Below are 57671 nucleotides of genomic sequence, written 5' to 3'. Positions count from 1 at the left end.
ACCAACAGCAGGATTAACAATAATATTCGATGTAACTGAAGTACATCCTACAGCATTTTTTACTGTAATAGTATAGGTTCCGGGAGTAAGATTGGTAAATGAAGTATTGCTTACAAAATTAATTCCGTCAATGCTATAAGTAAGGTTTGGAGCTAATGGTGAGTTAATAGTTATAGTTCCGGTAGGAACAATACATGTAGGATTTGTAACAGTTACATCTGCAATGGCAGGTATAGCCGGAACAGGGTTAACAGTAATAGAAGGTGTTACAGAAGTACATCCTGCTACATCTTTTACTGTAACTACATAAGAGCCTGGAACCAGGTTTGTAAATATAAGGCCAGTTTGAAAAGTAGATCCGTCAATACTATATGTAAAACCCGTACCTGTTGGAGAATTTATTGTTATACTGCCAGTTGGAGTAGTACATGTAGGATGTGATACAGAAACATCTGCTACAGCCGGTCCGCCTGCAGGAGTATCAATAGTGATCATTAGGGTTGTTGAAATACATCCTGTAGCATTTTTTACAGAAACATTATAATTACCAGGTGCTACATTTGTAAATGTTGTTCCGGGAACGAAATTTGTACCGTCTAGACTATAAGTTATTCCAGTACCTAATGGCGAATTTACTGTAATGGTTCCGGTAGGAACTGCGCAGGTAGGCTGAATGGTTGTTACGTTAGCTATTGGAGGTATTGGTGAAACAATAAGCTGCGCAGCATTAGTAACAAGTATACAAGTGGTAGATTTTATTTCGCAGTAGTATTGTAAATTATTAAAGCTTAAAGGAACCGGATTAACGGTAAGTGTATTTGTAGTTGCGCCCGAGTAATTAGTACCATTTACTACATTTACCCACACACCGGCTGTATTAAGAACTTTCCATTGATATGTAAAACCAGCTGGAGTACTTACAGAAGTAGAAAATGTAGTTGTAGTATTTTCGCAAACCGTTCTGGTAACCGGATGGGTTATTGTAGGAGGAATAGATGGTGTCACAGTATGACTTCCTACATCCTGGCAATAAGTATTAGGGCTTGTATTATTATGTGCGGTGTTATTCCAGTCGTTAATATTATAAGTTGCGACTGGAGCAACAGCATTAGGTTTTCTGATAAGTGTATAGCCCGGACCTGTAAATGGAACATTTACAACATCAATAAGAGCTCCATTTTTTAATAATTCAAATTTATCATTACCATTAAAACCAGACCCCATGGATGTATTGGCAGTCGGACACGAACAGATAGTAGGGTCAGGGCTTACACATGCAATCAGGTAAGTGGCTCCCGGTGCAATTGTACCTGATAATGAAAGAATATAACCGGCAGTTGGTGCCGTATCGGTTATATTGCCGTATCGCTGTAATACATACCCATTTAAATTGATAGTAGCATTTGTAGGATTGTATAATTCTATCATACCGCCACTTTGGGTTTTTTGATCATACAGCTCAGAAATAAACAAATCTGTAGCGGTGTTACATTGCGATGATAAATAAGTAAATGGAGTTGCTGATACACCGTCACATCCGGCTGCTGTAACCGAAATAGTTCCTGCGGATGCCCCTACAGGTGCTGTAGCCTGTATAGAGGTGTCGGAAATTACTGTAAATGATGCAGCTTCTGTGCCATTAAATTTTACCGATGATGCACTTGTAAATCCGCTGCCGGTAATAGTCATTATAGTATTTGCCGGCCCTGAAGCAGGAGAAAAAGACGTAATTACTGCTGTATTACAGGTAGAAGTTACAGTACCGTTTAATGTAAAATCATCCAGTCTAAAGTTGCCACCAGCTGCACCAGTTAATTCTAAAGTAACAGTTACTGTACCTGTAACCAGTATAGGGCTGCTAACATTTGTAACTCCAATTGGAGCACCTGCAGTAGGTGTGGTTCCGCTTCCTGCTGGAATGCCGTTGATGGATAGACTCCAGTTTTGAGGGCCTGAATTGCTTCGCTGTCTCCAAAAATTAAAGGAAGTAATGTCTGCCTGGAAATTATTAGCAACATTAAAGGTAAGATTTATAGTAAAAGTACCGGGACCAGTAACTAAAGTGAGTGCTTGTCCTGTTGCTCCTGTATTGCTTGTCCATGAATTCGCACTATTGGTCCATGATGAGCCTGAAAGATGTGAGTTAATAGTAGTAGGAGCTACATTATAAGGATGTGTAGTTATTGTCGAAGTGCCAAAGTCATGATAATATATTTGTGCATTAACGCTGCAGGCGAATAACAGCATGAAAAAAAATTGTAAAAAAACAATATTCTTACTCTTATTGTATTTGTTTAGCATCCCCTTTTTTTTAAAGCCGAAATTAGAGGTATTTATAGTTTTGAATATTTTGAAATAGTTATATTATGATGATTGGAAAATCATTTAATTGTAAATTTTGTTAATAAATAAAGCCGCTATAAGCGGCTTTATTAGATCAAAAAAAATGTATTTATTATTTATCCTGTCTGTTTATATAGACCCATCCGGTTTGAGAATCACCACTTTTAGTTTCGATAGCATAATAATATGTACCTGTTGGTAGTTCATCATTTTTATTAGATTGTCCAAACCATTCATTTTTGTAATCGTTTTTAGTGTAAACTTCTAAACCGTATCGATTAAAAATGCTTAGCTTTTTTACATTCATACCTGTTAGGTTAAAACTATCATTCATACCATCATTGTTTGGTGATATACCTTTAGGAATATTGCAAAAATAACTTTCTACAGTAAACTCGGCAGTAGCTTCGCATCCTCCGTTTGTAGTTACGGTTACTGTAAATAGAAGAGGGAAATCAGCAGTGTCAATATTATTTGAAGCAACATACTGTGTAACGTCAAAAGTGTTTTCATCGTTTCCAATAGTATTTCCTTGTTCATTTTTCCATTTGAATGTAGCAGTAGATATTTCAAAAGAACTATCAAGTGGAAGTACTTCTAGTATGTAGTTTTTACCAGATGTTGTATCTCTGCATTCCTGAACTTTTGTAATAAGTGGAACTTTAGCACCAGTGTTAATGATGACAGGTGTTACTGACGTGCATCCCTCTGCATTTTTCACTGTAATGTTATAGTTACCAGAAGCCAGGTTAGTGAAAGTTACTCCATTTTGGAAGTTTGTTCCATCTATACTGTATGTTAATCCTGCCCCTGTTGGAGTGTTAACTGTTATACTTCCTGTTGGAATTGCACATGTAGGCTGAACCGTAGTTACATTGGCAATTGCCGGAGCACCAGGTACAACATCGATTGTTATTAGAGGTGTTACCGAAGTACAACCTGCTGCATTTTTTACTGTGATATTATATGTTCCCGGAGCCAGATTAGCAAATGTAACTCCGTTTACAAAGTTTGTTCCGTCAATGCTGTAGGTAAATCCAGCACCTGTTGGTGAGTTTACAGTTATGCTTCCTGTCGGAGCTGCGCATGTAGGCTGGATTGTACTTACATCTGCGACTGCCGGAGCACCCGGAACTACATTGATAGTTATTAAAGGTGTTACCGAAGTACATCCTGCTGCATTCTTTACTGTTATAGTATATGTGCCAGGAGCGAGGTTAGCAAATGTGACTCCGTTTACAAAGTTAGTTCCGTCAATACTGTAGGTTAGTCCAGCACCTGTTGGTGAGTTTACAGTTATACTTCCTGTTGGTGTTGTACATGTAGGCTGAACGGTAGTTACATCGGCAATTGCCGGAGCCCCCGGAACTACATTGATAGTTATTAAAGGTGTTATCGAAGTACATCCTGCAGCATTCTTTACTGTGATATTGTATGTTCCCGGAGCCAGATTAGCAAATGTAACTCCATTTACAAAGTTCGTTCCGTCAATGCTGTAGGTAAGTCCAGCACCTGTTGGTGAATTTACAGTTATAGTTCCTGTGGGTGTTGTGCATGTAGGCTGAACGGTAGTTACATCGGCAATTGCCGGAGCCCCCGGAACAGTATTGATTGTTATTATAGGTGTTACCGAAGTACAACCTGCTGCATTTTTTACCGTGATGGTATAAGTGCCTGGTGTAAGGTTAGCGAATGTAACTCCATTTACAAAGTTCGTTCCGTCAATGCTATAAGTTAAACCAGCACCTGTTGGTGAATTTACTGTTATACTTCCTGTTGGTGTTGTACAGGTTGGTTGAAGCGTAGTTACATTGGCTACTGCCGGAGCAGCCGGAACAGTACTGATTGTTATTATAGGTGTTACCGAAGTACATCCTACAGCATTTTTTACCGTGATGGTATAAGTGCCTGGTGTAAGGTTAGCGAATGTAACTCCATTTACAAAGTTCGTTCCGTCAATGCTATAAGTTATTCCTGCACCTGTTGGTGAGTTTACCGTTATGCTTCCTGTAGGTGTTGTACATGTAGGCTGAACGGTAGTTACATTGGCTACTGCCGGAGCAGCCGGAACAGTATTAATTGTTATTATAGGTGTTACCGAAGTACATCCTGCAGCATTTTTTACCGTGATGGTATAAGTGCCTGGTGTAAGGTTAGCAAATATAACTCCGTTTACAAAGTTAATTCCGTCAATGCTATAAGTTATTCCTGCACCTGTTGGTGAATTTATTGTTATACTTCCTGTAGGAATTGTGCATGTTGGCTGAACAGTAGTTACATCGGCAATTGCCGGAGCAGCCGGAGCCGGGTTGATAGTGACCATTGTTACTGTTGAAATACATCCTGCCGTATTTTTTACAGTAACCGGATAATTACCCGGAGCAAGATTTGTAAATATAGGACTTGCCTGAAAATTAATTCCGTCGATGCTATATGTTAATCCAGTTGGTGTATTGATTGTTATAGTACCTGTTGGCGCGGTACAGGTAGGCTGTGTAGTTGTTACAGTTGGAGCAGCCGGGGCAGGAGTAACAACAAGTTGTGCCGCATTGCTTATAAGAGTACATGTACCCGATGTGATTTCGCAATAGTATTGGTTGTCGGTAAATGTGATTAGAGCCGGGTTAATTGTTAATGTATTTGTAGTAGCTCCCGAATAATTAGCTCCATTTGTTACATTAACCCAGTTTCCAGAAGTGTTAAGTACTTTCCACTGATATGTAAAACCTGTAGTGTTACTTATAATTACAGTAAGGGTTGTCTGGCTGTTTTCGCATATAGATTTACTTATAGGCTGTGTAGTTATTGTTGCCGAAGGATTTGAGGGTACTGGTACAGTAGTGTGGTTTCCTAAATCCTGACAAAAGTTATTCGGTAAAATTGTATTATGAGCAGTGTTGTTCCATTCATTAACATTATAAGTTGTAGAAGGGGCAACTGCATCCGGTTTTCTTATTAATGTAAACCCAGGATCTATGAACGGTACTTCTACAAGATCAATTACTATATTATTTTTCAGAAGTTCAAATTTATCATTTCCATTAAATCCACTTCCTAAGGTAGCAGAGAAAGGCGGAGTAGCGCAGGTAGTTTGGTTAGGTGATGAACAGGCAATGAGATAAGTCATTTCAGATCCAATGCTGCCTGATAAGTTTAAAATATAACCTGGAGATGGAGTAGTATCGATGATATTACCATAACGCTGTAATGTATATCCGGTTAAAGAGATCGTAGAACTTGTAGGGTTGTAAATTTCGATCATTCCGCCGCTTCCTGCCTGCTGGTCATATAATTCTGAAATATACAGATCACCAAGAGTAGGAGTAGGTGCACAATTAGAATTCAATACAGTAAATACAGATGATGTTCCAGAACAGCCGTTCGTAAGAACAGTAATTACACCGGTGGTAGCCAATGCAGGAACTACAGCTTTAATAGCAGTGTTAGATACTACGGTGAAAGAAGCTGCTTCTATACCGTTGAATTTTATAGACGATGTACCTGTACCGGTTGTAAAACCACTACCGTTAATTGTTACAATGGTATTTGCAGGTCCCGATGCAGGAGTTATAGAAGTAATAACCGGAGCAGTACATGTACCAGTTACAGTTCCGTTAAGTGTAAAGTCGTCTACACGAAAAGTTCCTACTCCCGAAGCTCCGCTTAATGCAATAACTACATTTACTGTACCTGTAAGTCCGGTTACAGGGTTTGCAACTGCTGTTGTCCCGGTAGCAGTTCCTGTAGTTGGTATCGTTCCGTTACCAACGTTTGTTCCGTTAATAGACATTGACCAGTTTTGAGCACCTGAATTGCTTCGCTGTCTCCAGAAGGAAAAAGAATCGATAGTAAGCTGCTTACCTGCGGCGATAGTAAAGGTGAGTGTAGCAGAGGCTGTAGGTGCAGATGTGTCTGCTAATCCTAATGCTTGTCCTGCCGATCCAACATAACTAACCCAGCTGCCTGTATTGTTAGTCCATACAGAACCTGAAATATCCGGGTGTACTGTAGTAGGAGCAACTGTATAAGGATAACTGTTAATTGCAGTTGTACCAAAATTGTGCTGATATACCTGTGCAGCTACACTGCTGCCCGACATCATAATGAACAATACTAAAAGGTGTATTGCATGCTTAAATAACTTCTTCTTTTTACGCATCATTTTGTAATTAACTGATAGGTTTTTAATCAATTCCTAAATCTGCGCAAGCTACTTTTAATTGAGGGAAGGGAAATTATTTAAACCTTACTAAAAAGTTATTATAAATTGAGGTAAACGTTATGTGAATATTATAAAAAAACTCCGACAGTTTCCTGCCGGAGTTAAAAATCAGAGTGTAACTAATTAGTTTACTATAACCTTTTTGCTTGAAACTTTGTTACCTGATGTTATTACCATCATGTAAATTCCTTTTCCAGCACTTTCAAGGTTGATAACTTCGTTATCTAGAACCTCTTTGTTAAGTACTAATTTGCCTAATACATTATAGATAGCAACGTTAGCGCTTTCTGTAGCAAGGTCTAGTTGGAACTGACCGTTGTTAGGGTTTGGATAAAGGGTAATTTCAGAAGATGTTTCGATTGCTTTGTCCTCTTCAGTTGAAAGAGCAGTTCTTGCACCGCTTCCAGCTGTATAACAAGTCCAAGAGATATCATCAACGATTGTTCTGTTTCCACTGTTTACGATTTCGATTGTTGCGTTTGCAGCAACATTTACTACCTGAGAGAATACAGCAGTAACATCAGATGAAACAACTACATCAGCACCATATTGAGTACCGTTAACAAAAACTTTTAAAGTAGAGTTACCTGTAAATACTCTTTTGTAGTTAAATGTAAGTGTACCTACACCGCCAGATACTACAGCAGTATTTTTTACACTTCCTGTTCTTATAGCAATTGCTTTTCCTGTAAGAGTCTGGTCATTTCTTGAATCTGTAGCAGTCCATGTAATACCGTTGTCTCCAGTCCAGTTTTTAGTACCGTAAGTAGCAGAATTTGTTCCTGTGTTTGTGAATGTTTCACCACCACCTACACATGGAGCAGCTGTTGTAGTAGCTGATGTTTCAAGAGCAGCAGCATAAGAAGGACCACCAATACAATTAGCAGTGTTGTAAGGATATACAAAAACAGTATATGTAGTTGCAGCATTAAGACCTGATAATGTAAATGAAGGATTGCTTCCTACATAAGCTACAGTTGCAGTACCCATAGTAGCTCCTACAGTATAAGCAGTTCCGTTAACCGGAGCAGTTATTGTACCTGTAGAACTTATTATAGCGATATAAGCATCAGCAGTAATACCTTCTACAAGGAAACTTGCAGATGAAGAAGTTAAGTTTGATACAGTTACATCTCCTCCGGTTACTACAGGAGCAGCACATGCACTTTGAGCAGTAGCAGAAAGATTGATAACACATGAAGCTTCGTCAGCATCATTGCTTTCTACAGTTAATGTAGCAGGGTAGCTAGCAGCAACAGCACTATTGAATTTTACAACAACATCCTGAGTAGCTAAAGAGTTTACAGTTACAGGAGCAACTGGAGAAACGATAGTATAGTTAACAGCATCGCTTAAAGTAAGAGCAGTGATGTTTAAAGTTTGTAAACCATTGTTTTTAATAGTAAATGTAGCTTCACCGTTAGTGTTTACTGCAACATTTCCAAAATCAATTGTAAAATTACCACAAGCTTTAGAAGCCATATTACTGTCAAATAATTGAATCTCCGGTCTGTTTGGAGTTTCAAAACAAGTCCAAGAAATATCATCAATGATCGTTCTGTTACCACTGTTTTGTATTTCTACAGTTACAGCACCTGTAAGATCTACAACCTGAGAGTAAGCAGTAGTTAAATCAGATGAAACAGTGATGTCGCTTCCTTGTTGTACACCATTTACAAGAACTTTTAAAGTAGAGTTTCCTGTGAATATTCTTTTGTAGTTAAAAGATAAAGTTCCAATACCTCCAGATACCGGAGTAGTGTTTTTTACACTTCCTGTTCTTAAAGTAACAGCAATGTTTGTAAGATTCTGATCGCTTCTTGAATCTGTAGCTGTCCATGCAACACTGTTATCGCCAGTCCATGATCTTGTAGCATATGTACTTGAAACAGCACCAAGATTAGTGAAAGATTCTGCACCACCAACACATGGAGCAACAGGAGTAGAGAATGATCCTTCTATAGAACTTTCAGTATAGTATAGTGGCCCACTAGTACAATCTGTATTGTTATAAGGGAAAAGGAAAACAAAATATGGAGTGTTTTCAAGTAAGCCAGACATATTGAAATCTGCAGCATTACCATTAAAAACTACTTTACCACCACCTAAAAGAGTACCAACACTATAGTTAGACCCATTTACAGGAGCAGCAGTTAATGCATTTAATGTAGAAACTACTGCGATATACGCATCAGCAGTTGCGTAGCTAGCCACTGCATGTGCAGAAGTAGCAGTAATAGCATCAAAATTAACTGAAGCACTAGTAATAACCGGAGCAGTACATGGTACTAAACCTTTACCAGAAAGCTCAACAACACATGAAGCTTCGTCAGTATCATTACTTGTAATAGTTAATGTAGCAGATTTATCACCAGCTGTAACGGCATCAAAACGTACTAAAACTATTGCAGATCCTGAAGCACCTACAGTAAGAGGTAAAGTAGAAGGGGATATGATTGTAAAATCAGTAGTGTTACTTAGAGCAAGTGAAGAGATAGTAAGATTTGATGTTCCAGTATTTTTAATTGTAAATACAGCATCTGTAGAAACATCAACTGATTGAGAACCAAAATTTACAAATAAGTTACCACAATCCTGATTAACACCTAAAGCGTCTGCAAGTTGAAGTTCCGGGCCTACAACAGGAGTACCATAACAGCTCCATGATATATCATCAATAACTGTTCTGTTTCCGCTGTTTCTAATTTCGATGTTTACATTACCAGCTACATTAATAGGCTGAGAGTAAACTGTAGTTGTAGTTGCAGATACAGTGATATCACCACCATATTGTACACCATTAACAAATACCTTTAAAGTTGAATTACCAGTAAATACTCTTTGATAGTTAAAGCTAAGTGTACCTATACCACCGGCAACAGCTATAGTATTTTTAAGAGTACTTGTTCTTAAAGCAATAGCATCACCTGTAAGGTCAAGGTCAGTTCTTGCATCAGTAGCACTCCATTCTACACCATTGTTTCCAGTCCATGTTCTTGTAGCATATGAACTTGAGCTGCTTCCAAGATTTGAAAACGTTTCAGTTCCACCACCTGTACACTCAAAAAAGTTCCATTCCGGCAAAGCTGCCGTACTAAAAATGCTTGTCCAGTTGTCTGCTGCTCTCATGGTACTTCCAAAAGAAAAAGCCGCCAAAGCAAAAGCTAAGAAAAATCGTTTTGTAGACATAATTAATAAAAATTTAAAGTTGGTTAAATAGTTGTTTTAAAGGATGTTATACCTGCAGGGTTATAACCTTAACAACTCAAAATTAATTTTAATACTCCTTACGCAAACGATTTATAGGATAAGGTTTTATTAAGGAAAAGTTACTAATAATCTAATATTTAATAGGTTATGTGTATAAAAGTGGAGTAGAGGGTAAATTTATTTAATTATTAGATATTTATTTGATAGAGGTATTGAATTGCACATAATATAAAATTATATTTTGAGGAATATTCTGTACAAATTTTAATAAAATAGTATACTTCGAAATGATATAAAAAAAGCAATCTGAATCCAGATTGCTTTTTTTAAGTGTATGTTTCAAACGAATATTAAAATGATCTTTGAAAAACCAGAGTGAAACAGCTGCCTTCGCCTGTACCGCTGGTAACTAAGATCGTTCCGCCCTGTGCTTCCATGAATTCCTTGCTGATAGCAAGACCCAAACCGGTTCCTTCTTTTTGAGTACCCGGCACCCGGAAGTATTTATCAAAAACCCGGTTAAGATAATTTTCGGGTATTCCAAGACCGGTATCTTTAACACTTATCTCTATTGTTTTTTCATGCTGTGTTGCGGTTATATATATAGAGGAGTTTTCATAGGAGTATCGAATCGCATTCGAAATCAAATTCGACATGATCCATTGTGTTTTTTCTTCATCGGCTAATATATCGGGGAAACTAATTGGAACTGCAGTTTCTAGTTTTATGTTTTTTGATGCCGCCTGGATCTTATTGCTTTCTACCGTTTCGGTTATTAAAGAGCTTACATCACACGAAGTAATATTGATGCTTGTTTTGCCTGTTTCTACCTGTGTTATATTAAGGAGTTCTCCTGTTGTTCTTAACAATCTGTTTGCGTCATCTTTTATACTCTCTACAAGATGCTTTTGTTCTTCGTTAAGTTTACCTGTTTGTTCATTCTCTAATAGCTGAAGACTCATCTTCATTGCAGCAATAGGTGTTTTAAACTCATGTGAAACAGTTGCAATAAAATTAGTCTTGGCAGCATCCAGTTCTTTATAGGCTGTAATATTGCGAAGGATAATAACCGAACCTATTTTCTTTTTATCGGTTTCTCCGGTAGGAACTATAGAAATAGAAATAATATCTTTTTCAAAATAGCTCTCCCTGCCATCGGCATAAATTTTTAAAGGCTGTTCTTTTTCGGGAGTATTGGGTGGAGCAACCAGGTCTTTGGTCAGACTACGGATCAGGTCATTTGTCAATGCAGCTTCATGTGCAGGTTTGCCAATAAGATCACTGCTTTTAATACCGGTTATTTTAAGAGCTTCATCATTTGCAAAAAGTACCTTGTAATTTTCATCGAGTCCTATAACTGGATCGTGCATATTATTAATAAGAGTGTCAATACGTTTTTTCTCCATCATCACTTTAGAAAGATCACTGGCACTGTATTCCTGTAATTTTTCTGCCATGGTATTGAATGATTTTGCCAAAGCTCCAAATTCACCATGCCCCTTAAAGTAAACACGCTGCGAATAATTTTTAGCTGCGATCTGGAGGATGCTGTCTGTTAAGCTTTTTATAGGATCGGCAATATAACCCGGAAGGTTTACAATAAGTACAAATCCTATAATAAAACAAAAAGAACTGGTAAGCGACATCCATAAGATAGAATCTTCTGCAGTTAACTCGGCTGTATTGCTTTTACGCTTAATGGAATCCATATTTAGTTTCATGATACCATTTAGATCACCACGGAGTTTTTCCAACAGCATCACATTTTTAGGATCTTTTTGTAAAGCCTCAAAATGTTCAGAAAGATCATCGGTAAGTTCATCTTCACCCACTTCGGTCACATTGGTCTTTTGTTTTTCGAGATAGGTTTTAAACTTATCAAATGCTGCTTTATCTCTTTCATTGCTATCCAGTATCTTATACATATTACGGGAATGTTCCAGTGAAAGGTAGTTGTCTACAAGTATATTCTTTGTGTCACCGGCAAGCACATTTACCTGTCGGATGCCTAATGCCGAGAGTATGGTTATCATTATAAATAACACCCCTACTGCCAGTATAAGTTTTGTTTTAATTTTCATGGTTATGACAGAATGATTAAGTCAATATCACTCGAAGATAATTTATTTAATAGCTCGTTGAAAATGTTTGTAGATAAAATAACCTTGACTAATGTCAGCCTTGGTTTTCCAATACATATAGTGGTTGCTTTCAAAGCTTCGGCCTGTTGGGTAATGGCTCTCGCTACACTGGTATTTTCTACCTTAATAACCTCAGCGCCCAGTTCTGTAGCCAGTTTAAAATTATTGATAAGATGACGCTGTTTATCCAGCGGAATTTTGTCGCTGCTTTCTTTTGGAGTTTGTACATAGAGTACAAACCATTTGCTGTGATAGTAATTGGCAAGTCGGGCTGTTTTACGAATCACGGTTTTGGCCGTTTTAGGATTACTGCTAATGCAGGCAATAAAACGTTCGTGCTTAAAATTGTTATTGCCGGTAACTTCATTTTCTACTTTGCGTTCTACCTGGCTGGCCACTTCTTTAAGGGCAAGTTCTCTGAGCTGTAGTATGTGATCCGACTTAAAAAAGTTTTTTAGGGCAGACTGGATCTTGTCTTCAGTATAAATTTTCCCTTCTTTAAGCCTTATGATAAGTTCATCGGCGGTAAGGTCAATATTTACAACTTCATCTGCAGCTTTAAGTACACTGTCGGGAATTCGTTCTTTTACCTCAATACCTGTAATTTCTTTTACATTGTCATTTAGGCTTTCTATATGCTGAATATTAACCGCACTAATAACATTAATGCCGGCATCAAGGATCTCCATAACATCCTGCCAGCGTTTTTCGTTTTTACTTCCTTCTATATTAGTGTGAGCGAGCTCATCTACAATTACTACTTCTGGACGAAGATTAATTATAGCCTGAAGGTCCATTTCCTCAAGATGTTTTCCTTTATAAAAAAGTGATCTTTTGGGTACAATGGGCAGTCCGTCTAAAAGATCATGGGTTTCTTTACGGTTATGTGTTTCTATGAATCCAACTTTTACATCTATGCCATTACGCAAAAGTGAATGTGCTTCCTGCAGCATACGAAAAGTTTTGCCTACACCGGCACTCATGCCGATGTAGACTTTAAACTTGCCTCTTCTGGATTTCTTGATAAGATCAAGAAAGTGTTTGGCATTATTATCTCTTTCGCTGTTCATTAAAATGAAATTGCAAGTGATGTAGTTACAAATACGTTATTATTCACAGCTCCGGCATTTCTAACAAAAATATCGTCTTTGCTGTTCAGGCTCCTTCCTTCAATTCTCCACATTACATTATCGTGAATACTGTAATCCAAATTTAGTGAATATCCAAAGGTCTTAAATCCATTAGGTGTTTCGGTTGCGATAATAACACCTTTATCATCTGAATAATATTCGCCACGTGCAGTAACCGATAATTTATCAGAGAGTTTATACTTGGCTATTATAATAGGAGTATACCAGCAGTTGTAACTTTTACTTTCTTTAGCCTTTTGTTCTGCGCCAATATCAAATCCGGCAATTAGCCCTAAATTTTGCGAAACCTGAAATTGTCCATATAGGTTATGAAAGTAGCGCATGCGTTTGTCGGCATCGGGTTTGTCATTCCCAATAAATGAACTACTGTTCAGGGTTACCTTGTCGCTAGGCTTGTAAGTTAGCTGATGGCCAAAAGCAAGGGTCTTGTTTCCGTCAACTCTTTGTATACGCTGCCATCCGTTAAGTACTAAGGCACTAATAAACCATTCTCCACTGTCTGTTGTGTATGATATTTTAGCACCACTCTCATAATAAGGAGAGTTATCGGCAAGAATACTTCTGGTAAGGGTCCAGCAATCTTTAGATATAGCACTCTCAAAACCAATATGCGATGCAAAAATACCGGCATCTACCCAAAGGTTTTTAGTTTTCGATATTTTCACCCCGGCGTTGGCTTCATAAATGTTTTTTAATACGCCTTGCTCTGTAGAAAGGTTAGCATTACTGTAAGAACCTGTCATCAGGGCAAGATTTCCTCTTACCATACCATTATCATAATTAGCTTTGATAAAACCAAGGTTTAACGCTACTTCGTTATGGCGGTTGTGTGAGTATATAAATCCGGGACGTGTATTGTTTTCCGGAGTGTTGAAATCGTATGTATAATAGGCTTCTACATAACCGCTTATTTTTAATGGAGATACCGGTTCTTGTTTTTGGGTTTTAAGCGAATCGGTTTGGGCTTCCATAGCAAAGAATCCCATACATAGTAAGCCGGTTAATTTAATTTTAGTGTTCATTATTTAATTTTGTTTAAGGCGATATTCAGTTTTAATACATTTATTTTTTGAGGACCTAATACTCCTAATAAGGGCTGTTCTGTCTGTTCCTTAATAAGAGCATCTAATTTTGATGCTTCAATACCTCTGACTTTAGCAATACGCTTTACCTGTACTTTAGCACCCTGTACAGAGATGTTTGGGTCAAGACCGCTGCCGCTGGCAGTAACCAGATCTGCAGGAATATCTTTTTTGTCGATACCCGGGTTTAGAATAAGAAAAGTGTCGACTCGTTTTTGCACTTCTGCCAGGTACTCCGGATTGGATGGACCTTTGTTACTGCCTCCGGAGCCGGCAGCATTATATGCTACCGCCGATGGCCTCGAATTGAAATAACCTGCCTGAGTAAATGATTGTCCTATATTAGCGTAATAGGTTTTTCCGTTATCAGTAATAACTTCACCTTTTCCCTGGTTAGGTGCGAGTTGGGCAATCCCGAGAATAATAAGCGTATAAATTCCTGAAAAGAAGATCAGGCAGACTATGGTGAGCTTTAAAGCCTGAATAAAAGTATTTTTCATGATTTTTTATTTTAGATAAATAGTGATACAACAATGTCGATCAGTTTTATTCCTATAAAAGGTACGATCACACCTCCAAGGCCATATATAAGGAGATTGCGTCTCAATAGAGCAGAAGCTCCTATAGGTTTATAAGCAACACCTTTTAAGGCAAGCGGAATAAGGAACGGAATTACAACGGCATTAAAAATAACAGCCGATAGTATGGCACTTTCCGGACTGTGCAAATGCATAATGTTTAATCCTTGCAGTGCCGGTATCGCAGTAATAAAGAGTGCCGGTATTATGGCAAAATATTTAGCGACATCATTAGCGATACTAAACGTTGTGAGCGTTCCCCTTGTCATAAGCAATTGCTTTCCAATCTCTACGATTTCAATCAGTTTAGTAGGATCATTATCAAGATCCACCATATTACCGGCCTCTTTTGCTGCTTGTGTTCCACTGTTCATTGCAACGCCCACATCGGCTTGTGCAAGAGCAGGAGCATCATTAGTACCGTCACCCATCATGGCAACCAGCTTACCTTTCATCTGCTCATCTTTTATGTAGTTCATTTTATCTTCGGGCTTGGCCTCGGCAATAAAATCATCTACACCGGCTTTTTCGGCAATAAACTTAGCAGTAAGCGGATTATCACCCGTAACCATTACGGTTTTAACACCCATTTTTCTAAGTCTTTCAAAACGTTCGCTAATACCGGGCTTAATAATATCCTGTAATTCGATAACACCCAGTGCCTGTTCATTTTCGCAAACTACTAATGGAGTACCGCCCTTGCCTGATATTTTAGCTACCTGGTCAGCAAGCATCTGTGGAAAGTGATTACCGCTTTTTTCTACTATATTCTTAATAGCGTCTGATGCACCTTTACGAATACGCCTGTTGTCCATATCAACACCAGAGCTTCTGGTTTCGGCAGTGAATTTTATAAACACCGAGTTTTTAACCTGGAATCCTGGATCTACACCGGCAAGCTCAATGATTGATTTACCCTCAGGTGTTTGGTCGGCTAATGAGCTTAGTACAGCAGCTTCAATAAAACGTTTTTCGTCAACGCCTTCTACAGCATAGAAGTGGGTCGCTTTACGGTTCCCTATAGTTATAGTACCCGTTTTGTCAAGCAACAGCACATCTATATCTCCGGCAGTTTCTACCGCTTTACCTGATTTTGTAATTACATTGGCACGCAAAGCCCTGTCCATACCCGCTATTCCAATAGCTGATAGTAATCCTCCAATAGTGGTAGGAATAAGACAAACAAATAAGGATATAAATGCAGCTATAGTTATAGGAGCATTAGCAAAATCTGCAAAAGGTTTCAGGGTAATACACACAATAACAAATACCAGTGTAAAGCCTGCAAGCAGTATAGTAAGTGCTATTTCATTAGGTGTTTTTTGACGTGATGCACCTTCTACAAGAGCAATCATTTTATCAAGGAAACTTTCACCTGGCTCAGTAGTAACCTGTACTTTTATCTTGTCTGACAATACTTTTGTACCTCCAGTAACAGAGCTTTTATCGCCACCCGCCTCACGAATAACAGGAGCACTTTCTCCGGTAATGGCACTTTCATCTATAGTAGCAATACCTTCAATGATTTCGCCATCAGTTGGGATAATATCGCCTGCTTCACAGATAAACACATCTCCTTTTACTAAGGATGATGAAGGTACTACAGTTATCTCGTCCATGTAAATATCACCTATAGGGAATATCTTTTTGGCTGGAGTTTCTTCCCTTGTTTTTCTAAGGCTGTCGGCTTGTGCTTTACCACGTGCTTCGGCAATGGCTTCGGCAAAATTGGCAAATAAAAGAGTAAACAGCAATACAAGGAATATTACAAAGTTGTAGGCAAAACTTCCCTGGCTTTGTTCACCGCTTAGTATCCACAGGCATACAAAGAACATTACTGCTGTACCTATTTCTACCGTGAACATTATGGGGTTACGAAAGAGTATCTTAGGATTAAGTTTCACAAAAGACTGTTTCAATGCTTCGAGCACCAGTTCTTTTTGAAAGAGTGATTTATTTTGGGTTTTCATGTTACGTTAATTTATTAAGCAAGTGAAAAGTATTCTGCTATAGGGCCTAAAGCCAGGGCAGGGAAGAAGGATAGGGCAGCAATAATAAAGATCACTGCAAAAACCATAAGGCCAAAAGTGGAAGTATCTGTCTTAAGTGTACCTGCACTTTCCGGTACGTGTTTTTTACCTGCCAATATACCTGCTATAGCTAATGGGCCAATGATAGGCAGGAATCGTGATAACAGTAATACAAAACCTGTTGTGATGTTCCACCAAGGGTTGTTATCACCCAGTCCTTCAAAACCACTACCATTATTTGCTGCCGATGAGGTAAACTCATACAGTATCTCACTAAATCCATGGAATCCGGGATTATTCAGTGTGCTGGCGCCATATTCTGAAAATGCAGTTGAAAGTGCAGTACCCGATAATATAAGTAAGGTATGCAGTAAGGCGACGATCATGGCAATTTTCATTTCACGTGCTTCGATCTTCTTGCCTAAAAATTCAGGAGTACGTCCTACCATGAGTCCGCTTATAAATACGGCAAGTATAATAAAGATATAAAAGTTAAGTATCCCTACACCACAGCCGCCATAAAAGCAGTTCACCATCATGGCAAGCAGCTGCATCATCCCCGATAATGGCATCGCACTATCGTGCATTGAATTTACAGACCCTGTAGATATTACTGTTGTAGCAATACTCCAGTAGCCCGAAGCAGGAGCACCAATCCGCACTTCTTTACCTTCACTCGCACCAGCCGACGTATCTATACCCATTTGATGTATTGCAGGGTTGGCATTCATTTCGGCCATAACTGTTGGTACTGTAAGGAGTAAGAAACCTATGGTCATTACACCAAATATCATATAAGATAGTTTCCTTCTTTTCAGGTAAAAACCTAAGGCAAATATCATGGCAAACGGTATGATCATCTGGGCGATCATTTCTACCATATTAGTAAGGTAGTTAGGGTTTTCGAATGGATGAGCAGAGTTGGCTCCAAAGAAACCACCACCATTTGTACCTACGTGTTTAATAGCAACAAACGCTGCCACCGGTCCGGTAGAAACCTGAACACTATCTCCTTGAAGGGTAGTCATATCCTGTTTTCCGTCAAAGGTCATTGGCGTACCGTTAAATACAAGTACAGCTGCTACAATTAGCGCTACCGGTAGTAAAATACGGGTACATGATTTTATAAAGTAATTGTAAAAGTTACCCAGTTTATCGGTAGCTCTTTCTCTTAGAGCATTAAATAAAACAGCTGCAGCTGCAAGGCCAATACCTGCCGATACAAATTGCAGGAACATTAAAAAGAGCTGGCTTAAGTAGCTTACACCGCTTTCTCCTGAATAATGCTGTAAATTACAGTTTACAACAAAGGAAATGGTAGAGTTAAAAGCCAGGTCGGGCGACATGTTTGGGTTGTTGTCCGGGTTTAGTGGCAGCCATCCCTGGCACATCAGTATCAGCATTCCTAAAAGAAACCAAACCACATTAATAATCAGCATTGTTTTTAAATGCTGTTTCCAATTCATTTCTTTTAAGTGGTCTATACCGCTAAAACGATAGAACAGTTTTTCAATAGGGTTAAATATAGGATCAAGAAGTGTCTTGTCGCCGTGGTAAACTTTTGCAATGTATCTTCCAAAGGGAATGGATAATAATAAGGTAATGATAAACATTGCCACAATACCCAATATTTCTGTATTCATTAGATTATATACTTTAAGGGGTTAAAACTTTTCGGGCTTGATTAGTACATAGCACACGTACACAAAGACGGCTAATGCAATTATAAATAGTGCGGTCATAGGATTTAGATTTTATCAAAATAATCAATGGATTTAAAACAGATGGCAAATAATACAATGCCCGTTGCTATTAAAATCAGTGTTAGTACCATAGTGTAGAAAATTAAAATTTAAACTCCCGAAGCATTAATTTGCTTTAGGTATTCTTTACGAAGTGATACAGGGAATAAATTGGCAATACTGCAATTGTGCAGTTCCATGAAAGAGGAAACCGAATAGACATACACATTACTAATTGCGTTCTTCGTTTCGGCGCTGCCTGTAAGCATCATTTTTTCGGCTACTGCAAGGCATTTTTTTGCTCTTAAGATATTCCCCTTGATGATCAGGGTTTTTGTGATCTCGGCAAATTTTTGTGCCTGGTTGTAAACAGTCACGACTTTGTTTTTCATTTTGACATTAAATTTTTGTGTTCTTACCACTAATGCCAAATAATGTACCTGTAATCGTGATGTTAGCTTAAGTTGTTGATATATATGGAGATATTGTATTTTTGGCTTCGTGCCAAAATAAAAAACCCTTTCAAAATGAAAGGGTAGGTATATCAAAACGGTAGGTTTATTTAAGAGATCTGGTATTCTTCCAGCTTGCGGTAAAGCGTTGTTAGCGCTATGTTGAGCAGTTTTGCCGTTTCGGTCTTATTGCCATCGGTATGGTTAAACACTTTACGGATATGTATTTTTTCGGCAGATGCCAGTGAAAAAGCTGATAGTACTTTACTATCACTCTTTATTGATTCTCCTTGGGCATATTGAATTTCGAGCGGAAGGCTGGAAGGAGTAAGGAGATTGCTGTTTTCTAATATCACGCTGCGTTCAATTACATTTTTAAGCTCACGGATGTTGCCCGGCCATTGGTGCATTTTTAAGAGTGATATAAATTCGGGAGAGGTGCCTTGTAGTTTCTTATTGGTTTTAAGAGCAAATTGTTTAAGATAGTAAAGCGCCAGCGTTTCTATATCGGCAACACGCTCACGAAGAGAAGGCAGCTGTATACTAAATACCGAAAGTCGGTAATAAAGATCCTGCCTAAAATGACCTGCTTCGATCTCGGTAGTAAGATTTCTGTTGGTTGCCGTAACAATCCTAACATTAACTTTAGTGACTTTACTTTCACCAACTTTAATGAATTCTCCGTTTTCTATAACCCGTAACAGCTTTGCCTGTAAGTCGAGTGCCATTTCGCCTACTTCGTCAAGAAATATCGTTCCGTTGTTCGCCTCTTCAAACAAACCTTTTTTATCTTTCATAGCTCCGGTAAAAGCTCCTGCCTTATGGCCAAACATTTCGCTCTCCAATAGATCATGGCTAAATGCCGAACAGTTAATTGCAATGAAATTTTTATTGTTTCTATTGCTTGCCTGATGGATTGCCTGTGCAAAAACTTCTTTACCCGTTCCTGTTTCTCCGGTAAGTAGTACGGTAGTGTCTGTTACCGCCACTTTTTTAGCAAGGTCTATAGTTTCAAGTAAAGCTTTTGAATTGCCTATAATTCCGTCAAAAGAATATTTATTACCTAACTTTTCTTCGAGCTGCTGTACTCTTTGCGATAAAGCTGCCTTTTCGAGTGCACGGTGTATAAGGGGTATAATTTTATTGTTGTCGTCGCCTTTTATGATATAATCAAAGGCTCCGTTCTTTATTGCCTGAACACCATCGGGAATATTACCGTAGGCAGTTAAAAGGATTACTTCGGTATTAGGAGATTTGGCTTTTATTTGTCCGGCCATATCTACGCCATTACCATCCGGTAGCTTTACATCGCATAATACAACATCAATATCCTGCTGATCCAGTTTTTTTAATCCCGTTTTGCAGTCGCCTGCCTGTAGTACTTCAAAGCCTTCAAGACCAATAATTCTGGCCATTAAAGTTCTTAGTTTTTCTTCGTCATCTATGATCAGGATCTTTTTCACGGCATAATTTTTTTACAAAGTTATTCTTTTTGCATATCCGCTATTCTTTTTCTGAATACTTAAAATGAATTATTTTAAGTATATTTATTTTTTAAATAATTATCTAAATAAGGGATAATTGTAGGTGGTAAATGATAGCTGAAGCACCTGTTTTACTGCTATAGCGGGAGGTTGTGTTTTTATTACAAGATATAAACGTTACTAAATTAATAGGTTATAATTCGGAAAATTGTTAAATATTTATTAGATTTGAGTGCCCCACAAAATATAATTAAATATTTCGAAGATTTTTTTAACCCCCACTCCCCCCCAAGAAATATGAAGCGTAAATTACTCATTACATTGCTAATGGCTTTTTCTGCAAGTCTATATTCGCAGCAGGCCAAAATCGGCAGAGCCAATAAAAGTTATGAAAACTTTGCTTATATCGATGCTATTAAAACCTATGAGCGTATTGTAGCAAAAGGATACAAATCGGCAGATATGCTTAAAAAACTAGGTAATTCATATTATTTTAATGCTGAATTAGAGAAAGCTAACAAATGGTATCAAGAGCTTTTTACTTTGAAAGAGGATATCGAACCTGAATACTATTTCAGGTATTCCCAAACATTAAAAGCTATGCGTGATTATGAAAAATCCGATAAAATGTTAGATGCTTTTAATGCAAAGAGCAGTAACGATTCCAGAGGTAAGCTTTATGAAAAGAACAAAGATTATTTAAAAGTAATTGAAACAAACTCAGGTCGTTTTCAAGTTGTTGATGCAGGTATTAATTCGGGATTCTCAGAATATGGAGCTGCACTTTTTGGTAACAAATTAATTTTTACCAGTTCAAGAAACCCCGAGGGTCCGTTATCAATTCAGAGGTGGAGTAATCAGGCCTATACAGGCTTGTATGAAGCGGTTATAAATGATAAAGGAGAATTACAAAGCCCAAAAAGATTTGCTATATCGATAGATACTAAATTCAATGAATCATCTCCTGCTTTTACAAAAGACAGTACGACCATATATTTTACCCGAAATAATTTTAATAAGGGTAAAGTTCAAAAAGATAAAACCAACGCGATACTGCTTAAGATTTATAAAGCCAAAATTACTAAAGATGGTAAATTTAGTGACGTAACTGAACTTCCTTTTACAAGTAACGATTATAGCACTGCACATCCTGTATTAAGTCCGGATGAAAAGACAATGTACTTTACTTCAAACATGCCTGGTTCTTTAGGTCAGTCAGATCTGTATAAGGTTGCGATTAGCAGCGATGGAAGTTTTGGGAAGCCCATAAATTTGGGAAATAAAATTAATACTGAAGGAAAAGAGACTTTCCCTTTTTTATCTGATGAAAATGAATTGTATTTTTCTTCTGATGGACATCCTGGATTGGGAGGATTGGATGTTTTTGTCTCAAAGTTGAGTCACGACGGTTCTTTTGGAGAAGTTATGAATGTTGGAAAACCAGTGAACAGCCCAATTGATGACTTTGCTTTTTACATTAATACGAAAACCAGAAATGGATTCTTTTCTTCTAACAGAGAAGGAGGAAAGGGCTATGATGATATCTATAAATTTAAAGAGGTAAAGATACTGCCTACCGAACATTTATTATTAGGATTAATAACCAGCGAAACTACTGGCGAAATTTTACTAGGTGTTAAATTAACAGTGTATGACGAAAAGATGAATAAGATTAAAGAGATATATTCAACTAAAGAGGGATATATACTTGGAGGTCTAAAAGGAGGTGAAAAATACTATGTAAGAGCAGAATTAAATGATTACACAACAATAGAACTGCCTGTTGCCATGCATAAAGATGGCAGTAAAACAGAATTGCCAATTGCCATGGAAAAAACAGTTATTCCTGTAAAAGTTGGCGATGATCTGGCCAAGGTATTTAAAATAAAAATCATTTACTTCGATCTAAACAAAGCTGATATCCGTCCGGATGCAGCACTCGATTTGGCCAAAATTGTTGATGTGATGAAAGAAAATCCTAAAATGAGGATAGATGTTCGTTCGCATACCGATAGCAGATACTTTCGTAAACCTAATCAGGCATTGTCTGATAAAAGGGCTAAGACTACAATTGCATGGATGAAAGCGCAAGGAATACAGGCTAACCGCCTTACAGGTAGAGGGTATGGTGAAATGCAGCCTGTAAACAAATGTAAGGACGGAGTTCCATGTACTGAAGATGAATATCAGCTCAACAGGCGAAGTGAATTTATAATTAAAGCATTATAATAGAAATTAAATTGGGTGTAAAGAGCCAATGTTAAAAATTAATCTAAATTTTTTTAACAAATTATTATTTTTTGGCAAGATTTGTGTTGCGTGATGTTTTTATGTAATACTTTTGTGTTCTGAAATGAGGTTTATAAAAAAACATATTAATAGTCGTATTTTGTGGATGCTAATGGCATTACACATACTTAACTTTAGTATAGATAACCCTCATACCCTTTTTGAGAACAGTAAAGCAGATACTAAGTTTGAAGAGGTAGACAGTGTTGTGGAGTTAGTTCTTGAAAATGTTTTAAATATAGAAAATGCTATTCCTGAAAATCACTCCAAAACTCCTGTAACCAACAAATTTAGTGCTAAGAAAATAGTTTGGGTATATGAGCACCACGAACCTTTACAATTTACAGAACCTATAGCTGAAAATTTCAAGGTTGTTTTCGCAAATACTTTTTACAACAATCCTATATATAATTCACCATTGGTGAATATATTCTCTCCTCCACCCGAGGCTTAAATACTATTTATTTACCGGCTTTAACAGCTTTGCTGTTAAAGGCTTTATGTATTCCTGTTACTCTGGAAACATATCTGGTATTGTTATGTTTTGCACACAGTTGCAGGACAATTTTTTTTAATAGTATTTAAATAAAACTTATCATGGAATTTAAAAATAAATTCTTGGTCTGGATAACTGTATTGTTTATCCAGGCTGGAGCCATTGCTCAGGCACCTGGCCAGGTTACACTTACCATAAAACAGGCCGAAGAGCTGTTCTTTAAAAATAACTTTTTACTGCTTGCACAGCAATACAACATCAGTAAAGCTGATGCTCAGATAATACAATCCAAAGTATATCCAAACCCGGAAGTTACTGCCGATATGGTAGCTTATCAGGCACAAAACGATCTGTATTTTCCATCAGGTCAAAATGGAAACTTTGCTTTTGGACTAGAACAGTTAATTGTAATTGGCGGCAAACGACGTGCTCAGATCAATTTGGCAAAGCTTGATAAAAAAATGGCTGAAACCGAATTAACTGACTTAACAAGAAATCTTCAGGAGCAAATTTGGGAATCCTTCTATACGCTTCATCATAAGCAGAAAGTAATTGAAAAGTACGACAAGTTATTGGTTAAACTTCAATCACTTATTGGCAGTTATGAAGTTCAGGTAGCAAAAAATAACATTGCATTGAAAGATCTGGTTCGGTTAAAATCGGTCTACGTAAAAATCAATAATGATAAATCAGAAGAAGCAGAAGCAATGATTCAGGAACAGCAGAAGCTGAATATACTTTTGGGTACTTCATCAACGATTCAAACAGTATACAGTAGTAGTGATGCTAATTTGTTTGCTGCAAAATCTTTCCTATACGATCAGGTTTTAAGTGAATCGCTAGAAAACAGACCTGATTTGGGTCATGCAAAATTGGAAACAGAATCGGCGAAACTTAATGTTTCATTACAAAAAAGGATGGCAATACCGGATATTACATTAAGAGCAGGTTATAATCAGCGAGGTGATGCTTTTAATAAACAATATAATATTGGACTTGGAATTCCGCTGCCTTTTTTTGATAGGAACAGAGGTAATATCCAGACTGCAAAAGTGAATTTAGAGCAACAGAGTAAAAATGTGTCTTATAAAGAACTTGAAATCCAAAATCAGGTATTAGCCGCATGGCAAAATTATACACGTAGTGTTGAGGAGTATAAGCACATAAGTACTCTTATTAATGAAGATTTTGAGGCTGTGTATAACGGTATTACTTCAAACTTTCAAAAAGGAAATGTATCGATGATAGAATTTGCCGATTTTCTTGAATCCTATAATGAAGCACAAACCGAGGTTGAAAGGGTAAAAAAACAACTTGCCCTTGCTGCTGCCCAAATTAATTATGTAACAGGAACAAACAACTTTTAAACCATGAAACCATTACAATATATACCGGTAATAATAGTAGCAGCATTAACATTAAATAGCTGTGAACATAAAAAAGAAGCCGAAGAAACAAAGCAGCATTTTGTTATGACCGATAAAATGCATGAAGAATGCACTTTTGCAAATGCGGCTACAGATTTTGCTCAGAACGAAATACGCCTGTTCGGCAAGGTAACAGCCGACAATAACAGTATGGCACAAGTATATCCTGCTGTAGGAGGTAATGTTATTAGCATTGATGCAGAACTTGGTGACTATGTGAAACAAGGGCAGTTACTGGCTAGTATCCGAAGCAGTGAAGTAGCAGGCTTTCAAAGCCAGACTACAGATGCCGATGCAAATGTATCTATCGCAGAACGTAATCTTCAAAGCGTTAAAGATATGTATGAAGGAAAACTAGCATCTGAAAAAGAATTAGTTGTTGCTCAAAAAGAATTGGACAAAGCCCGCTCTGAAAAAAGTAGAATGGGAGAGATCAACCACATTTACAAACTAAAAAACGGGTCGGTTTATAACCTGTATGCGCCTATCAGCGGTTATGTGGTTTATAAAGACATAAGCCCTAATGAAATCCTTTTAAACAATAGGGAAAATGCTTTGTTTACTATTGCTAAACTGGATAACGTTTGGGTACTCGCTAATGTAAATGAAAGTGACCTTGATAACGTTAAGCAGGGGCAGGATGTAAGTATACAAACGATTGCTTATCCTAACAAGAACATAAAAGGAAAAATAGATAAAGTATTTAATGTTATCGATCCTGATACCCGTGCCGCTAAAGCACTAATTAAAGTGCCTAATACTGATATTGCTCTAAAACCCGAGATGAATGCAACGGTTACAGTGCATTATGCTGATACTAAAAAGTTTGTAAGTGTACCATCTGAAGCTGTAGTGTTTGATAAAAACAAAAACTTTGTAATGGTATTTAAAGACAAGAATAACATAGAAACACGAGAGGTTATTATTTATAAGGCACTTAAAGAAACTACTTATTTATCTGGTGGGCTTAAGGATGGTGAGCAGATTATTGTTAAAGGTAATTTGCTGATTTATGATGCTATTAACGATTAATCCCTGAATCATGAACAAGTTGATAAAAAACATAATAGGCTTTTCGTTACGCAATAAAATGTTCACTTTCTTTTGGATTGGGCTCGTTGTTATTGCAGGCGTTATTAGCTATAAAAACATTCCGGTAGAAGCTTTTCCGGATGTTACAAATACCCAAATCATTATTGTAACCGAATGGAACGGCCGTAGCGCCGAAGAGGTAGAACGTTTTGTAACGGCTCCGGTAGAAATTGCAATGAACTCGGTACAGAGTAAAACAAATGTGCGTAGTATTACCATGTTTGGGCTATCAATCATCAAGATTATTTTTGATGATGATGTAGATGATTTCTTTGCCCGACAGCAGGTTAATAACCAATTAAGGAACATACAGCTGCCCGACGGTGTAGAACCCGACGTACAGCCTCCTTATGGGCCTACAGGAGAAATATATAGATATACTCTTAAAAGTGATTCCCGGGATACCCGTGAATTGCTTACCATTCAAAACTGGGTCATAGACCGACAGTTACGGGCTGTACCCGGTATTGCGGATGTTGTAGCTTTTGGAGGACGTGAAAAAACCTATGAGGTTGCTATAGATCCAATTGCTTTGCAAAAGTATGAATTGAGTTCTCCTGAAGTATATGAAGCTATTAGTAAGGCCAATGTAAATGTAGGAGGAGATGTTATTGAGAAGAACGGTCAGGCCTATGTAGTAAAAGGTATTGGTTTATTGGACAATATCGAAGATATAGAAAATACGATTGTAGCACAGCGAAACGGAAATCCTGTTTTGGTGAAAAATATTGCAAAGGTTAATGAATCTAACGTACCTCGTGTTGGTCAGGTTGGATTGAACGATAATGATGATGTGGTGGAAGGAATCGTTGTAATGCGAAAGAATGAAAACCCGTCGGAAGTATTGGCGAGGCTTAAGGAGAAAATAGCCTATGTACAGGAGAATGTATTGCCTAAGGATGTAAAAATGGAAACATTTTATGACCGTGACAGGTTAATGGAGTTTTGTACCCATACGGTAACTCATAACCTTGTTGAAGGTATCTTATTGGTTACGGTGATTGTATTCTTATTCATGGCCGATTGGCGGACTACTCTTATCGTGTCGATTATTATTCCGTTGGCATTATTATTTGCCTTCCTCTGTCTTAAATTAAAGGGCATGAGTGCCAATTTACTTTCGCTTGGAGCAGTCGATTTTGGTATCATTATAGATGGGGCGGTCGTCATGGTCGAAGGACTCTTTGTGGCTCTCGACCGACTTCAGCACAAAGTCGGCCGGGAGCGTTTTAATAAGCTTTCCAAACTGGGTTTAATACGAAAAGAAGGTACTAAACTTGGCGTAGCGATCTTCTTTAGTAAACTGATTATTATATCTGCATTGTTACCGATATTCTCATTCGAGAAGGTAGAAGGCAAGATGTTCTCTCCGCTTGCATGGACACTAGGTTTTGCATTATTGGGTGCACTTATTTTTACACTTACTCTGGTACCGGTATTGTGCTCTATTTTATTAAGAAAAGATGTAAAAGAGAAGCACAATGTTATTGTTGATTTTTTCAATAAGATGGTGAGTAAAGGACTAAATGTAACTTTCAAAAACAAGAAAGCATCGATTATTGTTTCGTTTGTAATACTGGGGCTTACTTTGTTTTCTTCCCGTTTTATGGGTAGTGAATTCTTACCTCCGTTAAATGAAGGTGCGCTATGGGTTACGGCCGAATTACCTATTAGTAATTCACTTACTGAGAGTGTTAAGATGGCCAGAATCATACGTAAAGAACTGCAATCTTTTGATGAGGTTAACGATGTGCTTTCACAAACGGGTAGGAGTAATGACGGTACTGATCCTAATGGTTTTGGGTTCCTTCAATTTCAGGTCGATTTGAAACCTCATGATGAATGGAAAAGGAAACTCACGATGGATGGACTGGTTGAAGAAATGAATAAAAAACTGAGCCGCTATCAGGGGATCACTTATAATTATTCGCAGCCGGTTATTGATAACGTTGCCGAGGCTGTTGCCGGATTTAAAGCATCTAATGCTGTAAAAATATATGGTGATGATCTGGAAGTATTAGATAAAATTGCCAATGAAGTAATGACGAAAATTAAACCTATTGACGGAATTAAAGATGTAGGTGTACTGCGTAATCTTGGACAGCCAGGAATCAGTGTAACTTTTGACGAAGAAAAAATGGCGTTATATGGTGTTCAGAAGAATGATGCCCAAGGTATATTAGAAATGGCAATTGGTGGTAAAACGGCAACCCAGAAATATGAAGGCGAGAAAAAATTTGATATACGACTTCGTTATCTTGAAGAGTACCGTAAGGATGAGGAAGACATTATGAACCTTATGGTGCCAACATTAAGAGGAACCAAAGTTCCTTTAAAAGAAATTGCGACTGTTACTACAGAGACCGGACCTGCTTTTGTTTACAGGGATAATACCAAACGATTTATTGGTGTGAAATTCTCTGTACGTGACAGGGACCTTGGAAGTACTATTGCCGATGCTCAGGCTCAGGTAAAAAAACTAAAACTTCCCGATGGCTACACAGTAGGGTGGACTGGTGAATATGAAAACCAGATACGTGCCAGTGCTAAACTTGCACAGGTTGTACCTATATCGCTGGTGCTCATATTTGTATTGTTATTTGTAATGTTTGGTAATATTAAAGATTCGCTGTTAGTACTTGTAAATGTACCGTTTGCTATCATTGGTGGTATATTGGCATTGCAGCTAACAGGAATAAACTTTGGTATATCTGCAGGAGTTGGATTTATTGCGTTATTGGGTATTTGTATCCAAAATGGGGTAATTCTCGTCTCGGAGTTCCACATGAACCTGAAGAAGAAACTCTCGCTCACAGATTCGATTATCCTTGGGGTAAAAGCAAGAACAAGACCGGTTGTAATGACAGCCCTAATGGCTGCTATCGGGTTAATGCCTGCTGCTCTATCCAGTGGAATTGGATCTGAATCTCAAAAACCATTGGCTGTTGCCATAATTGGCGGACTGGTAACTGCTACTGTATTTACGTTATTGGTATTCCCTAACTTTTTCTATTGGGCAATGCGTAAAAAGCATCAAAATTTAATGGAGTAAAAGTTGTTTTTTGTTTGGTTAATTGGGAGAATCGCCTGGAAATCTTTCCGGGCGATTTTTTTATGTCATATGTTTAATACAATAGGGTTTGACTTTTAAAGTCAAACCCTATTTTGTTGAGGTAGGATTATAATTAGTTCCAACCTCCGCCCAGTGCTCTGTATAAACTCACAAGAGCCTGCAATTTTTGGCTTTGATCATTTATGCCTCTTAACTCGGCGTCCAGTAAATTCTGTTCGGCAGTTAAAACATCAGTGTAGTTTGTATTCCGGCTGTTATTTAGCAGTTCTTTGTTGAATTCAACAGCTTTTGTTAGTGCTTCTAATTGCTTCTTTCTCTTCTCTTCTTTAGCTGTTGCATTATCATATTTTGATAAAGCATCAGATACTTCCTGACTGGCTTTTAGTAAGGACAATTCAAAATTATAATACGCTTGTTTTTGTCTTGATTCAGCAGTGCTTAAACGTGCTTTATTAATCCCTTTGTTGAAGATAGATTGTGTTAATCCTCCGGCTATATTTCCAAACAATCCGGCATTGGTAAACCACTCACTCAAACCAAAACTGGAGAATCCGCCAGCACCGGTAATTGTAAGTGCAGGATAGAAATAAGTTCTTGCTACATTGGTATCTTCAAAAGATACCCTGAAGTTAAATTCTGCCTGCTGTACATCCGGCCGGTTAGATAAAAGTTGTGCAGGAATACCCGGTTTCAGGTCGTAAATAAGCTGTTGCTGATAAAGTTTGGTTCGCTCAATAGCAGAAGGCGATCTTGCAAGCAGTACACACAAGGCATGTTCTGTTTCTTTTATCTTTTGTTTAATATCCGGAATTGCCAGTTCGGCTTCATAAAAATTTGCTTCACTCTGTACAACGGCTACACCGTTTAAAATAGAATTTTCAAAAAGTTCTTTGATAGCTTCTGCATCAGCACCTCTGTTTTCGGCAGTTTTTGTGGTTACGTTCAATTGCTCATCCAAGGCTAATAGTTCAAAATAGTAATTGGCAATATCTGCAATAAGCTGGGTTTGTATAGCTCTTTTAGCAGCATCTGTGGCCAGAAGATTGGCCAAAGCAGCACGCTTACCACTGCTGAGTTTTCCCCAGATATCTATTTCCCAACCGGTACTAAGTCCCATATCATATTGGGTAGTATGTTTAAATAACCCAAATCCCTGAGGGTATGCTAATCTTGATTCTTTAACCGATGCATTTCCGCTTAACGAAGGTAAAAAGGCTGCTTTGCTCAATCGAAGAGCCGCCTTAGATTCATTGATACGTTCTACAGCAATCTTTAGATCTAAATTAGCTTCGAGCCCTTTATCAATAAGCTGTTTTAAAATAGGATCGGTAAATATTTCCGACCATTTCATCTGAGCCATATTAATAGTATCTGTTTTGTCAGACTCCCTGTAATTTTCAGGGAGTGCAGGATTTGGCTTCGTGTAAGGCTTGGTTATTCTGCAAGAACTCAGCAGTCCTGCTGAAATCAGTAAAACTACAGCCATTTTATAATTGTATGTTTTCATGTGTTTCATTTATATTTAAGCCACTTCATCTAAAGGTCTTGGTTCGTGAATTGGTTCTTTTACTCCGGATATTTTTTCATGCAGTGATTGGAAAATGATAAAGAGTACCGGAATTACAAATACCCCGAATAGTGTACCGATAAGCATTCCCCCAACGGCAGCTGTTCCGATAGATCGGTTACTTAAAGCTCCTGCTCCGGTAGCGATCATTAGAGGAATCAATCCGAAGATGAAGGCAAAAGAGGTCATTAAAATAGGTCTAAGCCTTGCTTTCGCACCATAGATAGCCGACTGTACAATGCTTCTGCCGCTTAGTCGATGCAATAGCGCAAACTCAACGATAAGGATGGCATTTTTGGCTAACAGTCCAATCAGCATGATAAGGCTTATCTGCAAGAATATATTATTATCTACACCAAATAGATTGGCAAATATAAAAGCACCTGCAAGTCCTATTGGTAATGATAGCAACACCGAAAAGGGAAGGATATAACTTTTGTACTGTGCACTTAAAAGGAAATAAATAAAGATTAGGCAGAGTGCAAATATCATTGTTGTCTGGCTGCCACTAGACAGCTCTTCTCGGGTTAATCCCGAAAATTCATAGGCATAACCGCGGTCTAAGGTTTGCGCAGCTACTTCTTCAATAGCTTTTATAGCATCCCCTGAGCTGTAGCCTTTGTTAGGCATCCCCGTAACACTTGTTGAGGTAAATAGGTTAAAACGGTTGATGAATTCAGGTCCATACGTTTTCTTTAGTGTTACAAATTCGGCGATAGGTGCCATAGCTCCCGAATCTGTTCGTACAAAGACTTTATTGATATCATCTTCTTTGGCTCTAAAGCCGGAATGCGACTGCATCATCACACGGTATTGCTTCCCAAATTTATTAATGTCAGACGCATAAACACCTCCAAAATACCCCTGCAATGTGTTTAAAACTGTATTAACGCTCACCCCGGCATCTTTACATTTAGCAACGTTTACATTTACTTCCAGCTCTGGGAAACCGATGTTAAATGGACTAGCAGCATACAGGATTTCCGGGCGCTGATTAATGGCAGCCATAAATGCGCCAATATTCTTATCGAAATCTTTGTAGCTGCCTCCTGTTTTATCCTGAAGCTGTACTTCAAATCCGTTACTGTTTCCAAAACCCTGAAGGGTAGGAGCGGCAAAGAAAATGATATTGGCTCCTTTTATATGACCCGTTTTAGCAAACAGTAGGTTTACCAGTGATGTTATGTCCTGACCTTTCTCTGTTCTTTCTTCCCATGGTTTTAATCGAATGAAAAGTGCTCCGTATGACCCACCAAAACCATTTATTAAGTCCATTCCCGATAGAGTGGATACAAGTTCAACTTCAGGAATATCTCTTATAATACTGTCTATCTCTTTGGTTATTTCTTCTGTGCGTTCCAATGTAGAAGCAGGAGGAAGCACAACATTGCCGTAAATAGCTCCACTATCATCAGCAGGCACAAACCCTGTTGGAGTAGTTTTAATCAGTGCAAAAAAGATCAGTGCAAATAATGCAATTCCGATCAAGGATATCCATTTTCTTCTGATAAGGAAGCGCACGGCACCAATATATTTATTGGTTACAGCCTCAAAAGCAGCATTAAATCCTTTAAAGAATTTAGGTAGGAATCCAACTGGCTGATGTGATTTGTCGTTATTATGTGGTTTTAATAAAAGAGCGCAAAGTGCAGGGCTTAACGTAAGTGCATTAATCGCTGATATTACAATTGCCACAGCAAGTGTTAGTCCAAACTGTTTATAAAACACACCGGCAGAGCCGTTGATAAATGTAACCGGAACGAATACTGCTGACATAATAAGCGTAATGGAAATAATAGCTCCGCTAATTTCGCTCATAGCATGCATCGTCGCTTTTTTTGCCGATTTTGCTCCCTGGTCGAGCTTGGCATGGACAGCTTCTACCACAACAATGGCATCATCTACTACAATACCAATAGCCAATACCAATGCAAATAACGTTAACAGGTTAATAGTAAAACCAAAAAGCTGAAGGAAAAAGAATGTACCAATAATGGATACAGGTACGGCTATCGCCGGAATTAATGTCGACCTGAAATCCTGTAAAAAGATAAAGACTACTATAAATACAAGGATAAAGGCTTCAATAATAGTATGTATGACCTTTTCGATTGATGCATCCAAAAAATCATTAGCACTTATAAATGTATGATATTCCACACCCGGAGGAAAATCTTTAGAAGCTTCTTTAAGGATGTTCTCGCAGGCAATGATAAGCTCTCTTGCATTAGAACCCGAGATCTGGCTAATTTGGCCACCTGAAGAAACTACACCTTGTGAAATAAGGGAAGTTGTATAATCAAGTGCGCCAAATTCTACCTGTGCTACATCTTTTAATCGTAATAAACTACCTTGTTTTCCACTTCTAAGGATAATGTTTTCAAACTGTGCAGGATCTTCAAGACGGCCTGTATATTTTAAAGCATACTGAACCGACTGTTTACTATTTTCTCCTACTTTTCCGGGAGCAGCTTCAATATTTTGCTCTTTAAGAGCGGCAATAATATCATCAGGAATTAGCCCCTGGCTTGCCATGGCATCAGGCTTTAACCATATTCTCATAGAGTATTCCTGGGTTCCGTATATCTCACTGCTGCCCACACCTTCCACACGTTTCATTTGTGGCATGATATTTATCCTCAGATAATTATCCAGGAATTTCTGGTCGTATTTGCCATCTTTACTGTATAACAAAAAGCTAAAAGCAGTACTGCTTAATTGTTTACTGGTAGTGATTCCTGCTTTTATAACTTCAGCAGGAAGCAGGCTCGTTGCCTTTGTTACCCTGTTTTGAACATTTACAGCAGCCATATCTGCATTAGTACCCTGTTTAAAAAATATGGTTATGGTAGCGCTACCATTGTTACTGGCGGTAGATGTCATGTAGGTCATATTTTCCACACCATTTATTTGTTCTTCCAGCGGTATAATTACGCTTTTCATTACTACATCGGCACTGGCACCCTGATAAGAGGCTGTTACTGCAACAGTAGGGGGAGCAATTTCAGGATATTGTGAGATAGGGAGCGATAGAAGTCCTAATAGCCCTAGTATTACTATAATGACCGATATGACTGTAGACAATACCGGGTTTTCAATAAATTTCTTTAACATGTCTTTGTTTTATTTTGATGAACGAAGCGGTTTAATTTTCATTCCGTCTTTTAAGCTTCCTAAACCATCTGTAATGATTGTATTACCGGCATAAATACCTTTAGTAACAACATACTCTTTCTCGGTTGCAGTGTTCATGATCTCTATTTCGGTATTTCGGGCGATATTCTGTTCATCTTTCTTAAAAACAAAATATTTACCCTGGAGTTCAAATACAGCTTTTTTAGGAACAAGGATAGCTTCTGCAAATTGTGCAGGAATTGCAATAGTTGCACTCGCACCACTCCATAATTTACCCTGTGGATTAGCAAATACAGCCTTAAAGTTTGCCGAACCTGTGCCTGCATTTAATACACCACTTAGCGTTTCAATTTTCCCTTTAATAGTATAGGTTTCACCATCGGCCATGATAAGTGATACTTCGGGCATATTCTTAAATTTATCCTTTACCTGATTTCCTGAATATTGATTTAAAAAGGAGTTTAGCTGTTGCTGACTTAGTGAAAAATAGGCATATACTTGTTTGGTATTGGCAACTGTAGTAAGTGCTGTTTCGGAAGTACTGCTTACTAAACTGCCTATTTTATATGGGAGGCTGCCTACAATACCGTTTATGGGGCTAACAATATTTGTAAATGCCAATTTTGATTTAGCTGCAGAAAGATCAGCTTTTGCCTGGCTTAATTCGGCTCTTTTAGTTCGTTCAATATTTTTAGCAGCCGTAAGCTCGAAGGTATTTACGATCTTTTTATCGGCTAGTGCCTTTGTTCTTTGTGTCTGGATACTTGCTGTTTCCAGATTAGCTTCAGCCGCCAGTACTGCGGCATTCTTATTGTTTACATCCTGAAGAAAACTGTTTGCATCGATCTTAAATAATGGCTGGCCTTTTGTAACGATTGTACCTTCCTGTACATATACTTCTTCAATGTAACCATCTATTTTTGAGCGGATCTCTACCGTTTGTTCTCCTTCTAAAGTTGCAGGATATTCTACCGATATTTCTGTTTTTTGCGGCTGTATTGTTACTACAGAATATTCTTTTGGGCCTTCAACCTGTTCCGTTTTTTTTGATTCACAGGAGATGAAGCATAGTGCCCCCAGGGCAAGTGTATAAATTCTATTATTTTTCATTTTTTGGGTTATTTTTTCTTTTATAGATCATTACAGAAGATCCGGCTTCTCCATACATGAGGGTTTGTACATAGTTCATTAAGTTGTTTGCTGCCGTGACATACATTTCGGGTAAGACGCCCATACCGGTTCTGAGAACTACTTTTTTATCCAGGTATATGCTATAGTCTATTTCTCTAATTTTGTGTTGCCATACTAAATGATAATGGTTTTGTGTACTGCCATAAATCACTACTGAAGCATGTGGTGCAAGAAGGGAACAGATCAGGATATATGCCCAGTGCGGTACTAAAGCATCGTTTGAACAGTAAATAACAACTGCTTTATTTTTAAATTGAGACCAGTCTGTTGCTGTCATTGCTGTCCTGAACGGTTTTTCCTGTAGCAGGTATTCATCCTGTAGGTAAGGAACAATATCAAAGGAAATGACTTCATCATCATTAGGTTTGCAGGACAGTAAGTCCAGTGTTATTATACCTGATGTTTCAAGCTTATTAATTGTTGTTTCATTCATTTTTGGGATTGTTTTATTTATTTTAAAAATTGTTTTACCTAATTTTTGGACATAGGTATTCCGGTCCCAACAGTTGTCCTATTTTTTAGGGTGCTGGGTATTAAATATTTTTTTTTAATTTTATAGGTAGAAGCTGACTAAAGCATTGTACTTATGTATAGTAGTGCTTTGACCTCTTTAAAACTACATTCCAGTATGGAATAATATAGGAAGGCTCCGAGATCGAATTTGCAGCTGAAGGATCAGCTATGAGCTTTTGCATTTTGAATAACATAACAAATGTCTTTTATGTTTAAATAAATCTGATTGTAAATACTTTAGGAGGTATATTAAAACCAAACTGCTTTGATAAGTTGTACAAAATTAATATTTTTGCATAATAAAACAACTAAATACTTGTTTTATTATTTTATGAAGACAAATAAGATCCTTTTACTGCTTAAAATGCGCGGGCCATTAACGGCTCTCGATATTGCTAAAGAATTAAAAATAACCAAAGAAGGTGTTCGCTTACAATTGGTTAAGTTTATAGACGAAGGACTGATAGAACCGGAAACCGAATCTAAAGGTGTAGGTAGGCCGCAAAAATTCTTTAGGCTTACCGATGCTGGAAATTCAAAATTTCCTGATACCCATGCAGAATTGACTGTGCGGTTAATTGATATTATCAACAATGCTTTGGGCGAAGATGCCATGCAAACCGTAATTGCAACAAATGAAGCGGCCGTTAAGAAAAAATATCATATAGAAATAGACCCAATAGATCATTTGGAATCTAAAATTGAAAAATTGGTGGAAATAAGAAATAGGGAAGGGTATATGGCAGAATATTCCAAAGACTCAGAAGGATTTGTGTTTATTGAAAACCATTGTCCTATCTGTGCCGCTGCAACATCCTGCCAGGGATTTTGTTCTTCTGAATTAAATACGTTTCGATCTGTTTTAGGAAAAGATGTTATTGTAAACAGGATCAGCCATATCATTTCCGGTGACAGAAGATGTGCTTACCGTATCAGTCAGAATTAACTATTTAAGCTCTTCAGCTGCACTGATGATAAAATCTGCAATTTGTATAGGATGTGATGCCATTGATGCATGACTTGATTTTAAAGAAAGTGTTTTGGCTTTCATTCTCTCAGCAAAAAAATGCTGGGTTTCAGGCGGGATCATTCTATCATTTTCTGAAACCTGATACCACACAGGGAATTTTTTCCATCCTACCGACGTTGGCATATCTCCAAAACATTTTCCGGAAGTTGGTTTTTGGGCTGCAGCCATTACAAATGATTCCTGTTCTTCGCAATCCTGTGAAAAGCTTTCATGGAATTTATCTCTTTTAATCCATAGAAATCCATATTTATCGGGGTAAAGACTTGCTGCTCCGGCAGGAGGAGCTGTTCTTTCCAGCAACATTCCAAGATTTTCGGTAGTATCAGGAGCAAAAGCAGCAATGTAAACAAGACCGGCAACATTAGGACAGTTTGCAGCAGCTTCGGTAATTATGGCTCCTCCATAAGAATGACCTACCAAGAGTGTTTTGCCTTCTAATGTTTCGGCTAATCTTTTTACAGTTTCGGCATCATCAGCTAATGATGTTAATGGATTTTGTGTAGCTACTACATTGTAACCGGCTTTTGCTAATAGTGGAATGACTTTTCTCCAATGTGATCCATCTCCCCATGCTCCGTGAACAAGTACAATATTTTTCATAATTTACTTTATTAGATTGTATCTAATTTACAAAATAAACTATTTATGTTATTGATATATTGGTGTTTATTTATGATTTGATAACATACTGAAGTGTAGTTTGATTGGATAAGTTATTTTTTATAATAATAGATTCAGGTTAACTGTTTTTAGTTAATTTATAAAGTTTTAATAAATTTTTTTGTGATGACCTCAATATTTTTAAATATTGCTTTTAATTTGCCGTATGATAGGATTAACAACGATTACACCTTTTGGATTTGCTATTATTCCAATATTTCTATTATCCCTTTTTTTAGGTTATAGATGGCTTAAATCCGGGAATAACAATCAAAATGCAGGCTGTTTTTCCGTAGGGATAGCAGGTCTTGTAATTTTTATGATCATTTGTTTTCCTGCGGGCATTACGTTTAGTCTTTATGAAGAAGGAACGAAGGAAGTAAGGATTATTATAATTGCCTTTTGGGTAATAGTTATAGCTTTGGTGACCTATCTTATTACAAGTGGTAACTATAAAAAAATAGGTAGTTTCTTAATTAAAGGCTGCCTTTATGTTGTTCTTCCTTTACTTTTTATTGGGTTTGCATCAGGCTTGGGCTATTTTTTATATTTAAGATTTTTCACCCACGAAAAAGACGATGCCCCGCTTTGGGCAACCTTAATAACTATTTTTTTCTTTATCGTTCTCTTATTGGTACCTTTTGGATTATACAGCCAAAGCAGGCAAAACAAGAATACTCTAAAAACGACTTTTTTTGATTTGGAAAGTGCAAAATTAAATCCTGATCTTGTGAAAGATTTAAATTTAAAAGGTAAAAATTTAGTTACCTTCCCTCGTGAAATTCTTACATTTAAAAATCTTGAAGTACTGGATCTTAGCGGTAATCAGATCTCTGAGATACCTGATGAACTTCGCAGGATGAAAAACCTAGTTGGACTTAATATGTCGGGGAATCCGATAGCGGATAAAGAAAGATTAAGGATAAGGAAACTGTTTGTAGATATTGAAGTTATATTTTAAAGATGAGTATTAAAGAAAAGACTACAGTCTATTTAGAAAGCAAACCGAAGCTCAAAAAGTTTATTGGATGGATAGTCTCATTCGTTTTCATGATATTATTTTTCGTGCTTAATTTTAGATTATTATACATTATTCCTGCAGTAATTTTTATTGCTGCCCTGCTTCCAAGCAGGCGTAAGGCTTTTTATAAGATGCAGGCATTGCTGCCTACATCAAAGATGAATGCCATTGCAATGGGAATAGTTGAAGTTGAAGGCGAGGTTGAAGAAATAGAACCTTTAATATCACCTTATTTTTCGAATTCCTGTGTGGGTTATTTATATACTATTGAGGAAGAGAGAAAAGATGATGAAGGCAAAAGAACCTGGCATACAATACATTCTGAAAGTAAAACCGGCACTTTTAAGATGAATGATGAAACCGGAAGTGTAACGATAGATGGTGAAGGACTCGAATATTATACTTTGAATGAGGATCAGCAGGTGGAAAGCGGGAGCAAGCGTCATACAGAATCCTATTTGAAAAGTAGGGACTATATGCTTTTAATAGGTTATGCCAGTTCGGATAACGGAGCTACCCTGATAAAAAAAGATGATCATTATAAGGTCTTCGGTATAGCGGCGCCAGGAGAAATATCCATTAGGAATAAATACCAGCCACTACTCAAATCGTTTTTAGTTACTTTGTTTTTTTTAGCATTAATAATTGTATTTATCATTTTAAACTAAAATAATATGTCAGCACAAATCATTGGTTTAATTATAGGGGGAATCCTTATTGTAGTTTTTTTGAGTTATTTTATTGGCATATTCAATAAGCTTGTTATGCTTAAGAACAATGTTGAAAAAGCATTTATGAATATAGATGTAATATTGATGCAAAGAGCAAATGAAGTTCCGGATCTTGTAAAAGTAGCCTCTAAATTTATGGAGCATGAAACGTCTATTTTAACCAATTTGACAAAGCTTCGTACCGATTTTTTAAATGCAAAAACTATCGATCAGAAAATAGAGAATGCTTCACAGTTCTCAGATGCTATGAAAACGTTATTTGCTGTTTCTGAAAGTTATCCTGCATTGAGTTCAAATACTAATTTTGTTGAACTGCAAAAAAGGGTATCGCAGCTGGAAGATAAAATTGCAGATCGTAGAGAATACTTTAATGATAGTGTAATGCTTTATAATACAGGTATACAGGAATTTCCTAATCTTATACTGGCAGGCTTATTAGGATACAAAGCCCGAAACTTATTTGAGGTAAAACCAGAAGAAAAAGAATACAATGGAATTCAACTATAATCTTTTCGGATACGAATCTCATATTAACAATGAACCTGAATTAGTCCTTATTTATGGATTTGCAGGGTTGTTAGCTGCTATGACAGTAATAACGCTGTTAAGTTATATTTTCAGGAAAATAGGATTTGAGATTGTTGTAAATTATTTCTTTAAGCCTCTACTACTGGCTTTTGGATTATGCCTTTTTATTACATTATTCCCTACTATGGCACTTTACTTTATTATTCCTGATTTAAGAGGAGTTAAATTAGCTTATATCTGGATCACTATTTTCTCAGGAATCACTATTTTCTCTTTTGTAAATTATACAACAATAAAGAAATTTGGTCATGACATTGCCAAAAATTCTCAAAAGAAAGAATTTAGAAGCAGGTCAAGAAGGTAGAGATTATTTTTTATGAACTTTCCAAATCTTGGATTCGGCAATAAAGTACAACGTGTCTTTATCATTTTTCACATCATTTAATTGGTAAAAGCGGATATAAGGCCAGTCTTTTTCTCCACCCTCAACTTTAAAAGAAGTTGTTGTATTGCCTATAATAATGGTATAATACATTAACCATGTTTGATAGTAATTGAAGTAAATTCCATCATGACCACCGTTTGGACTTCCATAAGCTATAGAAACACCACTATTTAGATTGTTCTTATAAATTATAGGGGTTTCTGCTTCTTTAATATTTCTAGTCTTTGTTTTAACCGCAAAATCAGAAACTGGCAGTGTGTAGCTGTTACATTGCGGACTTAGTATATCTAATGAGTAGCTATCGTTATAACCATGAGTTTGGTATAATTTGCCTTGTTTGTCTTTATAAAGTCCGTAGCCTCTGTTTTTATCACTTGCCGGGTAAATAGGTTTTTCTTCAAAAGATTTAACCCCTTCCAGATTTTCAAAAAATGGCGTACGGTATTTTTCAATATATCTTTCTTTACCCCCTTCAGAAGAATATGGACCCGAATAGGAATCATAATTTTCAGGTAATGTAATTAGGTTTATTGGCTCTTTTCTTAATTCTAAGGTTTTGATATTGTAAACGTCGCAAACTGTAGGAGGTGCTTCATCGCCATAAGTGGCAGGGATAACAATTATTAGATCACCATCAATATAAGCTGATACTGTTTTATCATAGGATGCTTTCAAGTTTCCTTCTCTATCCATAATTCCAAAAAGTACTTGTCCACCAATATTACTATCATAAAATTCAATACTGTCTTTGGTAAACTGCACTGGATAATACTCTGTTCCTTCAATTCCTGCTAAATTATAGATATACATGCTGTCTAAAGGTTGTATACTAACATTAGGATTACTGCCTTCAGGAAAATAGCTCCAATCTTTGTGCTTATCAGATTCAGGAATCTTATAACCGGATTTAAATGAAAGCATCGTCCAGCCTATAGCCAATACTATTAAGGTACTGATAACAATTATAATTCCCATTTTTCTTGCTTTTTTTCTTCCTGCGTGATCTTTCTCTAAATATTTCTTTCTGGTTTGAGTAATAAATACACCAACAATGATCAATACAGAAATTATAATACTAAGTGTCAGAAGAATCAGAAGCGCAAATCCATCTGCACCGGTTACTACTCCAATAATTGCTAATAGTATATTTAGTGCTGCAAGTATCAGGAAGGTTTTTAGTGTCTTGTTCATTTACAATTAAAATAATGTAATTGGTTAGTTAGCAATCTTATTGTATGCTAAAGTAACACTACAAATGCAAAAGGTTGTTAGAGTTTTAATAAAGTTATTTGCAAGATATTTTTTATATAAATATATCTACTGATTTTGAGAAGAAAGCCAATCGGTTTTGGAGATCTCATAAACAAAATTTAATCGGGATGGTTCGTTGTAATAAGCAACTTCTTCCTCTGCTATTTTAGTAGCCCCTATGCGTGTAATAGCTATTTGCGAGCGGAAATTGGCTGCACCAATATGGAATCGTATTCTATCTACATATTGGAATATATAATCCATCATCAATTTTTTCACAACAGGATTAAGTCCTGTTCCCCAAAAAGAAACAGCATAAAAGGTATAACCTATAAAAATACTATTGTCTTCTTCATTGTAGTTATAGAAACGGGAACTTCCGGCTAGAATATTGGTTACTTTATCTATGATCTTAAATGCGCCTTTACTTTTTATAGCGCCTTCAAAAAAAGAAAGGAATACTTCTTTTTTCCATCGATCCTTGTTTGGGTGCTGAATCCAAATGTTTTCATCTGAAGCGGCTTCATATAAAGTTTCAAAATCGTTTTCTTTAAGAGGTAGTAAAAGAACATTTTCATTCTCAAGGACGGGTTGTATTGAAAAAGTCATAGTCATGGTAATTAGTTAATCCGACACAAAAATAAGTAATGCCCAGTTATGTAAGATGTCAGTTCAGGTACTTAATTGTCAAAAAATATTTGATAACTAATAAAATCACGAAAATGATGTTTCCGGATTAAAAAATGAAAGATATATATAGTCTGTAATAGATTATTCTCCTTTGGATGTAGTACTCTCTATATGCTGTTAGAATGTATAAAAAAGTGTGTAATTTTTCTGCAATTGTAGAAAAATTACACACCATAATTCCCCAAAAAGCTGTCGTCATCCCACTCAATTCGCTTCTGAAGGCGATGGCATAGAGCTTGCTTGTTGTGATCATGTCTATCCTTCAGACGCTTTTAATTTTATTGAATTCCGCTAAGTATAAAAATGGACAGAAAAGGAATTTTAATAGAAACAAAAAATATACGATATGAAAAGCGAAACAATTACTCCAAAACAATTATTATATACTCCAAATGAAAATCAATTAAATAGTTCTGTTTTTCATGTGAAAAGCAAATCATCAAAAAAAACTGTAAAAAGTAACGCAAGTCCATTTGGACTTATTGTGTTGGTAAGCTCTTTTGTAGTAATGATTGGAGCTGCTTTTTTGGTTTATGAGTTACAGCCTGACTTTCATCAGTTTAGTGTTGATAGGATAAATTCTACATGGGGCTTTATCTTTCTTATTATAGCAACTGTTCTATTTGTATTTAACGCCGGTTTCTTTTTATATAATTTATATCTGTATTTTAAATACAAACCGATCCCTTCAGTTTCAGATGATCTATTGCCTACATGTACTGTAATTGTTCCTGCTTATAATGAAGGTAAACTGGTTTGGGATACATTATTGAGTTTGGCAGATAGTGATTATCCTGAAGAAAAGCTGCAGATACTTGCTATTGATGATGGAAGCCAGGATGATACATGGTACTGGATGCAGGAGGCTAAAATAAAAATGGGAGATAGGTTATCAATTTATCAACAGCCTGAAAATAAAGGAAAGCGTCATGCGCTCTATCGTGGTTTTAATCTTGGCAATGGCGAGATATTTGTAACAGTAGATAGTGATTCAATTGTAAAAAGTGACACACTGAGAAATTTAGTGAGTCCTTTTGTTACAAATGAAAACTGTGGTGCAGTTGCAGGGAATGTACATGTTTTAAATAATAATAAAGCAATACTTCCTAAAATGCTTAATGTGAGTTTTGTATTAAGTTTTGAATTTATGCGTTCTGCAGAAAGTATGTTAGGTTCAGTGCTTTGTACTCCGGGGGCTTTAGCAGCTTATCGTAGTACTTCTGTATTTGCCTGCCTTCCGGAATGGATAAACCAAACATTTATGGGAGAGGCCTCAGATATTGGTGAAGACCGTGCTATGACTAATATGATATTGAAACAGGGGCATCATGTTTTGTTTCAAAGAAATGCATATGTGCTCACTAATGTACCTGAAAAATATAGTGGTTTGTATAAAATGTTTATTAGATGGGGAAGGAGTAATGTGCGTGAAAATATAATGATGTCCCAATTTGTTTTTAAGGATTTTAGACGTGAATCTAAATTCGGGGCCAGACTTTTGTTTTTGAATCAGTCGTTAAAGATTGTCATGGCTTATCCGTTAATACTATTTATGTTGTTTTTTATACTTACACATCCGGTATTATTTATTAGTTCCACGCTTTTAGGCATATTGATCCTATCAAGTTTTTCGGTTATATTTTATGCTAAGAGATATAATATATCAGAGTCGTTTTGGGCCTATTCTTATAGTATTTTATATACTTTCGGTTTATTTTGGATTACTCCTTATGTAATTCTTACTGCAAACAAAAGAGGATGGCTAACCCGTTAATGTATTAAAACTATAAAGCTAAAAAACTCCTGATAAAGTAATCAGGAGTTTTTTTTAGTATTATTTTAATTCCAGATACGTATATTTCCATGATGTATCTAATTGTAAAACAGGCGATTATAATTACATGTGGGTCATGTGTTTATCTTTAGTTCAGGATAATAATCAAAATCTCTTTAGCAGATTATATTATGTATTGTCTTCTGTTTTTATATTTTCAGAATACCTCCCCATATCCTGGCAGATATAAAAACAATAATGCATTTATATACCTGCGATGCTGAAAACGGGATCAAAGAGTGACAGATTAAATCATCCCCTATGTGATGTTTAAGTACTTTTACAGTTGAGAGCATAAGACTACTTATTCATAATTGAATATCATTTGTATTCTAATTAAAATTGTTTTATTTTGTGATTTAAACTGATTACCATAGAGATATAGGAATTTCAGAAAAGATCCAAACTTAAACTATAAAAATGAGTGTAAAAGCAGTAGTGAAAAATAATAAAAATAGTATTAAACCGCAGGATAAAGAAAGAATTTCAAATTCTGATTTTGTACTTCTCTTTTATATAGTTGCTCTTCTTATAATTGATTTTTTTCCATACTTCAATGCGATGGAAATTATTCACCCTCAATTTTTATATTTATCACTTTTAAATGTTGCAGTTGGAGGATTTTTGTATTTAAATGGCAATATTAGTTTTATCAATATCTTACCAATTTTAAAGAAAAATTATATTCCTATAGCTTATTTCGTCTTTTTGCTATTTTGTACAGTATCTATTTTTAATGCAAAAAACATAGGTGTGGGTATTGTAGATCTTATACAATTAATTATAGTTTTTTGTTTGCTTATAAATCTTGTCATTTTATTACAAAACAGGCTTCATTTATTTTATAAAATTATTTTTTTTGTTGGAATCAGTGCTTTTCTTCAGGCTTCACAGGAATTATATAATTTAATAAAAACTTCAAATCTCAGTTCTGTAGTAAGTGCATTAAATAATTTGAAGGGTAATACAGGTAATATCAATATTTTAGCAGCTAGCTTAACCATTAAAATTCCTTTTGTGCTAATTGGAATTACTTATTTTAAGAGTAAAAAGAAATGGTTTTTATATACAACTCTTTTTCTCGCGCTTACTACTGTTTTTTTAACAGCAGCAAGAACCCCGCTAATTAGTTTGTCTTTAATTTTTTGTATCTATATTTTTTACTCTTTAAAAATAAATTCTTTTAAAAAGTCCAGCATTCTATCTAGTGGAGCATTATTATTGGTGGTAGTATTATCTACCGTAACAACGAATCTCATTTTTGAAAAGACTAAAGATACCAGTCGTTTTAATTCAGTTGAAGATAGAATCAAGCAAATTAGCAGTACTGAAGGTTCAGCAAATGCGCGGCTTGCTTATTGGAGTAACTCTATTAAATTGGCTAAAACGAGTCCAATTATTGGTATTGGTCTGGGTAATTATGCTATAGAATCGATTCCGTACGAAAAAGAATTTTCAAATGATAATGTTGTATCATTAAAGTCTCACAACGATTTTTTAGAAATTTTAGCAGAAACAGGTTTGTTAAATTTCCTGATCTATCTTTCAATCTTTGTATATATTTTCTTTATCAACCTGAAAAGAATAATAAAATATAAAGATGGTACTACAAGAACAATTGCTGTTGGTGCTCTTATGCTTGTAATTGTTTATGGTATAGACGCTCTATTTAATTTCCCCATGTACAGGCCTACGATGCAGATATTTTTTGGATTATGCCTTGCATTAACAATAATGAACAGTTCTTTTATTGTTGAGCAGGATGTTAAAGTAAATACCAGAAAAAAAATTGTATTGGTTTTAATAGCTATCTCATTAGTAACAAGTTATTTTGCTTATGAAAATTATAAAGCTTCTACTCTTGAATATTTAATAAAAACAGATAATATAGATGCTAATGCAAAAGGTGTTTTAACCGGTGATGAGGTTATTAAACGTATGCCAAAATATAAAAACATCTTTGGTACTTCCGAATCATTTTATGAATATGCTGCTATTTATTATTTACGGGAAAATAAGTATGAGAAAGCTATGAAGTACTTTTCTGAAGCTTCTAAAATAAACCCATATTCAGGCAGGATAAACTTTTATAAGCACATTATGGCACGGAATAAAGGTGATATTGATAGTTCATATACTTATTCTAAAGAATCTTTTTACCTGCGTCCAAGGAATTACTTCTTTTATCAGAATTTAATAAATTTAGCTGCTAACAAACAGGATACTACTGAAATTATTAAAGCACATAATTTATTTTCGAAATATATTAAAAAACCGGAAGAGTGGCAGAGTACTGCTTTAGAGTTACAAAGAGCTGGCTATCCAAGGCCAAAACTACTTGAATTTATAGATGAAGGATTAAAAGTATTGCCTAATGATAGTCTATTAATTAAGCAGAAAAATGATTTTTTAATTACTGATTATATCATTGACGGGCAAAATTATAGTGCAAAATTTCAAATGGATAAGGCATTGAATTCTTATCTAAAAGCATTAGAATTGGAACCTGAAAATATTTACATCATGCAGAATCTAGGTTTCTATTATTATAATTTGAACAAACACAAAGAGGCTATTCCTTATTTTTTAAATGCCTTGAAATATCCAGGGTTAAATGATGGAAAAACAGAATATTATACTGGTATTAGTTATTTAAAAAATAATGATTTAGAAAATGCCTGCAAGTATTTTAATTTATCTAAAACTAAAAACTTTCCTGAAGCTCAACAGCAAATAGAACTTAATTGTAAATAACAGTCTAAATTTAATTGCTGGTTTAAATAAAAAAGCCTCATATATGTTTATATATGAGGCTTTTTGTGAACAATTAATTTTTCTTATAATTTGCGTTCATTTATTCTTGTAAAGAAATCAATTTTATAAGTATCTCCCAAAGGCAGGCTTTTTTGTAGCAGCCATACTTCATTATTATCTGTTTTTTCTATTTTATTAAAGGCTATAATAAAAGATTTATGAATCTTTATGAATAAGTTTTCGGGTAGTTTTTCCTCAAAATATTTAAGAGTATTGTAAGTTACAATTTGCTCATTCATCGTATGGATCACGATATAGTTCTTTATACTTTCGATATAAAATATATCAGCAATTTCTACGCGTTTAAATTTATTTTTCCCATCAGTTTTTATAAAGAAAAACTCTTCTTCAGTACTGGGAATATTATGTTTACTACCAGTTAGTGGAATTGTCGCTCTGGCTTTTTCTACCGCAGTTATAAATCGGCTAAAAGCAATTGGTTTAAGCAGATAATCTATTGCATTAAGTTCAAAGCCTTCTACTGCAAACTGAGGATAAGCTGTAGTGAAAATTATCCCAACCTTATCTTTAATAAGTGCAGATAATTGTATGCCTGTGAGATCACGCATTTGTATGTCCAGGAATAAAATATCAGGCTGATGTACTTCTATTAGCCGTAAAGCCTCTAAAGCACTTGTGGTAGTTGCAACGCATTCAAGTCCCGGAAGCTGTTCTGCATATTTTTGTAAAATTCTTATAGCAGGCGGTTCATCGTCAACGATTATACAGGTTATTGGTTTAGTCATTGCGACATGGGTATGTTTAAGATTATTGTGTAAATATTCTCTTTATCATGAATTTTAAGTTCATGATCGTTTGGGAAAAGCAGGGTGAGACGCTGTCGTATATTTTTAAGCCCTATTCCGGGTTCGTCATAATGCTCATTGAACTCAAAACTATTTGTAACTATAAAAGCAAGTCTGTTATTTTCTATTGACAGTTTAATGGATACAGGCCTGTTTTTATCATGTAGAATGCCATGTTTAAATGCATTTTCTACGAAATGTATAAGCAATAGTGATGGAATTTTAAAAGTTACGTAGTTTTCTGAATATATAAAGGATATAAAAAGAGTATCGTCAAACCGTCTTTTTAAAAGATCAATATAGTTTTGTAAAAATTCTATCTCATCTTTTAGCGATACCATATCTTCTTCATTATCATACGTAATGTACCGAAGCATTTCAGAAAGCTTAAGTATATCGTTTGCCACTTTTGGTTGAGAATCATATAAATCTGCATAAAAGCTGTTAAGTGTATTGAATAAAAAATGTGGACTCAATTGGTTTTTTAAAACTTGTAATTCAGCCTGTTTTTTTTCCAATTGCAATTGTGTAACCTGCCTGTTGGTATTCCAGGAATACTTAATTAAATAGAATACTACACTTAGAAGGATGATGCGAAATGAATAGTAAGAGTTATCGTAAACATAGTAAATAATATTTCTGCTATTTTCACTGTAATTATGAAATCCTGTGATCTTGTATAAAATGATTTCTTCTAAAATATACCGAAACCCCGGGAAAAGAAAAATAATTGAAAATTGTCCTGCAGTAAAGAGCATCCATTTTTTATAAGGAACAGTTTTAGGACATATCAATAAATAATTGAGATAGAAAATTGCAATATGCAATAGTGTAAAAACTAATGATTGTAAAGAGGACCATAAAAAAGTATTTTCATCTTTACGTGTTATTATTTCAAGCAACTGATCCAAAGCAACGAACAGTATCCAGAAAGTAATATGGTATAGTATTTCTTTTTTTGTAGTCATGCTACTAAATTATTATTTAAATAGGAAGTAGCAATGATAATCGCTCCAACAGTACAAAATTTTATACCAAACTCTTATTTCATACAACTAAAATTATAAATCTAATTTTTTAGGTGTTTATTTTATGAAACTCCCTATTGGCTTTATTTTGTATCTAGATTGTTTTTAGTCCAGTATCCTTGCACTATACAATTCAACGTTATGAAGATACTTTTATTTACACTCATTACCACCTTATTATTTATAACAGGAAATGCCCAAACCAAAATACAGGGGACAGTAATTGATGCTGTAACACATGAGGCTTTGCCTTTGGCATCTGTTTCTGTTACAGACAGTATATCTCACAAAGTAATTGCAATCGCTGAAGCTGATGATAATGGTAATTTCAATTTGAAATTTTCTGAAACCCCCAGTCTTATAGTATTGACTGTACGTTATTTAGGATATGCTGCTTTCGTTCAAAAAATCACCATAGATAAATTAAATACACGTCTTACAATTGCATTAAAACCAATCAATAATCAACTTGATAACGTTGTGGTTGATTCAAAAAAACATGCTGTTACGGTTAGCGGGGATAAGATTATTTTTAGTATTGATAAATTAGGTATAGGTGAAGCTAATAATGGACTTGAAACTATGCGTCAGATTGCGGGTATACGTCTTGATAAAGATGATAATATCCAGTTTCGTGGAAGTACAGATGTACAGATAATGATTAACGGTAAGAAAAGCCTTTTGCAGGGTGATGCTTTACGGGAGTTTATACGTTCGCTAAAAGGGAGTGATATAAAGTCGGTAGAAATTATTGCACAACCGTCTGCCCGTTATGATGCTGCAGGTACTACCGGAATAATAAATATTATTTTAAAGAAAAACAGGGGAGGTGGTTTTAGTGGAAATGTATATTCGTCCGTTGGTTATGGAGAATATTTTAAAGGGGATAATGGAGGACAGCTTTATTACAATGACTCGCTATGGAGTATAAATGCTAATGGATCGTATTACGATGGAAAATCTGTAAATCATAGGCAGGTAAAACAAACCATACAACTTGCCGAGGGAGTAAGAAAACTAGAGCAATATAACGAATGGCTTCCCAGTACGATTTCTAAAAACCTTAATATAGGTATTGAGCGTAAATTAACGAATAAGCAAATTATTAGTACTGGATGGCAGTATCATAAGTCTAATGAATGGGCTGATACTTATGGAACCACTAACGAATATTTGAATGGCATACCAGTAAATATTGTTCAGCTAACACAGTTTTTAGATAACCCTACAGAAAGATTGACGGGTAATGTATTTTATAATTTTACAGCAGATAGTACTGCCACCAAACTAGATGCCCAGATTAATTATGCACATTATAAAAGTAATCACAATGGGTTTCAACGTAATGATTATAACAATACTTTATTTATGCAGCTTAATGGTACAAATGAAACTATTTACAATATTATAAATATGCAGATAGACCTTAATCAGCGTATTTCAAAAAAGATTGATTTTGAAGGGGGAATAAAATATTCTAATGTAGTGATGAATTACTTAAATAAATATAACACTAACAATCCTTCTTTGTTAAGCATTCCCGAAAGTTTATTAAATAATGATTTTGTGTATAGAGAAAACCTTGCTTCGGCTTATACACAACTCTCTGTTAACCTTGATAAATGGAGTGTACTGGCTGGGCTTAGGGCTGAATATTATGACTATGATGCTACATCACGTACCAGTAATCAAACCAATAAAGACAGCTATACTAATTGGTTTCCTTCGTTATCAATAAATTATAAAAAGAATGATAATCAGTATCAATTGAGTTATAGCAGGCGTATAGGCAGACCAACCTACCTTGCACTTAATCCTTATTATAATTATATAGATGCTTATACGCTAGATCGCGGAAATCCTGATTTAAAACCACAACTATTTCATAGTTTTCAATTGAACTATATTTATAAAAGTTCTTTTAACGTGAGTTTGTATGGTTATATTTATAATAAAGGTTTTACTACTGTAATTGATTATAATGAAGCTAAAAACTATAATGTTACATATCAGGCAAATGCTTCTAAAGGAAATCGTTTTGGTGTTTCTGCAATGCTTCCCTATGAACCTTTCGATTGGTGGACAATGCAATTAAGCCTTGACGGTGCCTACAACTATGAAAAATCAAATATCCCGGGTTTTAGTTATAATGGAAGTGGCTTTGGATATGATATTTCTTTATATGAAAGCTTCAAGTTAAAGCAGGATTGGAGCGTTATATGGAATGGCTATTATTCAGGGTATTCTAATACTCCAAACGGTTATTCGCGTGCAACTTATGACTTTAGTTTGTCGGTTAAAAAATACATGCTGGACAAAAAGTTATTATTATCGATAGGATGTTCTAATATCTTAAAGAAGAATTTATATAATGAGGTGACTGTGGTGGATAATGTAAAAACGGAATGGGTAAATAAATGGGAAACGAGACGTTTTTATCTCCAGGTTACATATTATTTTGGCGGAGGTAAAACAAAAAGAGTGAAGTCAAGTTCGTTAAGCGATGAAAACGACAGAATATAATATTATATCAGAATAATTAAATACAACCAACTACAGAGTTAAGAATATTACATAATAAACTCATCGTGTTTTAAAAGAACTGAAGCCATGGTATAAATCCATGGCTTTTTTAATGTTCATAATAACGATATTAAGTCATTCAAACTATAATGTCAGTTTTTGAACTAAAAAAATAGTTATATGTTTGAAATTATACAGATCTGAATTTAGCCAACTTAAATTATAACAGTAAAACCACACACAATTATGAAGAAACTGAAATTATTTATTACCTTAATTTTTATCACCAATTTTTGTTTAGGACAGAAAAGAGAGTCTTATCAACTTGACAGCCTTTTTACGGTATTGTATCAGCAAAACCAGTTTAATGGGCAAGTACTTATTGCAGAAAAAGGAAATATCATTTTAAAAAAGGGTTATGGTATAAGTAATGAAAATACTAAAAAATCTATTAATGAAAAGACGTTATTTGAACTTGCCTCATGTTCCAAACAATTTACTGCTGCTGCAATTGTATTGTTGAAAAGAGATGGAAAGCTAAACTATAATGATAAGCTATCGAAATACATACCTGAGCTAAATTTTTGGAACGATGTTACAATTTATGATTTATTAAGACATACCAGCGGCATCCCCGATTTTCTTGGATATATGCCTGATAAATGGGATCATAATAAAATAGCGACCAATGATGACGTCATTAAAATATTTGCAGTAAATAAAGATACTCTGCAATTTACGCCTAAAAGCAGGCACAGGTATAGCAATACCAACTATGTATTACTGGCAAGCATAATAGAAAAAATTTCTGGAAAAAAATATGCAGATTTTCTTTCTGAAAAGATTTTCAAGCCATTAAAAATGGATCGCACTTTTGTGTATTGCCGCTGGAAAAAGCCAAAGAAGGTTGATAACCTTGCCATTGGATATATTTGGGAAACGAATACATTTAAAAAGACTACCATTGTGGAGAGTGAGGCTGAAAAAGACATGGTTTATTATTTGGATGGAATAATAGGAACATCCAAAGTACACTCAAATGTTGATGACGTTTACAAATGGATCCAGGCTTTAAAAAACAATACTCTATTTACCCAAAAAGAATTTGATGAAATGACTGAGATCACTAAAACATCAGAAGGAAAAGATATTCGATATGGATTCGGACTGGATGTAAGGAAAGGGGTAAATAGTTTTACTTTTGGGCATACAGGCAGCTGGGATGGATATACCACCTTTGTTTATCATGATATGATTAGAGACAGAACTATAGTTGTACTCGAAAATTTCAATTATGGTGCTAATCCATTTAACAATATGTTCCAAATATTAGAAGGCCAGCCATTAACAATTGAATACCCTAAAAAAATTGTCTTACCGGAAAGCGATATTACACAATATACAGGTACGTATAAAAGTGAAAATGGTGAACATGTGTTAACTTATAAAGAGCAGCATTTAATTTATAATACACCAAAAGATGTGTGGGATGTGCGTTTTTTCCCTTATACAAAAAATGAATTTAAAGGAATTAGGCAGGGTGGTGCGGATGCAGTATTAAAATTCACCAAAACAGATGATGGCAGGATGAAATTAGAAATGCTGCAGAATGGGAAAATTATAGATTTTGGGATTAGAGAAAACTAAGTTTTATAATTATTTAATTTTTCTAATACTATGTCAAAATTCTATTTACTGGTTCACTGTTATCTACCCTGAAACTGTGGGGAGAACAGTTATAAACAAAGAATTTAAAGCACATTTCTCTTTAAATCGATAATACATGTTTTAAATAACTTTTAAACAAGTTTTTTTTGTAGTAATAATTCTACATCAACAAATCTTTAAAATTGCTTGGAATTAATTATCTGTCACTACTTTTGTAGGTGCCAAAACCCAAAATATCTCAACTAATGTTATCTACAATTCTTAGTGTCAAATGTAGGAGTTCGAAATTTAAAGATGTATTCTATATGTCCAAAAAATTTATTCTGATTTTATTATTGACTAGTTGCCAAACAGTTCTTTATGCAAATAATTCTTTTGACACGGTTATTTATGAAACTATGGTCAATGTTGCGGGTAAAGATGTAAATAAAGCAATTCACATTGCTGATTCACTCTATAAAGCTTCAACTGAACCTATTCATAAAGTAAAATCATTAATGCTGCTGGCAGATTTAAACCTGACTATTGGTAAAAAAAATGAAGCGGTGAATTATGCCTTTATGGCGGAACAGATAACTTCTGATAATGGTCTTTATGAATGGCAAGCAAGAATATATGGTTTTTTGTCGTCGCATTATCGTTCATTAGGATTAAAAGAACAAAGTAAAATTTATCTTGATAAAGGCTTAACTGTTATTAATAAAGTAGAAGATGCAGGTATTATTAATCAATACAAAGGAGTTGCCTTTCAGGAACAGGGACTATATGAAATTGAAAATAAGGAATATAAAAAATCTTTAGAGTATTTTAAAAAAGCGGAACCATATTTTAAGAAGGTGAGGAATGAGGGTGTAAGAAACTACCAACTTGCTTTAAATCATATGCAATTAGGAAGAGCTTACATGTATTTAAAAGAGAGAAAATATGCGTTAATACATTTTAAAAACGCACTAAACTTTTTATCACAATTAAAAAATGAAGCCAGTGTTTTAAAGGGATTTATATATGAAGGGATGGGTAGAGCTTTTTTTGAAGATAATGAGTTAAAGAATGCTTTGGTGTATTTAAAAGATGCACTTAAAATAGCCGAGCATTCTGATAATTTAAATTTGAAGGAGGAAGTTTATTATGATATGGCTGTTTACTACATGGAAACAGGGGATAAGGTTAACTATAAGCATTATCATAAACTTTACCAGGAAACGATGGAAAATTCAATTAAAACCAATAAAAATAGTTCTGAAGTTCTTGTAAATAGGTTACAGGAAAGAGAAAAAGAGTTGGCACAACGACAAAATTTACTACTCGCCGTTTCTGGTTTTTTATTGGTAATCTTAATTGTATTGATAATTCGTAGCAGGTCTAAAAGAAAGAAACAATATAAAAAGTTTCAGGCAATACTAAAGAATGTAAGTGAGCAGTCTAAAATTTTTGAAATCGTAAAAGAGGAAGAAGTATTTACTAAAGAGGAATTGAAACCTGTTATAGAAATTGCAGGGAAGGAACTTATGTCATCGGAAGTAGAACAGCAAATATTGAAAAAGTTAGCTCGTTTTGAACAAGGAGATAAATTCACAGGTAGAAATATAACTCTTTCGGCGCTTTCGGTACTGCTCGATACAAATAGTAAATACTTGTCTCATGTTATTAATAAACACAAAAAGAAAGACTTTAACAGTTATATAAATGAACTCAGGATTTTTTATATTATTAAAAAATTAGAATCATCGCCAACCTACTTAAACTATAAGATTAGTTATTTAGCAGAAGAGTGCGGCTTTTCATCACACAGTAAATTTACCGCCGTTTTTAAAACCGTTACAGGAATGTCTCCCTCATCTTTCATGCAATTTCTAGCTAAAAATCAAAAGAAACTTACTGCTTAATATCCCTTTAGATAGTTTTTTTAAGGCCGTTTTCTCTTAAGAGAAAACGGCTTTTTATTTAGGTGTAAGTTGTTTGTTTTTAGTATTTTATGTTTTTTTTTATACTGTCTGTATTCGTGAATAAGGATACTAGTCATCTATTAAGGTATGCAATCAGCTGGTACATTTGTCCGTAATTATTAAGCCCCCTAAATAATTGATTGTTGCCTTTTTTAATACAGTTTATTGATTTACTAATCAATTATGTAATTTCAATTAAACTGTAAAAGGGTTTCCATTACTTCTTTAATGTCTTTTGGGGCTGTCACACCAAACGTATGATCAACCAATTCAATCACATCTTAAAATAGTTAAACAATGAGCAAACATTACAGTTGGCAGGACATTCATTTGTCCAATCCGCCAAGGTATAATCCGGGCAATATCATTAGCCTATACCATCAAAGGGTTATACACTTGTTTTTATTCGTTCTTTTATTTGCTTCTGGATTCTGGACACAAGCCAGTGCCGAAGGAAGTAAAAACCTGTATCCGGCAGGCGCAACCGGAAACCGTGCCTATTTGTACAGTAATAATTATACAGGTTCCTCAGGAAGTACAAATACATCATGGCCTTTTAAAACATTGGGTACGCATTATGTATATGCAAAGGCTAATGAAGTAATAGCTGTTGCATCGAGTGCCCAGAATATGGGTAACGGACGCATACGCTTAACAGCACCTAATGGCGATCAGTTTATTACGACAACAGATAATATTGGTAAAATTGCCAGTCGTGCTGAAGAGCTTGCTGGTCCACTATATCCAGGGCAGGCAGGTGGAGGTAATCGATATATTCCTTATACACAAACAGTGTCTGCGGCACAAGAGGGTGTATGGAAAATAGAATTTATCCCTAGTGGAAATGAACAGAGTACTAGCACGCCATCGGTTCTTAATGATCTGGCTGATGCTAACTGGACACAGGCTACTAATACTGAACTTATTTCTGCTTGGGATGTATCTGTGAGAAATGCTGCTAATAATGCATGGCTTGCCGGAAGGGTTTATACTAATGTATTTAACATGCATATAAACGGATCCCAGTTTTTAGCCGCAAATGCATTTTACGGTAAATTATTTGTTTTAACCAGTGATGGTGTTGCTTATAAAGTTACAAATAATGGAAATAATGGAGTAGGGTTTACATTTTTTGTAAACAATAAAGGGTTCCTTGATGCTTCAGGAAATTCACTATATAAAAGTCTTGACATTTCTGATCCAACAAATGCTAATTTCAGGGTTCATGATCCAAGAACTCCTGACATTGGTTCAAATGTTACACAAAAAATATTTTATGATGCTCCGGCAGATGACTTACCTGTAAGCGCTACTCAGGCATTGACTACAACATCTCAGGTTACTACTTGGCTTAAAAACACTATTGTATATCCAACAGCGAGTAACGTCACTTATACAGGTATTGAAGGAACACCAAACCTTTCTGGTAACAAGGGGGCTAATATAGGATTTGATTCTAACCTTGCGGGAAGTTACAGAATAGATATCTCTATTACGGGTTTTACAACACGTATACTTACAGGTAGTACTACTATCGGTACCAATACTATTTTTTGGGATGGTAAAGATGGGGCAGGACAGCCTCTTGCTGCTTCAACTACTATTAGTGAATTAAAAGTACAGCTTTTTGGAGCTGAAGTTCACTTCCCGTTTATCGATATGGAGATAAATCCGGGAGGAGTTATTATTGAGCAATTAGATTCTGATTATAATTTATTTACGCCTACAAAAGATCTTGTTTATTGGGATGATTCTGAAGTTACCGGTGGTACATCAGGAACAAAACCCAGTGTAATGGTTAGCGGAAATGCAGGTATTTCCAGTAATAGTAATGGTCATAAATGGGGTTCTTACACGGTTGCAAGTAGCGGTACAGGCAATAGCGGTACAGGAGCAAGTAGCTATGGTAACGTTAAATCGCTCGATACCTGGAGTTTTGTACCGGGTAATATAATAACGGTACCACTGAATATTGTTATTGCTTCAGCTGATCTTGAAGTGAAAAGTATTGTCCCTTCTACAACTATAGTTACTATTGGTAACTCTTTAAATTATGCCGTTACAGTAAAAAATAATGGACCGAGCGATGTAACAGGATCAGCTTTTGTGTTTAATGTTCCTGCCGGTTTTACTATTACTAACGTTAGTTATGTAACAAGTACAGGTACTGTTGTAGTTGTTAATGGAACAATTGATCCTGTAACAGGAGATTATACGGCTCATCTTGACATGACTAATGGTGCAGAAATTGTATTTACAATTACCGGTACTATTGGTTCTTCACTAGGAGGTTCTCCTATGGTAATGGAAGCAAGTATTATGCGACCTAATGATGTAACAGATCCGGATGCGACAAACCCGGCACTAACACCTCCAACGAATCCACATACTGAATGTTTAAATGGTACAGCTGTAGAAAATTGTAATAACATAAAGTACAATACAATTACTCCTTCGGCACAAGCTAATCTTACCGTTGCTAAATCGGTAAATATTGCAGTTCCAACAGTAGGGCAGCAGGTAATATTTAAAATTGATGTAACGAATAATGGCCCTAATAATGCTACAGGAGTAAGTGTTACAGATCAGTTACCAAATGGATTTACTTATGTAAGTCATACCGTAACAGCCGGAACTTATAATGATGGAACTGGAATATGGAATATTGGAGCATTATCTAATGGTGTTACCAGCTCATTAGAAATAACAGTGCTTGTAAAAGCAACAGGTAATCATACAAATGTCGCTACTGTTAGTGGATCACAAACTGACCCTACACCTGGAGATAATAGCGATGATGCTACTTCAGCTCCCAATGTTTTAGCTAACCTTAGCATCGAAAAAACAGTAAATAACCTTATACCAAATGTAAGTTCGGAAGTAGAATTTACATTGAAAGCAACTAATAATGGTCCGGGTAATGCAACAAATGTTGTAGTAACCGACCAGCTTCCGGCAGGATATAGCTACGTTTCACATTCAGGAGGAGCTTATGTTCCAGGAACAGGACTATGGACAATAGGTAATCTTGCAAACGGAGCAAACACAAGTCTAACTATTACAGCAAAAGTAAACGCAACGGGTAATCATACAAATATTGCTTCTATTGATGCTACTGAAACAGATCCGGATTCAACTGATGATACAGATTCAGCAGTAACTACACCAGTAAATGTGATTGATGCGGTAAACGATACAGCAAGTAACATCAACGGTTATACAGGCGGAACGAATGTTACCAATGTACTGACCAATGATAAGCTGAACGGTGTTGCTGTGATCCCATCCGAGGTAACGGTAACAGAAGGTTCAGGCGATACTACAGAACTAACGATCAATGCAAACGGTACGGTAGATGTAGCCGCTGGTACTCCGGCAGGCACGTACACACTGAACTATACGCTTTGCGAGAAACTCAACCCAACGAATTGTGATAATGCATCGGTAAGCGTAACAGTAGTTGCAGCACCAATTGATG

37 protein-coding genes (1 of these 37 running past the window's edge) are annotated in these 57671 nt (G+C 35.8%); 16 read left to right on the top strand and 21 right to left on the bottom strand.

Annotation, left to right across the window (positions count from 1 at the left end; genetic code table 11):
• The 12 genes from EPI11_RS18595 to EPI11_RS18540 all read right to left on the bottom strand — a co-directional run.
• On the bottom strand, positions 1 to 2247 hold part of the coding region annotated (locus tag EPI11_RS18595) for a lamin tail domain-containing protein (protein ID WP_164879219.1) (this coding region is incomplete at its 3' end). 403 nt of the annotated region lie to the left of the window's left edge; 2247 of 2650 annotated nt are visible.
• Between the two features lie 208 nt (positions 2248 to 2455).
• Positions 2456 to 6505 (bottom strand): T9SS type B sorting domain-containing protein, encoded by a 4050-nt coding sequence (locus EPI11_RS18590; protein ID WP_128391497.1) that lies wholly within the window; start codon positions 6503 to 6505, stop codon positions 2456 to 2458.
• Between the two features lie 183 nt (positions 6506 to 6688).
• Positions 6689 to 9754, bottom strand: coding sequence for a choice-of-anchor D domain-containing protein (locus EPI11_RS18585; protein WP_128391496.1), 3066 nt, complete (start codon positions 9752 to 9754; stop codon positions 6689 to 6691).
• 371 nt (positions 9755 to 10125) lie between these two features.
• Entirely contained in the window at positions 10126 to 11856 is a 1731-nt protein-coding gene (locus EPI11_RS18580) for a sensor histidine kinase (RefSeq protein ID WP_128391495.1), read from the bottom strand.
• Between the two features lie 2 nt (positions 11857 to 11858).
• On the bottom strand, positions 11859 to 12986 hold the full coding sequence (locus tag EPI11_RS18575; protein WP_128391494.1) for a sensor protein KdpD: 1128 nt from the start codon (positions 12984 to 12986) through the stop codon (positions 11859 to 11861).
• Positions 12986 to 14089, bottom strand: a complete 1104-nt coding sequence (locus tag EPI11_RS18570; protein ID WP_128391493.1) for a porin — start codon at positions 14087 to 14089, stop codon at positions 12986 to 12988. Before EPI11_RS18570 ends, EPI11_RS18575 begins: the two co-directional genes overlap by 1 nt.
• Positions 14089 to 14649, bottom strand: a complete 561-nt coding sequence (locus EPI11_RS18565; protein WP_128391492.1) for a K(+)-transporting ATPase subunit C — start codon at positions 14647 to 14649, stop codon at positions 14089 to 14091. The genes EPI11_RS18570 and EPI11_RS18565 overlap by 1 nt, the downstream gene beginning before the upstream one ends.
• Positions 14650 to 14660: 11 nt before the next feature.
• Positions 14661 to 16697 (bottom strand): potassium-transporting ATPase subunit KdpB, encoded by a 2037-nt coding sequence (gene kdpB / locus EPI11_RS18560; protein WP_128391491.1) that lies wholly within the window; start codon positions 16695 to 16697, stop codon positions 14661 to 14663.
• Positions 16698 to 16711: 14 nt separating this feature from the next.
• On the bottom strand, positions 16712 to 18400 hold the full coding sequence (gene kdpA, locus EPI11_RS18555; RefSeq protein WP_128391490.1) for a potassium-transporting ATPase subunit KdpA: 1689 nt from the start codon (positions 18398 to 18400) through the stop codon (positions 16712 to 16714).
• A gap of 21 nt (positions 18401 to 18421) precedes the next feature.
• Positions 18422 to 18499, bottom strand: a complete 78-nt coding sequence (locus tag EPI11_RS18550) for a potassium-transporting ATPase subunit F (protein ID WP_128391498.1) — start codon at positions 18497 to 18499, stop codon at positions 18422 to 18424.
• A 110-nt stretch (positions 18500 to 18609) separates the two neighbouring features.
• A complete protein-coding gene (locus tag EPI11_RS18545) occupies positions 18610 to 18891 on the bottom strand; it encodes a DUF7674 family protein (protein ID WP_128391489.1) in 282 nt (93 codons plus the stop codon).
• A 170-nt stretch (positions 18892 to 19061) separates the two neighbouring features.
• Complete coding sequence (locus EPI11_RS18540) at positions 19062 to 20414, bottom strand: sigma-54-dependent transcriptional regulator (protein WP_128391488.1); 1353 nt, start codon at positions 20412 to 20414, stop codon at positions 19062 to 19064.
• A 318-nt stretch (positions 20415 to 20732) separates the two neighbouring features.
• Between EPI11_RS18540 and EPI11_RS18535 the strand changes: the two genes are divergently transcribed.
• From EPI11_RS18535 to EPI11_RS18515, 5 genes are all read left to right on the top strand, one after another.
• Positions 20733 to 22664 (top strand): OmpA family protein, encoded by a 1932-nt coding sequence (locus EPI11_RS18535; protein ID WP_128391487.1) that lies wholly within the window; start codon positions 20733 to 20735, stop codon positions 22662 to 22664.
• Positions 22665 to 22836: 172 nt separating this feature from the next.
• Entirely contained in the window at positions 22837 to 23178 is a 342-nt protein-coding gene (locus tag EPI11_RS18530; RefSeq protein WP_128391486.1) for a hypothetical protein, read from the top strand.
• A gap of 143 nt (positions 23179 to 23321) precedes the next feature.
• Positions 23322 to 24587 (top strand): TolC family protein, encoded by a 1266-nt coding sequence (locus EPI11_RS18525; protein ID WP_128391485.1) that lies wholly within the window; start codon positions 23322 to 23324, stop codon positions 24585 to 24587.
• Between the two features lie 3 nt (positions 24588 to 24590).
• A complete protein-coding gene (locus EPI11_RS18520; protein WP_128391484.1) occupies positions 24591 to 25679 on the top strand; it encodes an efflux RND transporter periplasmic adaptor subunit in 1089 nt (362 codons plus the stop codon).
• Positions 25680 to 25689: 10 nt separating this feature from the next.
• A complete protein-coding gene (locus EPI11_RS18515; protein WP_128391483.1) occupies positions 25690 to 28791 on the top strand; it encodes an efflux RND transporter permease subunit in 3102 nt (1033 codons plus the stop codon).
• A 133-nt stretch (positions 28792 to 28924) separates the two neighbouring features.
• On the opposite strand, the gene EPI11_RS18510 is transcribed toward EPI11_RS18515, so the two are convergent.
• From EPI11_RS18510 to EPI11_RS18495, 4 genes are read right to left on the bottom strand one after another with little or no spacing between them, the layout of a single operon-like run.
• Complete coding sequence (locus tag EPI11_RS18510; RefSeq protein WP_128391482.1) at positions 28925 to 30319, bottom strand: efflux transporter outer membrane subunit; 1395 nt, start codon at positions 30317 to 30319, stop codon at positions 28925 to 28927.
• Positions 30320 to 30334: 15 nt separating this feature from the next.
• Positions 30335 to 33493 (bottom strand): efflux RND transporter permease subunit, encoded by a 3159-nt coding sequence (locus EPI11_RS18505; protein WP_128391481.1) that lies wholly within the window; start codon positions 33491 to 33493, stop codon positions 30335 to 30337.
• Positions 33494 to 33502: 9 nt separating this feature from the next.
• The gene (locus tag EPI11_RS18500; protein ID WP_128391480.1) at positions 33503 to 34624 is read right to left on the bottom strand and encodes an efflux RND transporter periplasmic adaptor subunit; all 1122 of its coding nucleotides are present in this window, start codon (positions 34622 to 34624) and stop codon (positions 33503 to 33505) included.
• Complete coding sequence (locus EPI11_RS18495) at positions 34614 to 35138, bottom strand: DUF2480 family protein (RefSeq protein WP_128391479.1); 525 nt, start codon at positions 35136 to 35138, stop codon at positions 34614 to 34616. The genes EPI11_RS18500 and EPI11_RS18495 overlap by 11 nt, the downstream gene beginning before the upstream one ends.
• Before the next feature lie 411 nt (positions 35139 to 35549).
• On the opposite strand from EPI11_RS18495, the gene EPI11_RS18490 reads away from it, so the two are divergent.
• Positions 35550 to 36164 (top strand): helix-turn-helix transcriptional regulator, encoded by a 615-nt coding sequence (locus EPI11_RS18490; protein WP_128391478.1) that lies wholly within the window; start codon positions 35550 to 35552, stop codon positions 36162 to 36164.
• Here the strand turns inward: EPI11_RS18490 and EPI11_RS18485 are convergent, their stop codons facing one another.
• Positions 36165 to 36848: an alpha/beta fold hydrolase gene (locus EPI11_RS18485; RefSeq protein WP_128391477.1), complete on the bottom strand. Its 684-nt coding sequence runs from the start codon at positions 36846 to 36848 to the stop codon at positions 36165 to 36167. It lies immediately after the preceding gene.
• A 226-nt stretch (positions 36849 to 37074) separates the two neighbouring features.
• Here EPI11_RS18485 and EPI11_RS18480 point away from each other — a divergent pair, with 226 nt between their 5' ends.
• From EPI11_RS18480 to EPI11_RS18465, 4 genes are read left to right on the top strand one after another with little or no spacing between them, the layout of a single operon-like run.
• The gene (locus EPI11_RS18480; RefSeq protein ID WP_128391476.1) at positions 37075 to 37869 is read left to right on the top strand and encodes a leucine-rich repeat domain-containing protein; all 795 of its coding nucleotides are present in this window, start codon (positions 37075 to 37077) and stop codon (positions 37867 to 37869) included.
• Between the two features lie 2 nt (positions 37870 to 37871).
• The gene (locus tag EPI11_RS18475) at positions 37872 to 38597 is read left to right on the top strand and encodes a hypothetical protein (protein ID WP_128391475.1); all 726 of its coding nucleotides are present in this window, start codon (positions 37872 to 37874) and stop codon (positions 38595 to 38597) included.
• A gap of 6 nt (positions 38598 to 38603) precedes the next feature.
• Positions 38604 to 39167: a LemA family protein gene (locus EPI11_RS18470; protein WP_128391474.1), complete on the top strand. Its 564-nt coding sequence runs from the start codon at positions 38604 to 38606 to the stop codon at positions 39165 to 39167.
• Positions 39151 to 39552, top strand: coding sequence for a hypothetical protein (locus EPI11_RS18465; RefSeq protein WP_128391473.1), 402 nt, complete (start codon positions 39151 to 39153; stop codon positions 39550 to 39552). The genes EPI11_RS18470 and EPI11_RS18465 overlap by 17 nt, the downstream gene beginning before the upstream one ends.
• Positions 39553 to 39555: 3 nt before the next feature.
• Here the strand turns inward: EPI11_RS18465 and EPI11_RS18460 are convergent, their stop codons facing one another.
• Together EPI11_RS18460 and EPI11_RS18455 are read right to left on the bottom strand one after the other, a co-directional pair.
• Complete coding sequence (locus EPI11_RS18460; RefSeq protein WP_128391472.1) at positions 39556 to 40824, bottom strand: hypothetical protein; 1269 nt, start codon at positions 40822 to 40824, stop codon at positions 39556 to 39558.
• A gap of 126 nt (positions 40825 to 40950) precedes the next feature.
• Positions 40951 to 41493 carry a GNAT family N-acetyltransferase gene (locus EPI11_RS18455; RefSeq protein ID WP_128391471.1) on the bottom strand — a complete coding sequence of 181 codons (543 nt, stop codon included), beginning with the start codon at positions 41491 to 41493 and terminating at the stop codon, positions 40951 to 40953.
• Positions 41494 to 41920: 427 nt separating this feature from the next.
• Between EPI11_RS18455 and EPI11_RS18450 the strand changes: the two genes are divergently transcribed.
• Positions 41921 to 43348 (top strand): glycosyltransferase, encoded by a 1428-nt coding sequence (locus tag EPI11_RS18450; protein ID WP_128391470.1) that lies wholly within the window; start codon positions 41921 to 41923, stop codon positions 43346 to 43348.
• A gap of 480 nt (positions 43349 to 43828) precedes the next feature.
• Positions 43829 to 46162 (top strand): O-antigen ligase family protein, encoded by a 2334-nt coding sequence (locus tag EPI11_RS18445; RefSeq protein ID WP_128391469.1) that lies wholly within the window; start codon positions 43829 to 43831, stop codon positions 46160 to 46162.
• An 83-nt stretch (positions 46163 to 46245) separates the two neighbouring features.
• Here EPI11_RS18445 and EPI11_RS18440 read toward each other — a convergent pair whose 3' ends face one another.
• Both EPI11_RS18440 and EPI11_RS18435 read right to left on the bottom strand, forming a co-directional pair.
• Entirely contained in the window at positions 46246 to 46968 is a 723-nt protein-coding gene (locus EPI11_RS18440) for a LytR/AlgR family response regulator transcription factor (RefSeq protein WP_128391468.1), read from the bottom strand.
• Entirely contained in the window at positions 46965 to 47996 is a 1032-nt protein-coding gene (locus tag EPI11_RS18435) for a sensor histidine kinase (protein ID WP_128391467.1), read from the bottom strand. Before EPI11_RS18435 ends, EPI11_RS18440 begins: the two co-directional genes overlap by 4 nt.
• A 201-nt stretch (positions 47997 to 48197) precedes the next feature.
• On the opposite strand from EPI11_RS18435, the gene EPI11_RS18430 reads away from it, so the two are divergent.
• The 4 genes from EPI11_RS18430 to EPI11_RS18415 form a co-directional block, all read left to right on the top strand.
• Positions 48198 to 50579 carry an outer membrane beta-barrel family protein gene (locus EPI11_RS18430; RefSeq protein WP_128391466.1) on the top strand — a complete coding sequence of 794 codons (2382 nt, stop codon included), beginning with the start codon at positions 48198 to 48200 and terminating at the stop codon, positions 50577 to 50579.
• A 246-nt stretch (positions 50580 to 50825) separates the two neighbouring features.
• Positions 50826 to 52226 (top strand): serine hydrolase domain-containing protein, encoded by a 1401-nt coding sequence (locus EPI11_RS18425; RefSeq protein WP_128391465.1) that lies wholly within the window; start codon positions 50826 to 50828, stop codon positions 52224 to 52226.
• A 326-nt stretch (positions 52227 to 52552) separates the two neighbouring features.
• Positions 52553 to 54133, top strand: a complete 1581-nt coding sequence (locus tag EPI11_RS18420) for a helix-turn-helix domain-containing protein (protein ID WP_164879218.1) — start codon at positions 52553 to 52555, stop codon at positions 54131 to 54133.
• Between the two features lie 357 nt (positions 54134 to 54490).
• Positions 54491 to 57671 (top strand): DUF11 domain-containing protein (locus EPI11_RS18415; protein ID WP_164879217.1); only part of this gene is annotated, 3181 nt, incomplete at its 3' end.

This window comes from Flavobacterium cerinum, from assembly GCF_004028155.1.
GTDB classification, from domain to species: Bacteria; Bacteroidota; Bacteroidia; order Flavobacteriales; family Flavobacteriaceae; genus Flavobacterium; species Flavobacterium cerinum.
The sequence above is the reverse complement of the archived record's forward strand: the minus strand, read 5'-3'. Positions and strand labels throughout refer to the sequence as shown.

Coding starts and splice junctions, on each gene's coding strand:
- EPI11_RS18495 (WP_128391479.1), bottom strand. CDS start 35,138: ATGAATGAAACAACAATTAATAAGCTTGAAACATCAGGTATAATAACA.
- EPI11_RS18455 (WP_128391471.1), bottom strand. CDS start 41,493: ATGACTTTTTCAATACAACCCGTCCTTGAGAATGAAAATGTTCTTTTA.
- EPI11_RS18515 (WP_128391483.1), top strand. CDS start 25,690: ATGAACAAGTTGATAAAAAACATAATAGGCTTTTCGTTACGCAATAAA.
- EPI11_RS18575 (WP_128391494.1), bottom strand. CDS start 12,986: ATGAACAGCGAAAGAGATAATAATGCCAAACACTTTCTTGATCTTATC.
- EPI11_RS18550 (WP_128391498.1), bottom strand. CDS start 18,499: ATGACCGCACTATTTATAATTGCATTAGCCGTCTTTGTGTACGTGTGC.
- EPI11_RS18530 (WP_128391486.1), top strand. CDS start 22,837: ATGGCATTACACATACTTAACTTTAGTATAGATAACCCTCATACCCTT.
- EPI11_RS18430 (WP_128391466.1), top strand. CDS start 48,198: ATGAAGATACTTTTATTTACACTCATTACCACCTTATTATTTATAACA.
- EPI11_RS18510 (WP_128391482.1), bottom strand. CDS start 30,319: ATGAAAACATACAATTATAAAATGGCTGTAGTTTTACTGATTTCAGCA.
- EPI11_RS18505 (WP_128391481.1), bottom strand. CDS start 33,493: ATGTTAAAGAAATTTATTGAAAACCCGGTATTGTCTACAGTCATATCG.
- EPI11_RS18485 (WP_128391477.1), bottom strand. CDS start 36,848: ATGAAAAATATTGTACTTGTTCACGGAGCATGGGGAGATGGATCACAT.
- EPI11_RS18545 (WP_128391489.1), bottom strand. CDS start 18,891: ATGAAAAACAAAGTCGTGACTGTTTACAACCAGGCACAAAAATTTGCC.
- EPI11_RS18590 (WP_128391497.1), bottom strand. CDS start 6,505: ATGATGCGTAAAAAGAAGAAGTTATTTAAGCATGCAATACACCTTTTA.
- EPI11_RS18435 (WP_128391467.1), bottom strand. CDS start 47,996: ATGACTACAAAAAAAGAAATACTATACCATATTACTTTCTGGATACTG.
- EPI11_RS18500 (WP_128391480.1), bottom strand. CDS start 34,624: ATGAAAAATAATAGAATTTATACACTTGCCCTGGGGGCACTATGCTTC.
- EPI11_RS18440 (WP_128391468.1), bottom strand. CDS start 46,968: ATGACTAAACCAATAACCTGTATAATCGTTGACGATGAACCGCCTGCT.
- EPI11_RS18585 (WP_128391496.1), bottom strand. CDS start 9,754: ATGTCTACAAAACGATTTTTCTTAGCTTTTGCTTTGGCGGCTTTTTCT.
- EPI11_RS18475 (WP_128391475.1), top strand. CDS start 37,872: ATGAGTATTAAAGAAAAGACTACAGTCTATTTAGAAAGCAAACCGAAG.
- EPI11_RS18470 (WP_128391474.1), top strand. CDS start 38,604: ATGTCAGCACAAATCATTGGTTTAATTATAGGGGGAATCCTTATTGTA.
- EPI11_RS18580 (WP_128391495.1), bottom strand. CDS start 11,856: ATGAAAATTAAAACAAAACTTATACTGGCAGTAGGGGTGTTATTTATA.
- EPI11_RS18490 (WP_128391478.1), top strand. CDS start 35,550: ATGAAGACAAATAAGATCCTTTTACTGCTTAAAATGCGCGGGCCATTA.
- EPI11_RS18570 (WP_128391493.1), bottom strand. CDS start 14,089: ATGAACACTAAAATTAAATTAACCGGCTTACTATGTATGGGATTCTTT.
- EPI11_RS18425 (WP_128391465.1), top strand. CDS start 50,826: ATGAAGAAACTGAAATTATTTATTACCTTAATTTTTATCACCAATTTT.
- kdpB (WP_128391491.1), bottom strand. CDS start 16,697: ATGAAAACCCAAAATAAATCACTCTTTCAAAAAGAACTGGTGCTCGAA.
- EPI11_RS18565 (WP_128391492.1), bottom strand. CDS start 14,649: ATGAAAAATACTTTTATTCAGGCTTTAAAGCTCACCATAGTCTGCCTG.
- EPI11_RS18450 (WP_128391470.1), top strand. CDS start 41,921: ATGAAAAGCGAAACAATTACTCCAAAACAATTATTATATACTCCAAAT.
- EPI11_RS18445 (WP_128391469.1), top strand. CDS start 43,829: ATGAGTGTAAAAGCAGTAGTGAAAAATAATAAAAATAGTATTAAACCG.
- EPI11_RS18460 (WP_128391472.1), bottom strand. CDS start 40,824: ATGAACAAGACACTAAAAACCTTCCTGATACTTGCAGCACTAAATATA.
- EPI11_RS18465 (WP_128391473.1), top strand. CDS start 39,151: ATGGAATTCAACTATAATCTTTTCGGATACGAATCTCATATTAACAAT.
- EPI11_RS18525 (WP_128391485.1), top strand. CDS start 23,322: ATGGAATTTAAAAATAAATTCTTGGTCTGGATAACTGTATTGTTTATC.
- EPI11_RS18520 (WP_128391484.1), top strand. CDS start 24,591: ATGAAACCATTACAATATATACCGGTAATAATAGTAGCAGCATTAACA.
- EPI11_RS18535 (WP_128391487.1), top strand. CDS start 20,733: ATGAAGCGTAAATTACTCATTACATTGCTAATGGCTTTTTCTGCAAGT.
- kdpA (WP_128391490.1), bottom strand. CDS start 18,400: ATGAATACAGAAATATTGGGTATTGTGGCAATGTTTATCATTACCTTA.
- EPI11_RS18420 (WP_164879218.1), top strand. CDS start 52,553: ATGTCCAAAAAATTTATTCTGATTTTATTATTGACTAGTTGCCAAACA.
- EPI11_RS18480 (WP_128391476.1), top strand. CDS start 37,075: ATGATAGGATTAACAACGATTACACCTTTTGGATTTGCTATTATTCCA.